The 55087-nt window shown below is 64.3% G+C and carries 63 protein-coding genes (1 of these 63 cut by a window edge); 56 read left to right on the plus strand and 7 right to left on the minus strand.

Features of this window, described 5'->3' with window-relative positions; all coding sequences use genetic code 11:
- Nucleotides 1–138 precede the first annotated feature (138 nt).
- From rpsJ to dsbD, 31 genes are all read left to right on the plus strand, one after another.
- Nucleotides 139–447: a 30S ribosomal protein S10 gene (rpsJ, locus tag AC3G88_RS24735; protein WP_006160488.1), complete on the plus strand. Its 309-nt coding sequence runs from the start codon at nucleotides 139–141 to the stop codon at nucleotides 445–447.
- Between the two features lie 455 nt (nucleotides 448–902).
- Nucleotides 903–1547, plus strand: a complete 645-nt coding sequence (gene rplC, locus AC3G88_RS24740) for a 50S ribosomal protein L3 (RefSeq protein WP_066731279.1) — start codon at nucleotides 903–905, stop codon at nucleotides 1545–1547.
- Between the two features lie 12 nt (nucleotides 1548–1559).
- The gene (rplD, locus tag AC3G88_RS24745) at nucleotides 1560–2180 is read left to right on the plus strand and encodes a 50S ribosomal protein L4 (protein WP_092602204.1); all 621 of its coding nucleotides are present in this window, start codon (nucleotides 1560–1562) and stop codon (nucleotides 2178–2180) included.
- Nucleotides 2177–2491, plus strand: coding sequence for a 50S ribosomal protein L23 (rplW, locus tag AC3G88_RS24750; protein WP_061956557.1), 315 nt, complete (start codon nucleotides 2177–2179; stop codon nucleotides 2489–2491). Before rplD ends, rplW begins: the two co-directional genes overlap by 4 nt.
- 2 nt (nucleotides 2492–2493) lie before the next feature.
- Nucleotides 2494–3324, plus strand: coding sequence for a 50S ribosomal protein L2 (gene rplB / locus AC3G88_RS24755; protein ID WP_092602202.1), 831 nt, complete (start codon nucleotides 2494–2496; stop codon nucleotides 3322–3324).
- A 22-nt stretch (nucleotides 3325–3346) separates the two neighbouring features.
- Entirely contained in the window at nucleotides 3347–3622 is a 276-nt protein-coding gene (gene rpsS, locus AC3G88_RS24760; RefSeq protein WP_092602200.1) for a 30S ribosomal protein S19, read from the plus strand.
- Between the two features lie 9 nt (nucleotides 3623–3631).
- Entirely contained in the window at nucleotides 3632–3961 is a 330-nt protein-coding gene (gene rplV / locus AC3G88_RS24765) for a 50S ribosomal protein L22 (RefSeq protein WP_092602198.1), read from the plus strand.
- A 9-nt stretch (nucleotides 3962–3970) separates the two neighbouring features.
- Entirely contained in the window at nucleotides 3971–4768 is a 798-nt protein-coding gene (rpsC, locus tag AC3G88_RS24770; protein ID WP_092602196.1) for a 30S ribosomal protein S3, read from the plus strand.
- 2 nt (nucleotides 4769–4770) lie between these two features.
- Nucleotides 4771–5187, plus strand: coding sequence for a 50S ribosomal protein L16 (gene rplP, locus AC3G88_RS24775; RefSeq protein ID WP_006576240.1), 417 nt, complete (start codon nucleotides 4771–4773; stop codon nucleotides 5185–5187).
- 10 nt (nucleotides 5188–5197) lie between these two features.
- Nucleotides 5198–5392, plus strand: coding sequence for a 50S ribosomal protein L29 (rpmC, locus tag AC3G88_RS24780; protein WP_039007569.1), 195 nt, complete (start codon nucleotides 5198–5200; stop codon nucleotides 5390–5392).
- Entirely contained in the window at nucleotides 5389–5667 is a 279-nt protein-coding gene (rpsQ, locus tag AC3G88_RS24785; protein ID WP_066731249.1) for a 30S ribosomal protein S17, read from the plus strand. The genes rpmC and rpsQ overlap by 4 nt, the downstream gene beginning before the upstream one ends.
- A 272-nt stretch (nucleotides 5668–5939) precedes the next feature.
- A complete protein-coding gene (gene rplN, locus AC3G88_RS24790) occupies nucleotides 5940–6308 on the plus strand; it encodes a 50S ribosomal protein L14 (RefSeq protein ID WP_006576237.1) in 369 nt (122 codons plus the stop codon).
- Between the two features lie 9 nt (nucleotides 6309–6317).
- Nucleotides 6318–6626 (plus strand): 50S ribosomal protein L24, encoded by a 309-nt coding sequence (gene rplX, locus AC3G88_RS24795; protein ID WP_066731247.1) that lies wholly within the window; start codon nucleotides 6318–6320, stop codon nucleotides 6624–6626.
- Between the two features lie 25 nt (nucleotides 6627–6651).
- Nucleotides 6652–7194, plus strand: coding sequence for a 50S ribosomal protein L5 (gene rplE, locus AC3G88_RS24800; protein WP_008642941.1), 543 nt, complete (start codon nucleotides 6652–6654; stop codon nucleotides 7192–7194).
- Between the two features lie 9 nt (nucleotides 7195–7203).
- Nucleotides 7204–7509, plus strand: coding sequence for a 30S ribosomal protein S14 (gene rpsN, locus AC3G88_RS24805; RefSeq protein WP_008642942.1), 306 nt, complete (start codon nucleotides 7204–7206; stop codon nucleotides 7507–7509).
- Nucleotides 7510–7536: 27 nt separating this feature from the next.
- Nucleotides 7537–7932 carry a 30S ribosomal protein S8 gene (rpsH, locus tag AC3G88_RS24810; protein ID WP_019451029.1) on the plus strand — a complete coding sequence of 132 codons (396 nt, stop codon included), beginning with the start codon at nucleotides 7537–7539 and terminating at the stop codon, nucleotides 7930–7932.
- A gap of 9 nt (nucleotides 7933–7941) precedes the next feature.
- Entirely contained in the window at nucleotides 7942–8475 is a 534-nt protein-coding gene (rplF, locus tag AC3G88_RS24815; RefSeq protein WP_066731245.1) for a 50S ribosomal protein L6, read from the plus strand.
- Between the two features lie 11 nt (nucleotides 8476–8486).
- Nucleotides 8487–8843 carry a 50S ribosomal protein L18 gene (gene rplR / locus AC3G88_RS24820; RefSeq protein ID WP_066731243.1) on the plus strand — a complete coding sequence of 119 codons (357 nt, stop codon included), beginning with the start codon at nucleotides 8487–8489 and terminating at the stop codon, nucleotides 8841–8843.
- Nucleotides 8844–8864: 21 nt separating this feature from the next.
- A complete protein-coding gene (gene rpsE / locus AC3G88_RS24825; RefSeq protein WP_066731242.1) occupies nucleotides 8865–9383 on the plus strand; it encodes a 30S ribosomal protein S5 in 519 nt (172 codons plus the stop codon).
- A 10-nt stretch (nucleotides 9384–9393) separates the two neighbouring features.
- Nucleotides 9394–9576 carry a 50S ribosomal protein L30 gene (rpmD, locus tag AC3G88_RS24830; RefSeq protein ID WP_008642953.1) on the plus strand — a complete coding sequence of 61 codons (183 nt, stop codon included), beginning with the start codon at nucleotides 9394–9396 and terminating at the stop codon, nucleotides 9574–9576.
- A 19-nt stretch (nucleotides 9577–9595) separates the two neighbouring features.
- Complete coding sequence (gene rplO / locus AC3G88_RS24835) at nucleotides 9596–10030, plus strand: 50S ribosomal protein L15 (RefSeq protein ID WP_008642954.1); 435 nt, start codon at nucleotides 9596–9598, stop codon at nucleotides 10028–10030.
- A gap of 49 nt (nucleotides 10031–10079) precedes the next feature.
- Complete coding sequence (secY, locus tag AC3G88_RS24840) at nucleotides 10080–11423, plus strand: preprotein translocase subunit SecY (protein ID WP_092602192.1); 1344 nt, start codon at nucleotides 10080–10082, stop codon at nucleotides 11421–11423.
- A gap of 30 nt (nucleotides 11424–11453) precedes the next feature.
- A complete protein-coding gene (infA, locus tag AC3G88_RS24845; protein WP_019451035.1) occupies nucleotides 11454–11672 on the plus strand; it encodes a translation initiation factor IF-1 in 219 nt (72 codons plus the stop codon).
- Nucleotides 11673–11703: 31 nt separating this feature from the next.
- Nucleotides 11704–11820 carry a 50S ribosomal protein L36 gene (gene rpmJ / locus AC3G88_RS24850; protein ID WP_008642959.1) on the plus strand — a complete coding sequence of 39 codons (117 nt, stop codon included), beginning with the start codon at nucleotides 11704–11706 and terminating at the stop codon, nucleotides 11818–11820.
- A 19-nt stretch (nucleotides 11821–11839) separates the two neighbouring features.
- Nucleotides 11840–12205, plus strand: coding sequence for a 30S ribosomal protein S13 (gene rpsM, locus AC3G88_RS24855; protein ID WP_011299299.1), 366 nt, complete (start codon nucleotides 11840–11842; stop codon nucleotides 12203–12205).
- A 24-nt stretch (nucleotides 12206–12229) separates the two neighbouring features.
- Nucleotides 12230–12631, plus strand: a complete 402-nt coding sequence (gene rpsK / locus AC3G88_RS24860; RefSeq protein ID WP_066731240.1) for a 30S ribosomal protein S11 — start codon at nucleotides 12230–12232, stop codon at nucleotides 12629–12631.
- Between the two features lie 282 nt (nucleotides 12632–12913).
- Nucleotides 12914–13537, plus strand: coding sequence for a 30S ribosomal protein S4 (gene rpsD, locus AC3G88_RS24865; RefSeq protein WP_215528726.1), 624 nt, complete (start codon nucleotides 12914–12916; stop codon nucleotides 13535–13537).
- 175 nt (nucleotides 13538–13712) lie between these two features.
- Entirely contained in the window at nucleotides 13713–14693 is a 981-nt protein-coding gene (locus AC3G88_RS24870) for a DNA-directed RNA polymerase subunit alpha (RefSeq protein WP_066731234.1), read from the plus strand.
- Nucleotides 14694–14850: 157 nt separating this feature from the next.
- The gene (rplQ, locus tag AC3G88_RS24875) at nucleotides 14851–15246 is read left to right on the plus strand and encodes a 50S ribosomal protein L17 (protein WP_008642987.1); all 396 of its coding nucleotides are present in this window, start codon (nucleotides 14851–14853) and stop codon (nucleotides 15244–15246) included.
- Nucleotides 15247–15346: 100 nt separating this feature from the next.
- A complete protein-coding gene (cutA, locus tag AC3G88_RS24880) occupies nucleotides 15347–15727 on the plus strand; it encodes a divalent-cation tolerance protein CutA (protein ID WP_488773993.1) in 381 nt (126 codons plus the stop codon).
- 140 nt (nucleotides 15728–15867) lie between these two features.
- Complete coding sequence (gene dsbD / locus AC3G88_RS24885; protein WP_488773994.1) at nucleotides 15868–17751, plus strand: protein-disulfide reductase DsbD; 1884 nt, start codon at nucleotides 15868–15870, stop codon at nucleotides 17749–17751.
- Between the two features lie 33 nt (nucleotides 17752–17784).
- Here dsbD and AC3G88_RS24890 read toward each other — a convergent pair whose 3' ends face one another.
- From AC3G88_RS24890 to yihA, 3 genes are all read right to left on the minus strand, one after another.
- Nucleotides 17785–19065, minus strand: a complete 1281-nt coding sequence (locus AC3G88_RS24890) for a magnesium transporter CorA family protein (protein ID WP_488894093.1) — start codon at nucleotides 19063–19065, stop codon at nucleotides 17785–17787.
- A 17-nt stretch (nucleotides 19066–19082) separates the two neighbouring features.
- Nucleotides 19083–20081, minus strand: coding sequence for a porphobilinogen synthase (hemB, locus tag AC3G88_RS24895; RefSeq protein ID WP_153949086.1), 999 nt, complete (start codon nucleotides 20079–20081; stop codon nucleotides 19083–19085).
- Nucleotides 20082–20367: 286 nt separating this feature from the next.
- The gene (gene yihA, locus AC3G88_RS24900) at nucleotides 20368–21051 is read right to left on the minus strand and encodes a ribosome biogenesis GTP-binding protein YihA/YsxC (protein WP_400394735.1); all 684 of its coding nucleotides are present in this window, start codon (nucleotides 21049–21051) and stop codon (nucleotides 20368–20370) included.
- Between the two features lie 328 nt (nucleotides 21052–21379).
- Here yihA and AC3G88_RS24905 point away from each other — a divergent pair, with 328 nt between their 5' ends.
- From AC3G88_RS24905 to msrQ, 8 genes are all read left to right on the plus strand, one after another.
- The gene (locus AC3G88_RS24905) at nucleotides 21380–22039 is read left to right on the plus strand and encodes a c-type cytochrome (RefSeq protein ID WP_153949088.1); all 660 of its coding nucleotides are present in this window, start codon (nucleotides 21380–21382) and stop codon (nucleotides 22037–22039) included.
- A gap of 195 nt (nucleotides 22040–22234) precedes the next feature.
- Nucleotides 22235–24487 carry a cytochrome c biogenesis protein ResB gene (locus tag AC3G88_RS24910; RefSeq protein WP_488773996.1) on the plus strand — a complete coding sequence of 751 codons (2253 nt, stop codon included), beginning with the start codon at nucleotides 22235–22237 and terminating at the stop codon, nucleotides 24485–24487.
- Nucleotides 24488–24593: 106 nt separating this feature from the next.
- The gene (gene ccsB / locus AC3G88_RS24915) at nucleotides 24594–25817 is read left to right on the plus strand and encodes a c-type cytochrome biogenesis protein CcsB (protein WP_488894094.1); all 1224 of its coding nucleotides are present in this window, start codon (nucleotides 24594–24596) and stop codon (nucleotides 25815–25817) included.
- 197 nt (nucleotides 25818–26014) lie between these two features.
- Nucleotides 26015–26440, plus strand: coding sequence for a COG4315 family predicted lipoprotein (locus tag AC3G88_RS24920; RefSeq protein ID WP_400396963.1), 426 nt, complete (start codon nucleotides 26015–26017; stop codon nucleotides 26438–26440).
- Nucleotides 26441–26474: 34 nt separating this feature from the next.
- On the plus strand, nucleotides 26475–27008 hold the full coding sequence (locus AC3G88_RS24925; RefSeq protein WP_488773998.1) for an RNA polymerase sigma factor: 534 nt from the start codon (nucleotides 26475–26477) through the stop codon (nucleotides 27006–27008).
- Entirely contained in the window at nucleotides 27008–27838 is an 831-nt protein-coding gene (locus tag AC3G88_RS24930; RefSeq protein WP_488774059.1) for an anti-sigma factor family protein, read from the plus strand. Before AC3G88_RS24925 ends, AC3G88_RS24930 begins: the two co-directional genes overlap by 1 nt.
- 107 nt (nucleotides 27839–27945) lie before the next feature.
- Entirely contained in the window at nucleotides 27946–28956 is a 1011-nt protein-coding gene (gene msrP, locus AC3G88_RS24935) for a protein-methionine-sulfoxide reductase catalytic subunit MsrP (RefSeq protein WP_488773999.1), read from the plus strand.
- Nucleotides 28956–29657, plus strand: coding sequence for a protein-methionine-sulfoxide reductase heme-binding subunit MsrQ (msrQ, locus tag AC3G88_RS24940; protein WP_488774000.1), 702 nt, complete (start codon nucleotides 28956–28958; stop codon nucleotides 29655–29657). The genes msrP and msrQ overlap by 1 nt, the downstream gene beginning before the upstream one ends.
- Nucleotides 29658–29717: 60 nt before the next feature.
- Here msrQ and lysA read toward each other — a convergent pair whose 3' ends face one another.
- Together lysA and lptM are read right to left on the minus strand one after the other, a co-directional pair.
- Entirely contained in the window at nucleotides 29718–30980 is a 1263-nt protein-coding gene (gene lysA, locus AC3G88_RS24945; protein ID WP_153949096.1) for a diaminopimelate decarboxylase, read from the minus strand.
- A gap of 14 nt (nucleotides 30981–30994) precedes the next feature.
- Entirely contained in the window at nucleotides 30995–31246 is a 252-nt protein-coding gene (gene lptM / locus AC3G88_RS24950; RefSeq protein ID WP_254776063.1) for an LPS translocon maturation chaperone LptM, read from the minus strand.
- Nucleotides 31247–31378: 132 nt separating this feature from the next.
- On the opposite strand from lptM, the gene cyaY reads away from it, so the two are divergent.
- Complete coding sequence (cyaY, locus tag AC3G88_RS24955; protein ID WP_488774001.1) at nucleotides 31379–31714, plus strand: iron donor protein CyaY; 336 nt, start codon at nucleotides 31379–31381, stop codon at nucleotides 31712–31714.
- Between the two features lie 78 nt (nucleotides 31715–31792).
- Here the strand turns inward: cyaY and AC3G88_RS24960 are convergent, their stop codons facing one another.
- On the minus strand, nucleotides 31793–34171 hold the full coding sequence (locus tag AC3G88_RS24960; protein ID WP_488774002.1) for a penicillin-binding protein 1A: 2379 nt from the start codon (nucleotides 34169–34171) through the stop codon (nucleotides 31793–31795).
- 464 nt (nucleotides 34172–34635) lie between these two features.
- On the opposite strand from AC3G88_RS24960, the gene pilM reads away from it, so the two are divergent.
- The 11 genes from pilM to AC3G88_RS25015 all read left to right on the plus strand — a co-directional run bounded on the left by pilM (nucleotide 34636) and on the right by AC3G88_RS25015 (nucleotide 50283).
- Nucleotides 34636–35706 carry a type IV pilus assembly protein PilM gene (gene pilM, locus AC3G88_RS24965; protein WP_153949099.1) on the plus strand — a complete coding sequence of 357 codons (1071 nt, stop codon included), beginning with the start codon at nucleotides 34636–34638 and terminating at the stop codon, nucleotides 35704–35706.
- An 18-nt stretch (nucleotides 35707–35724) separates the two neighbouring features.
- Nucleotides 35725–36372 carry a PilN domain-containing protein gene (locus AC3G88_RS24970; protein ID WP_488774003.1) on the plus strand — a complete coding sequence of 216 codons (648 nt, stop codon included), beginning with the start codon at nucleotides 35725–35727 and terminating at the stop codon, nucleotides 36370–36372.
- A gap of 2 nt (nucleotides 36373–36374) precedes the next feature.
- Nucleotides 36375–37049, plus strand: coding sequence for a type IV pilus inner membrane component PilO (locus AC3G88_RS24975; RefSeq protein ID WP_153949101.1), 675 nt, complete (start codon nucleotides 36375–36377; stop codon nucleotides 37047–37049).
- A gap of 26 nt (nucleotides 37050–37075) precedes the next feature.
- Entirely contained in the window at nucleotides 37076–37585 is a 510-nt protein-coding gene (locus tag AC3G88_RS24980) for a pilus assembly protein PilP (protein ID WP_488774060.1), read from the plus strand.
- Nucleotides 37582–39711: a type IV pilus secretin PilQ gene (locus AC3G88_RS24985; RefSeq protein WP_488774004.1), complete on the plus strand. Its 2130-nt coding sequence runs from the start codon at nucleotides 37582–37584 to the stop codon at nucleotides 39709–39711. The genes AC3G88_RS24980 and AC3G88_RS24985 overlap by 4 nt, the downstream gene beginning before the upstream one ends.
- A 214-nt stretch (nucleotides 39712–39925) precedes the next feature.
- Nucleotides 39926–40525, plus strand: coding sequence for a shikimate kinase (locus AC3G88_RS24990; RefSeq protein ID WP_488774005.1), 600 nt, complete (start codon nucleotides 39926–39928; stop codon nucleotides 40523–40525).
- Nucleotides 40522–41628 (plus strand): 3-dehydroquinate synthase, encoded by a 1107-nt coding sequence (aroB, locus tag AC3G88_RS24995; RefSeq protein WP_488774006.1) that lies wholly within the window; start codon nucleotides 40522–40524, stop codon nucleotides 41626–41628. The genes AC3G88_RS24990 and aroB overlap by 4 nt, the downstream gene beginning before the upstream one ends.
- Nucleotides 41629–41683: 55 nt before the next feature.
- Complete coding sequence (locus tag AC3G88_RS25000; RefSeq protein ID WP_092602142.1) at nucleotides 41684–42844, plus strand: deoxyguanosinetriphosphate triphosphohydrolase; 1161 nt, start codon at nucleotides 41684–41686, stop codon at nucleotides 42842–42844.
- Between the two features lie 71 nt (nucleotides 42845–42915).
- On the plus strand, nucleotides 42916–43650 hold the full coding sequence (locus tag AC3G88_RS25005) for a transposase (RefSeq protein WP_488774007.1): 735 nt from the start codon (nucleotides 42916–42918) through the stop codon (nucleotides 43648–43650).
- Nucleotides 43651–44039: 389 nt separating this feature from the next.
- The gene (locus AC3G88_RS25010; RefSeq protein ID WP_488774061.1) at nucleotides 44040–48707 is read left to right on the plus strand and encodes a glutamate synthase-related protein; all 4668 of its coding nucleotides are present in this window, start codon (nucleotides 44040–44042) and stop codon (nucleotides 48705–48707) included.
- A gap of 112 nt (nucleotides 48708–48819) precedes the next feature.
- The gene (locus tag AC3G88_RS25015; protein ID WP_400394569.1) at nucleotides 48820–50283 is read left to right on the plus strand and encodes a glutamate synthase subunit beta; all 1464 of its coding nucleotides are present in this window, start codon (nucleotides 48820–48822) and stop codon (nucleotides 50281–50283) included.
- Between the two features lie 92 nt (nucleotides 50284–50375).
- Here the strand turns inward: AC3G88_RS25015 and AC3G88_RS25020 are convergent, their stop codons facing one another.
- Nucleotides 50376–50909 carry a GNAT family N-acetyltransferase gene (locus AC3G88_RS25020; RefSeq protein WP_488894095.1) on the minus strand — a complete coding sequence of 178 codons (534 nt, stop codon included), beginning with the start codon at nucleotides 50907–50909 and terminating at the stop codon, nucleotides 50376–50378.
- Nucleotides 50910–51082: 173 nt separating this feature from the next.
- On the opposite strand from AC3G88_RS25020, the gene AC3G88_RS25025 reads away from it, so the two are divergent.
- The 5 genes from AC3G88_RS25025 to AC3G88_RS25045 form a co-directional block, all read left to right on the plus strand.
- A complete protein-coding gene (locus AC3G88_RS25025) occupies nucleotides 51083–52171 on the plus strand; it encodes a Bug family tripartite tricarboxylate transporter substrate binding protein (protein WP_488774008.1) in 1089 nt (362 codons plus the stop codon).
- A 147-nt stretch (nucleotides 52172–52318) separates the two neighbouring features.
- The gene (locus tag AC3G88_RS25030) at nucleotides 52319–53170 is read left to right on the plus strand and encodes an ABC transporter ATP-binding protein (protein WP_400391767.1); all 852 of its coding nucleotides are present in this window, start codon (nucleotides 52319–52321) and stop codon (nucleotides 53168–53170) included.
- A complete protein-coding gene (mlaE, locus tag AC3G88_RS25035; RefSeq protein ID WP_101680505.1) occupies nucleotides 53167–53943 on the plus strand; it encodes a lipid asymmetry maintenance ABC transporter permease subunit MlaE in 777 nt (258 codons plus the stop codon). The genes AC3G88_RS25030 and mlaE overlap by 4 nt, the downstream gene beginning before the upstream one ends.
- A 23-nt stretch (nucleotides 53944–53966) precedes the next feature.
- A complete protein-coding gene (gene mlaD / locus AC3G88_RS25040; RefSeq protein ID WP_488774009.1) occupies nucleotides 53967–54539 on the plus strand; it encodes an outer membrane lipid asymmetry maintenance protein MlaD in 573 nt (190 codons plus the stop codon).
- A protein-coding gene (locus AC3G88_RS25045) for an MlaA family lipoprotein (RefSeq protein ID WP_488774010.1) crosses the window boundary here: on the plus strand, nucleotides 54536–55087 show its 5' portion. The gene runs 243 nt beyond the window's last position; only the first 552 of its 795 coding nucleotides appear in the window; it begins with the start codon at nucleotides 54536–54538; its stop codon lies beyond the right edge, outside the window. Before mlaD ends, AC3G88_RS25045 begins: the two co-directional genes overlap by 4 nt.

Raw genomic sequence — 55087 nt, forward strand, 5'->3', positions numbered from 1 at the left:
CAATCCGCGAAGGTGGCCGTACCGTCGGCGCCGGCGTTGTGGCAAAGATCCTCGACTAAGCAACCTTCCTGGGACATGCCTGCGGGCATGTCCCCTATAATCCGGGCTCACTGCCCATCGCTCTTTTAAGGAACAATCATGCAGAACCAGAAGATCCGTATCCGCCTGAAGGCTTTCGACTACCGCCTGATCGACCAGTCGGCCGCCGAAATCGTGGATACCGCCAAGCGTACCGGCGCGATCGTCAAGGGCCCGGTGCCCCTGCCGACCCGCATCCAGCGCTTCGACATCCTGCGTTCGCCGCACGTCAACAAGACCAGCCGCGATCAGTTCGAGATCCGCACTCACCAGCGCCTGATGGACATCGTCGATCCGACGGACAAGACCGTCGACGCGCTGATGAAGCTCGACCTGCCGGCCGGCGTGGACGTCGAGATCAAGGTGTAAGTATGTTTCGGACCGCTCCGGCGGCCTGATGCAGCAAGAAACGGCGAACTTCGGTTCGCCGTTTTTCTTTTTACGGGCGCCAACAATGGGTCAATGCCGATCCGCCCGTGTCCGGCGATTGGTTTTTTGGCCTCCGAAGGCCATCCCCTGGGTCCAATTGCGGCATTTCGTCCGCGTTGCCGCCAAAACTGCCTGCTTCGGCGGACATCGCGCCGCGCCAAGTCGGCTTCGCGCCGCAATTTCGCCAAATTCCGTCGCCAGGCACACGGTCAGGGGCGGAAATCGGCAAATCATCTTGCCCTTTCCAAACCGCTGGGTTATATTGTAAGGCTACCCGTTTCTCCGGGTAGTGGGGACCGTTTTGGTCAGCGCAATCCTTTTCGCGCAACCCGCAAATCGCACAGTTTCGTGTATCAATCAGCCCCGGCCAATCGCAGCTGGGAATGGAGCAAACCATGAGCCTTGGCCTTGTAGGTCGCAAGGTTGGCATGACCCGTATTTTCACGGACGACGGTGATTCGATTCCCGTTACCGTGGTCGAGGTCGGCGACAACCGCGTGACGCAAATCAAGACGGACGAGACCGACGGTTATACCGCGGTTCAAGTCACCTTCGGCAGCCGGCGCGCAAGCCGCGTCACCAAGCCGCTGGCGGGTCATCTCGCCAAAGCCGGCGTGGAAGCTGGCGAAATCATCAAAGAATTCCGCATCGATGCAGCCAAGGCTGCCGAACTGCAAGCTGGCGGTTCGCTGTCGGTCGACCTGTTCCAGGTCGGTCAGAAGATCGACGTGCAGGGCGTGACCATCGGTAAGGGCTACGCCGGTACCATCAAGCGCTACCACTTCGCTTCGGGTCGTGCCACCCACGGTAACTCGCGTTCGCACAACGTGCCGGGTTCCATCGGTATGGCGCAGGATCCGGGTCGCGTGTTCCCGGGCAAGCGCATGACGGGTCACCTCGGTGACGTCACCCGCACGGTGCAAAACCTCGAGATCGCCAAGATCGACGCAGAGCGCAAGCTGCTGCTGGTCAAGGGCGCCATCCCCGGTTCCAAGGGCGGCAAGGTCATCGTGACCCCGGCCGTCAAGGCCAAAGCTTAAGGAGCGCATGTAATGGAACTCAAGCTCCTCCAGGACAACGGTCAAGTCGGCGCAGGCGTTGCAGCCTCGGCCGAAGTGTTCGGCCGTGACTACAACGAAGCTCTGGTTCACCAGATCGTCGTTGCCTATCAGGCCAACGCCCGTAGCGGTAACCGCAAGCAGAAGGACCGCGAAGAGGTCAAGCACACGACCAAGAAGCCGTGGCGCCAGAAGGGTACGGGCCGTGCTCGTGCCGGTATGTCGTCCTCGCCGCTGTGGCGTGGCGGTGGCCGTATCTTCCCGAATTCGCCGGAAGAGAACTTCAGCCAGAAGGTCAACAAGAAGATGTTCCGTGCCGGTATGCGCTCGATTTACTCGCAGCTCGCACGTGAAGGTCGTATCAACGTAGTGGACGGTTTCGCTGTCGACGCACCCAAGACCAAGCTGCTGGCCGACAAGTTCAAGGCCATGGGCCTGGACTCGGTGCTGATCATTACCGACAGCCTCGACGAAAACCTCTACCTGGCTTCGCGCAACCTGCCGAACGTGGCAGTCGTGGAGCCGCGTCACGCTGATCCGCTGTCGCTGGTGCACTACAAGAAGGTGCTCGTGACGAAGGCAGCTGTCGCGCAGATCGAGGAGTTGCTGAAATGACGCAAGTCGCCAAGAACGATCATCGTTTGATGCAGGTGCTGCTCGCGCCGGTGGTTTCCGAAAAGGCAACCCTGGTAGCCGACAAGAACGAACAGGTTGTGTTCGAAGTGGCTCGCGATGCCAACAAGGCAGAAGTGAAGGCCGCCGTCGAACTCCTGTTCAAGGTCGAGGTGCAGTCCGTTCAGATCCTGAACCAGAAGGGCAAGCAAAAGCGCTTTGGCCGCTTCATGGGCCGTCGCAACCACGTCAAGAAGGCATACGTGGCGCTGAAGCCGGGTCAGGAAATCAATTTTGAAGCGGAGGCCAAGTAATCATGGCACTCGTCAAGACCAAGCCGACTTCCCCGGGTCGTCGCTCGATGGTGAAGGTGGTCAACAAGGACCTTCACAAGGGCGCCCCGCACGCTCCGCTGCTGGAAAAGCAATTCCAGAAGTCGGGTCGTAACAACAACGGTCATATCACCACCCGCCACAAGGGCGGTGGTCATAAGCACCACTACCGCGTGGTCGACTTCAAGCGCAGCGACAAGGACGGCATCGCCGCCAAGGTCGAGCGCCTGGAATACGATCCGAACCGCAGCGCGAACATCGCGCTGGTGCTGTTCGCCGACGGCGAGCGCCGCTACATCATCGCCACCAAGGGCATGGTAGCTGGCCAGGCCCTGATGAATGGCTCGGAAGCCCCGATCAAGGCCGGTAACAACCTGCCGATCCGCAACATCCCGGTTGGTACCACGATCAACAACGTGGAAATCCTGCCTGGCAAGGGCGCGCAAGTTGCCCGTGCCGCTGGTGGTTCCGCCGTGCTGCTGGCCCGTGAAGGCCTGTACGCTCAGGTTCGCCTGCGCTCCGGTGAAGTGCGTCGCGTGCATATCGAATGCCGCGCCACCATCGGTGAAGTGGGCAACGAAGAGCACAGCCTGCGTGTGATCGGCAAGGCCGGTGCCACGCGCTGGCGCGGTATTCGCCCGACCGTTCGCGGCGTGGTGATGAACCCGGTGGACCACCCGCATGGTGGTGGTGAAGGCAAGACTGCTGCTGGTCGCGACCCGGTTTCGCCGTGGGGTACCCCGGCCAAGGGTTACCGTACCCGCAGCAACAAGCGCACGGACAGCATGATCGTCCAGCGCCGCCACAAGCGCTAATCGGTAGGTAGGAGCTAAAGATATGACTCGTTCCGCAAAAAAGGGTCCGTTCTGCGACGACCACCTGCTGAAGAAGGTGGAAACGGCCGTAGCCGGCAAGGACAAGAAGCCCATCAAGACATGGTCGCGCCGTTCGACGATCATGCCTGATTTCATCGGCCTGACGATCGCCGTGCATAACGGCCGTCAACACGTGCCGGTGTACGTGACGGAAAACATGGTCGGCCACAAGCTCGGCGAATTTGCGATCACTCGCACGTTCAAGGGCCACGCGGCTGACAAGAAAGCGAAGAGGTAAGGTGCCATCATGGAAGTGAAAGCGATTCATCGCGGTGCCCGTATCTCCGCCCAAAAGACGCGTCTGGTCGCTGACCAGATCCGCGGTCTGCCGATCGAGCGCGCGCTCAACATCCTGACGTTCAGCCCGAAAAAGGCTGCCGGGATCGTGAAGAAGGTGGTCGAATCGGCCATCGCCAACGCCGAGCACAACGAAGGCGCCGACATCGACGAACTGAAGGTCAAATCGATCTTCGTCGACAAGGCAACCTCGCTCAAGCGCTTCACCGCACGGGCGAAGGGCCGCGGCAACCGCATCGAGAAACAAACCTGTCACATCACTGTGACGCTCGGCAACTAAGGAGTCACGATGGGACAGAAGATTCATCCGACTGGCTTCCGTCTGGCCGTCAGCCGTAACTGGGCTTCGCGTTGGTACGCCAACAACACGAAGTTCGCCGGCATGCTGAAAGAAGACATCGAAGTTCGCGACTTCCTGAAGAAGAAGCTCAAGAACGCATCGGTTGGCCGTGTTGTGATCGAGCGTCCGGCCCGTAATGCACGTATCACCATTTACAGCTCGCGTCCGGGCGTGGTGATCGGCAAGAAGGGTGAGGACATCGAACTGCTGAAGGCCGAGCTGCAACGTCGCATGGGCGTGCCCGTGCACGTGAACATCGAGGAAATCCGCAAGCCGGAAACCGATGCGCAGCTGATCGCCGATTCGATCACGCAGCAGCTCGAGCGCCGCATCATGTTCCGTCGCGCCATGAAGCGCGCGATGCAGAACGCGATGCGTCTGGGTGCCCAGGGCATCAAGATCATGAGCTCGGGCCGTCTGAACGGTATTGAAATCGCACGTACCGAGTGGTACCGCGAAGGCCGTGTGCCCCTGCACACCCTGCGCGCCGACATCGACTACGGCTTCTCGGAAGCCGAAACCACCTACGGCATCATCGGTGTCAAGGTGTGGGTCTACAAGGGCGATCACCTGGGCCGCAATGACGCGCCTGTGGTGGAAGAGCCGCAAGAAGACCGTCGTCGTCGTCCGGGTCGCCCGGAAGGCCGCCGCCGTGAAGGCGAAGGCCGTCCGTCGGGCAACCGCCGCGGTGGTGCCGGTGCTGGTCGTCGCGCTGCGCCTGGCGCAGACGCGAAGAGTGGAGAATAAGAATGCTGCAACCGAAGCGTAGGAAGTATCGCAAGGAGCAGAAGGGCCGCAACACGGGTAAGGCTACCCGTGGTAACGCCGTGTCTTTCGGCGAATTCGGCCTGAAGGCAATGGGCCGTGGCCGTCTGACCGCTCGTCAGATCGAGTCGGCACGTCGTGCGATGACCCGTCACATCAAGCGTGGCGGCCGCATCTGGATCCGGATTTTCCCGGACAAGCCGATTTCGAAGAAGCCTGCCGAAGTCCGTATGGGTAACGGTAAGGGCAACCCGGAATACTACGTGGCTGAAATTCAGCCGGGCAAGATGCTGTACGAAATGGATGGCGTGAGCGAAGAGCTGGCACGCGAGGCGTTCCGCCTCGCCGCCGCCAAGCTGCCGATCGCCACGAATTTCGTGGTGCGTCAGGTCGGTACGTAAGGAGATTGGGATGAAAGCATCCGAACTGCGCGGCAAGGACGCCGCAGGCCTGAACCAGGAGCTCTCCGAGCTGCTGAAGGCCCAATTTAGCCTGCGCATGCAAAAGGCCACCCAACAGCTGCAGAACACCAGCCAGCTGAAGAAGGTGCGCAAGGACATCGCGCGCGTGCAAACCGTGCTGAACGAGAAGGCGAACGCGAAATGACCGAAGCTGCGAAGACTGAAGCAAAGCTTCACCGGACCCTCGTGGGCCGTGTCGTGAGCGACAAGATGGACAAGACCGTCACGGTCCTGATCGAAAACCGCGTCAAGCATCCTCTGTACGGCAAGTACGTGCTGCGTTCGAAGAAGTACCACGCACACGACGAAGCCAACCAGTACAAGGAAGGCGACAAGGTCGAAATCCAGGAAACGCGTCCGCTGTCGCGGACCAAGTCCTGGGTGGTTTCCCGGCTGGTAGAAGCTGCGCGCGTCATCTAAGTACAACAGTACTTTGCTGACTTGCAAGTCCAGGATTATGTTGCTATAATCCTGGACTTCCGCTTTATTGCGTTCGCCTTAGCAGTACCACCCGGGCGGGCCTGTTGAGCGAGCAAGGGCTGGCATCCGGTAATTCAGGGTGCGGGCACTACCGACTTCCAAGTTGATCAACCCAAGCGGTGCTGGCGCAATGCCTGGCTCCGACGGGACCAAGACTGACCGACGGGCTTCATATCCGAAGACCTGACGGATTAAGTTGGGAAGATAACACCATGATTCAGACAGAAAGCCGGCTCGAAGTGGCCGATAACACCGGTGCGCGCGAAGTGCTGTGCATCAAGGTACTGGGTGGGTCCAAGCGCCGCTACGCGAGCGTGGGCGACATCATCAAGGTGACCGTGAAGGACGCAGCGCCGCGCGGTCGCGTGAAGAAGGGCGACATCTATAACGCAGTCGTCGTGCGTACCGCCAAAGGCGTGCGCCGCGCTGACGGTTCGCTCGTCAAGTTCGACGGCAATGCCGCCGTACTGCTGAACAACAAGCTCGAGCCGATCGGCACCCGTATCTTCGGGCCGGTGACTCGTGAACTCCGTACCGAGCGATTCATGAAGATCGTGTCGCTCGCTCCGGAAGTGCTGTAAGGAGCCGCCATGAACAAGATTCGCAAAGGCGACGAAGTCATCGTGCTGACCGGCAAGGACAAGGGCAAGCGCGGTGCCGTCCAGGCAGTGCAAGGCGACAAGGTCGTGGTTGAAGGCGTGAACGTTGCCAAGAAGCACGCTCGCCCGAACCCGATGCTGGGTACCACCGGTGGCGTGGTCGACAAGCTGATGCCGCTGCATATTTCCAACGTTGCGCTCGTGGATGCCAATGGCAAGCCGTCGCGTGTCGGTATCAAGGTCGAAGACGGCAAGCGCGTGCGCGTGCTGAAGACGACCGGTGCCGTCCTGGCCGCTTGATTCTGGGCACAGATAGGAGTTGAGCATGACAGCACGTCTGCAAGAGTTTTACAAAGAACAGGTTGTGCCGGCGCTGATGAAGCAGTTCGGCTACAAGTCGGTCATGGAAGTGCCGCGTTTCACCAAGATCACCCTGAACATGGGCCTGGGCGAAGCGATCAATGACAAGAAGGTCATTGAGCTGGCAGTCGGTGACTTGACCAAGATCGCCGGTCAGAAGCCCGTTGTGACGAAGGCCAAGAAGGCCATCGCCGGCTTCAAGATCCGTCAGGGCTACCCCATCGGCGCGATGGTGACCCTGCGCGGTGAGCGTATGTTCGAATTCCTGGACCGTTTCGTGACCGTGGCCCTGCCGCGCGTGCGTGACTTCCGTGGTGTGTCGGGCAAATCGTTCGACGGTCGTGGCAACTACAACATCGGTGTGAAAGAGCAGATCATTTTCCCCGAAATCGAGTACGACAAGATCGACGCACTGCGTGGTCTGAACATCAGCATCACGACGACGGCTAAGAACGACGAGGAAGCCAAGGCTCTCCTGAACGCGTTCAAGTTCCCGTTCCGTAATTAAGGGGTAACCGTGGCTAAACTGGCTCTGATTGAACGTGAGAAGAAGCGCGCAAAGCTCGTGGCGAAGTACGCCGACAAGCGCGCAAACCTCAAGGCCATTATTGACGACCAAGAAAAGTCGGAAGAAGAGCGTTATCTGGCGCGTCTCGAGCTGCAGAAGCTCCCGCGCAACGCTAACCCGACTCGCCAGCGCAACCGCTGCGCGATCACCGGTCGTCCCCGCGGTACCTTCCGCAAGTTTGGCCTGGCGCGTAACAAGATCCGCGAAATCGCCTTCAAGGGCGAAATCCCGGGTCTGACGAAAGCCAGCTGGTAATTACGCACAGGCTACAGGAGAAACAGTATGAGCATGAGCGATCCTATCGCCGATATGCTGACGCGCATTCGCAACGCCCAGGGCGTGCAGAAGGCGTCGGTGGTCATGCCCTCGTCCAAACTGAAGGTTGCGATCGCCAAAGTCCTGAAGGACGAAGGCTACGTCGATGACTACTCGGTTCAGGAAGATGGCGGCAAGGCGCAACTGACCATTGGTCTGAAGTACTACGCCGGCCGTCCGGTAATCGAGCGCATCGAGCGCGTTTCGAAGCCCGGTCTGCGCGTGTACAAGGGCCGCAGCGACATCCCCCAAGTGATGAACGGCCTGGGTGTGGCGATCATCTCGACCCCGCAGGGTCTGATGACCGACCGCAAGGCACGTGCCACTGGCGTGGGCGGCGAAGTTCTCTGCTACGTCGCGTAAGGAGCAAACATGTCCCGTGTAGGTAAGGCTCCCATCGCGCTGCCGAAAGGCGCGGAAGTAAATGTGGCGGCTGGCGTGCTCTCCGTTAAGGGCCCGCTCGGTACGCTGACCCAGCCGATTCACAGCCTGGTGAAGGCCAACGTTGCCGATGGCACGCTGACTTTCGAACCGGCTGACGAATCGCGTGAAGCAAACGCCCTGCAAGGCACCATGCGCGCCCTGGCGGCAAACATGGTCAAGGGCGTGACCACCGGTTTCGAGCGCAAGCTGCAGCTGGTTGGCGTGGGTTACCGCGCTCAACTGCAAGGCGCCGCGCTGAAGCTCCAGCTTGGTTTCTCGCACGATGTGATTCACGAAATGCCGGAAGGCGTGAAGGCCGAAACGCCGACGCAGACCGAAATCGTGATCAAGGGTGCTGACAAGCAGAAAGTCGGTCAGGTTGCCGCGGAAGTCCGCGCGTACCGTCCGCCCGAGCCCTACAAAGGCAAGGGCGTTCGCTACGCTGACGAGCGCGTCATCCTGAAGGAAACCAAGAAGAAGTAAGGGGTCCAGAGATGAACAAGAAAGACGCTCGTTTGCGCCGTGCACGTCAGACCCGCGCGAAAATCGCGGAATTGAAGATCAATCGTCTGACCGTGTTCCGTACGAATACGCATATTTACGCTCAGGTGTACTCGCCGTGCGGCACGCAAGTGCTGGCTTCGGCTTCGACCGCCGAGGCAGAAGTGCGCAAGGAACTGACTGGCAGCGGTGCTACCGTTGCCGCCGCCACCCTGGTGGGCAAGCGCGTTGCCGAGAAGGCAAAGGCAGCTGGCGTGGAAACCGTCGCGTTCGATCGTGGTGGCTTCCGCTTCCACGGCCGCGTGAAGGCCCTGGCTGACGCCGCGCGTGAAGCCGGCCTCAAGTTCTAAGCGCTCAAAGAGAGATACGTCATGGCAAAGATGCAAGCAAAAGTCCAACAGGACGAACGCGACGACGGCCTCCGCGAAAAGATGATCTCGGTCAACCGTGTCACCAAGGTGGTGAAGGGTGGCCGTATCCTCGGTTTCGCTGCGCTGACCGTGGTGGGTGACGGCGATGGCCGCATCGGCATGGGCAAGGGCAAGGCCAAGGAAGTTCCGGTGGCCGTGCAGAAGGCAATGGACGAAGCCCGTCGCAAGATGGTCAAGGTCTCGCTGAAGAACGGCACGCTGCAGCACGAAGTTGTTGGCCGTCACGGCGCCGCCAAGGTGCTGATGATGCCCGCCAAGGAAGGTACCGGCGTGATCGCCGGTGGTCCGATGCGCGCGATCTTCGAAGTGATGGGTGTGACGAACGTTGTGACCAAGTCGCACGGTTCGACGAACCCGTACAACATGGTTCGCGCCACCATCGATGGTCTGACCAAGATGAGCACGCCGGGCGAGATCGCCGCCAAGCGTGGCAAGTCGGTCGAAGACATCCTCGGCTAAGGTGAACGAAATGTCGCAGAAAACCGTAAAAGTGCAACTCGTGCGTAGCCTGATCGGTACGCGCGAGGATCATCGCGCCACCGTACGTGGCCTGGGCCTGCGTCGCCTGAACTCCGTTTCGGAGCTGCAGGACACGCCCGCCGTGCGCGGCATGATCAACAAGGTCTCGTACCTGGTCAAGGTTCTGGCCTGATCGGGACTCGGAGAGCAACATGCAACTGAACAACCTGAAACCGGCCGACGGTTCGAAGCACGCCAAGCGTCGCGTCGGCCGCGGTATCGGCTCCGGCCTGGGCAAGACGGCTGGTCGTGGTCACAAGGGTCAGAAGTCGCGTTCGGGCGGCTTCCACAAGGTTGGCTTCGAAGGCGGTCAAATGCCGCTGTATCGTCGCCTGCCGAAGCGTGGTTTTACCTCGCTGACCAAGGCCTTCACCGCTGAAGTGACCCTGCGCGACATCGAACGCCTGGAAGCTGCCGAAGTGGACCTGCTGGTCCTGAAGCAAGCTGGCCTGGTGGGCGAGCTGGTCAAGAGCGCGAAGGTCATCAAGGCCGGTGAACTGTCCCGCAAGGTGACGATCAAGGGTCTGGGTGCCACCGCTGGCGCCAAGGCTGCGATCGAAGCCGCTGGCGGCCAGATCGAAGCGTAATTACGCAGTAGCATTCGCAGCATAGGCGAAGTCACAGTCGGAGCATCGTTTGGCCACGGCGAAACCCAATGCAAGCGCGCAGGCCAGGAATACGGCGAAGTACGGCGATCTCAAGCGCCGGCTGATGTTCCTGGTGCTGGCCCTGATCGTCTACCGCATCGGTGCACATATTCCGGTGCCGGGAATCGATCCGGATCAGCTTGCGAAGCTTTTCCAGAGTCAGTCGGGTGGCATCCTCGGGATGTTCAACCTGTTCTCGGGCGGTGCGCTGTCGCGCTTTACCGTCTTCGCGCTCGGCATCATGCCGTACATCTCGGCGTCGATCATCATGCAATTGCTGACGATCGTGCTGCCGCAGCTGGAGTCGTTGAAGAAGGAAGGGCAGGCAGGGCAACGTAAGATTACGCAGTACACACGCTACGGCACCGTGGTTCTGGCCACGTTCCAGGCGTTGTCGATTGCGGTGGCGCTGGAGTCGCAGCCAGGGCTGGTTATCGATCCGGGTCTGATGTTCCGGGCCACGGCGGTAATCACGCTGGTGACCGGCACGATGTTCCTGATGTGGCTGGGTGAGCAGATTACCGAGCGCGGTCTGGGCAACGGTATTTCGATCATCATCTTCGGTGGTATCGCGGCGGGCCTGCCCAATGCGATCGGCGGACTGTTCGAACTGGTCCGTACGGGTTCCATGAGCATCATCGCGGCGATCCTGATCGTGGCGATCGTGGCTGGTGTGACCTACGCCGTGGTGTTTATCGAGCGTGGCCAGCGCAAGATCCTGGTGAACTATGCCAAGCGTCAGGTCGGCAACAAGGTGTACGGCGGTCAGTCGTCGCACCTGCCGCTGAAGCTGAACATGGCAGGGGTGATTCCGCCGATCTTTGCATCGTCGATCATCCTGTTCCCGGCGACGATTGCAGGCTGGTTCACGTCTGACTCGACGGGTGCGGTTGGCCGGTTCATCAAGGACCTGGCTGCCACGCTGTCGCCGGGCCAGCCGGTCTACATCCTGCTGTATGCGACTGCGATTGTATTTTTCTGCTTCTTCTATACGGCTCTGGTCTATAACAGCCGGGAAGTGGCAGACAACCTGAAGAAAAGTGGAGCCTTCATTCCGGGCATCCGTCCGGGCGAGCAAACGACGCGCTATATCGACAAGATCCTGGTGCGCCTGACGCTGGCTGGTGCGATTTACATCACACTGGTCTGCCTGTTGCCGGAATTCCTGGTGCTGCGCTGGAACGTTCCGTTCTATTTCGGCGGAACCTCGCTGCTGATCATCGTGGTCGTCACGATGGACTTCATGGCACAGGTACAGTCCTATGTCATGTCGCAGCAGTACGAGTCGCTGCTGAAGAAGGCGAATTTCAAGGGTAACCTGACCTTGCGCTAAGGAAAGCTGGGGTCGGGGCGGGCACCAGGTATGGCAAAAGACGACGTCATCCAGATGCACGGGGAGGTCCTGGAAAATCTCCCCAACGCGACGTTCCGCATCAAACTGGAGAACGGCCACGTAGTACTCGGCCACATCTCCGGCAAGATGCGAATGAACTACATCCGGATTCTTCCGGGTGACAAGGTGACGGTTGAGCTGACTCCATATGATCTGTCTCGCGCACGTATCGTCTTCCGGACGAAGTGAAGCGAACTGGAATTGAAGGAAGAGGAAAATCATGAAAGTGCTGGCTTCTGTTAAGCGCATTTGCCGCAACTGCAAAATCATCAAGCGCAACGGTGTCGTGCGCGTGATCTGCTCGTCGGATCCCCGCCACAAGCAACGCCAAGGCTAATCGGAAAGAGGATTGACGAATGGCACGTATCGCAGGGGTTAACATCCCGAACCACAAGCACACCGAAATCGGCCTGACGGCTATTTATGGTGTCGGCCGCTCGCGCGCCCGCAAGATTTGCGAGGCCACCGGTGTACCGTTTGACAAGAAGGTCAAGGATCTGACCGACGCCGACCTGGAAAAGCTTCGTGACGAAGTGGGCAAGGTCACGGTCGAGGGTGACCTGCGTCGTGAAACCACGATGAACATCAAGCGTCTGATGGACCTTGGTTGCTATCGTGGCATGCGTCACCGCAAAGGTCTGCCGCTCCGCGGCCAGCGTACCCGCACCAACGCCCGTACCCGTAAGGGTCCGCGCAAGGCCGGCGTGGCACTGAAGAAGTAAAGCCGAAGGCAGAGGAATAGACGAATGGCAAAAGGTCCGAATAACGCCGCCCAGCGCGCGCGTAAGAAGGTCAAGAAGAACGTTGCCGACGGCATTGCGCACGTCCACGCTTCGTTCAACAACACCATCATCACGATCACCGACCGTCAGGGCAACGCCCTGTCGTGGGCGACCGCTGGTGGCCAGGGCTTCAAGGGTTCGCGCAAGTCGACCCCGTTCGCAGCCCAGGTTGCCGCCGAAAACGCCGGCCGCGTTGCGCAAGACCAGGGTATCAAGAACCTGGAAGTGCGCATCAAGGGCCCGGGCCCGGGTCGCGAATCGGCTGTCCGTGCGCTGAACGCGCTGGGCATCAAGATTTCGGTGATCGAAGACGTGACGCCGGTGCCGCACAACGGCTGCCGTCCGCCGAAGCGCCGCCGTATCTAAGCGCCAGGCTTGCCGGGGATACGATCAGGGTCTTACCCCGTATCTCCGGAGTGTGGTAGTATCCCGCGTTGGCCTGCTGCAAGTTTTTGCGGCGGGCTTTCGTTTTGCGTCCGCGTCTTGAGGCTTCCGCCTCGGCGAGGACGATATTCATCATGCTTTTGCGTTGCCTCCGCGTGGCCGTGGTCATTGCGGATGAAGAACCATAAGCCCACCGTCCGTCACGACAGGTGACGGACTCGCGGCGCGTCCTGATGGCGCCGTGATCGATCAAAGGAAGATAAAGTGGCACGTTATACCGGCCCGAAGGCCAAACTTTCCCGCCGCGAAGGCACCGATCTGTTCCTGAAGAGCGCCCGTCGCTCGCTGGCCGACAAGTGCAAGCTGGACAGCAAGCCGGGTCAGCACGGCCGCACCTCGGGTGCCCGTACGTCCGACTACGGCAACCAGCTGCGCGAAAAGCAGAAGGTCAAGCGCATCTATGGCGTGCTGGAGCGTCAGTTCCGCCGCTACTTCGCTGAAGCCGACCGCCGCAAGGGCAACACCGGCGAGAAGCTGCTGCAACTGCTGGAATCGCGCCTGGACAACGTCGTGTACCGCATGGGCTTCGGCTCGACCCGCGCCGAAGCGCGCCAGCTGGTTTCGCACAAGGCGATCCTGGTGAACGGTCAGCCGCTGAACGTGCCGTCGGCCCAGGTCAAGGCTGGTGACATCGTGTCGATCCGCGAACAGTCGAAGAAGCAGGTCCGTATCGCCGAGGCCCTGTCGCTGGCCGAACAGTCGGGCTTCCCGACCTGGGTGGCCGTGGATTCGAAGAAGTTCGAAGGCACGTTCAAGCAGGCTCCGGATCGCGCCGATATTTCGGGCGACATCAACGAAAGCCTGATCGTCGAACTGTATTCGCGTTAATCGCGGACCGAGATTCGAACGGTTCATCGCTTGCCTTATCCACAAGGCTTCGCTTTCAGCCCGGCGCGCCACGCGGCGCGCCGGGCTTATTGCCCATCATACGATGGGTTTTTTCAGGTTCCAAACGTCAGCCTTATCGGTGTAACGAGCCGAGGGTATTGAAAAGGACAACCTAATGCAAACAGCACTCCTCAAGCCAAAAATCATCGCCGTCGAACCGCTGGGCGACCACCACGCCAAAGTCGTGATGGAGCCGTTTGAACGCGGTTACGGGCATACGCTTGGTAACGCGCTGCGTCGCGTCCTGCTGTCGTCGATGGTCGGCTATGCGCCGACTGAAGTCACGATCGCTGGGGTCGTCCACGAGTATTCCACCATCGATGGCGTTCAGGAAGACGTCGTCAACCTGCTCCTCAACCTGAAGGGCGTGGTCTTCAAGCTGCACAACCGCGACGAAGTCACGGTGTCGCTGCGCAAGGATGGCGAAGGCGTGGTCACGGCAGCCGATATCGAGCTGCCGCACGATGTCGAGATCATCAACCCGGGTCACGTCATTGCCCACCTGTCCGCAGGCGGCAAGCTGGACATGCAGATCAAGGTCGAGCAAGGCCGTGGTTATGTGCCGGGCAACGTGCGCAAGTTCGGCGACGAATCGGGCAAGGTGATCGGCCGCATCGTGCTGGACGCCTCGTTCTCGCCGGTCCGCCGCGTTTCGTACGCCGTGGAATCGGCGCGTGTGGAACAGCGTACCGATCTGGACAAGCTGGTGATGAACATCGAAACCGACGGCGTGATCTCGCCGGAGGAAGCGATTCGCCAGTCGGCCCGTATCCTGGTAGACCAGCTGTCGGTGTTTGCCGCGCTGGAAGGCACCGAATCGGCCGCCGAGGCAGCTTCGAGCCGCGCTCCGCAGATCGATCCGATCCTGCTGCGCCCGGTGGACGACCTCGAGCTGACGGTGCGTTCGGCCAACTGCCTGAAGGCCGAAAACATCTACTACATCGGCGACCTGATCCAGCGTACCGAGAACGAACTGCTCAAGACCCCGAACCTGGGTCGCAAGTCGCTCAACGAGATCAAGGAAGTCCTGGCTTCGCGTGGCCTGACGCTCGGCATGAAGCTCGAGAACTGGCCGCCCGCAGGTCTGGAGAAGTAATTGGCGGGTGGAGCTGCCGAAAGGCGGCTCCACTGTCAACGCGCCACAGGCAATTCCGCCCGTGGCACCGTAGCACTACCGGCCCGCGCCCGAGCCCGCTTCCAGCGGCCAAGGCGATAGAAGAGCTGGTCAAACACTGTAATCAAAAGGAATCATCATGCGTCACCGTCATGGTCTGCGGAAACTGAACCGCACCTCGTCGCACCGTCTCGCGATGCTGCGCAACATGTCCAACTCGCTGTTCCAGCACGAGCTGATCAAGACCACCCTGCCCAAGGCCAAGGAACTGCGCAAGGTTGTCGAGCCGCTCATCACGCTGGCCAAGAAGGACACCGTTGCCAACCGCCGTCTGGCTTTCGCCCGTCTGCGCGACCGCGACATGGTCACCAAGCTGTTCACCGAACTGGGCCCGCGTTACGCCACCCGTCCGGGCGGCTACACCCGTATCCTGAAGTTCGGCTTCCGTCAGGGCGACAACGCGCCGATGGCGCTGGTCGAGCTGGTGGACCGTCCGGAAATCACCGAAGCCCCGGCTGAAGAAGCTGCGGAATAAGTGATGACCGAACCCGTCCCCGCTGACGGGTTATCGGACACGGCACTACAATCGAGCCAGGCTTTTGCCTGGCTCTTTTGTTTTGTGCCCCGATCCACGCATGACAAGTTCAGACTCCTCCCATAGCGCGACGCGCCCGGACCCGGCAGAATCGGTCTGGATGGCGATGACCAACCTGCCCGACGAGGCGTCCGCGGCGCGGGTGGCGCGGGCCGTCCTGGAAGCCCGGGTTGCGGCCTGCGTGAACCGGCTGGCACCGTGCCAGTCCGAGTACTGGTGGCAAGGCAAGCTCGAGCAGGCGCAGGAATGGCCGCTGCTGATCAAGACCACGCAGCGCCAGTACGCGGCGCTGGAAGCCGTGATCCGAGCCGAGCACCCCTACGACGTGCCGGAACTGATTGCGTGGCCGCTGGTGGCGGGGCTGCCCGCCTATCTGGCCTGGGTCCGGGCGGAAGCCAGCGGTGCCGCAAGCCAGCCTTGAAGCCAGAACAACAAGTATCGGAACAACTCATGGGAACGACGGGGATCAGCGGGAACGGAACGTGGCTTGAGGGTGCCACGCCAGCCATCGGACAACGGCCCGGTGCGGCGCGGGGCGGACGTCCGTCGGTGCGTTCGGGATTGCGACATATCGTCGCAATCGCCCTGATCTTCCTCGTGTGTCTGGTGACCTGGGGCAGCGCCCGCGCGGCGTCGGAAGACGACTTCCTGCCGCCAGAACAGGCGTTCAGGTTTGCCGCCAGGCAGGTCGATCCCCAGACCATTGAAGTCCGGTTCGAGGTGGCCGACGGCTACTACCTGTACCGCGAGCGATTTGCCTTTGCCGCACAGCCGGCCGGCGTGAAGCTTGGTACCCCGGCCATGCCGCAGGGCAAGGTGCATTTCGACGAGACCTTCGGCAAGGACATGGAAACCTACCGCGGCGCCGTCGTCGTCAAGGTGCCTGTCGAACAGGCGCCGGCCGATGGCCGCTGGACGCTGGTGGTGACCTCGCAGGGCTGCGCGGACAAGGGCCTGTGCTACCCGCCGATGGAAAGCGTCTACAAGGTAGGCGGGTCGGCGTTGGGCAATCTTTTTGGCGATCGCGGCGCGCCCGCACGGTCGACGCCCGCCGAGGCCCAGGCGGACAGTCCGGCCAGCGAGCCGCCCAAGACACCCGCCGTTCGTGGTCCGCAAATCGACGAGAACGACCGTATTGCCGGCGCGCTGGCCAGCCGCAATCTGCCGCTGATCGGCGCGCTGTTCTTCGGACTCGGGCTGCTGCTGACCTTCACCCCTTGCGTGTTGCCGATGGTGCCCATCTTGTCGTCCATCGTGGTCGGCGAGCACGTGACCCGGGGCCGCGCTTTCGTCGTGTCGCTGGCCTATGTACTGGGCATGGCCGTGGTCTATACCGCCGTGGGCGTGGCTGCGGGACTGGCCGGCGAAGGCCTGTCCGCCGCGCTGCAGACGCCCTGGGTGCTGGGCCTGTTCGCGTTGCTGATGATCGGGCTGGCGCTGTCGATGTTCGGTCTCTACGAACTGCAGCTGCCGCAGCACTGGCAGACCCGGCTGACCCAGTCTTCCAACCGCAGGCAGGGTGGCCAGGTGGCTGGCGCCGTGGCGATGGGCGCGATTTCGGCGCTGATCGTCGGGCCGTGCGTGACCGCCCCCCTGGCTGGCGCGCTGGCCTATATCGCCCAGACCGGCGATGCCCTGACCGGCGGCGCGGCGCTGCTGGCCATGGCGCTGGGCATGGGCGTGCCGTTGTTGCTGGTGGGCGTCGGCGCAGGCAACCTGCTGCCGCGCGCGGGCAAATGGATGGAGGCAACCAAGCGATTCTTCGGCTTCCTGCTGCTTGGCGTGGCGATCTGGATGGTGACCCCGGTGCTGCCGGCGTGGGTGGTGATGATCGCGTGGGCGGCCCTGCTGATCGTCGCGGCCGTGTATCTTGGCGCGTTCGACTCGCTCGGCCCTGACCCGCGCGGGTTGCTGCGCCTGGGCAAGGGCCTGGGCCTGGTTGCCGCGCTGGCGGGCGCCATCCAGATCGTCGGGGTGGCTTCCGGTGGACGCGATCCGCTCCAGCCGCTGTCCCATCTCGGCAGCTTCCCGGGGCCGTCGGCGACAGGGACCGCCGGCAAGGACGCAGCCGTGCGTTTCGAACGCGTGCGAAGCGTTGCCGAACTGGACGCGCGCGTGGCACAGGCCGCGGCAGTGGGCCGCCCGGTGCTGCTGGATTTCTATGCTGACTGGTGCGTCTCCTGCAAGGAGATGGAAAAGCTGACGTTCCCCGACGCCAAGGTCAGGGCGCGTCTGGCCAACGTGGTGCTGCTGCAGGCCGACGTGACGGCCAATAACGCCGACGACAAGGCGCTGCTCAAGCGCTTCGGCCTGTTTGGCCCGCCGGGCATCATCCTGTTCGGATCGGACGGCCGCGAGCGCCCGGTCCGCGTGATCGGCTATCAGTCGGCGAACCGCTTCCTGGACAGCCTGGAGCGCGCGTTCGGCAAGGCGCCGCAGACCTGAGTCCGCACCCCGGGGCGCCGGATCGGGCGGAGACTATCGGTCCAGCCAGCGTCCCAGCGCCCAGATGCCACCGATGGCGGCCACCACCCCGCCCATCAAGCCGATCGACCACCAGAACCCGTTCGGCTCCTGCAGCCACGGCATGCGGGCGAAGTTCATGCCGAACACGCCCGTAATCAGCGTGAGCGGCATAAACAGGGCCGTGATGATCGTCAGCGCCCGCATGGTGCGGTTGGTGCGGTGCGCCACGGCCGAGAAGTGGATCTGCACGGCCGATTCGATCGAATCCTCCAACCGCCGCGCGTGCGCGAGAACCCGCATGATGTGCTCCATCAGGTCGGTCAGCCGCACGAGCAGCACCTCATCGCGGCTGGCCGCGCCGGGATCGCCGTCGCCAGCGCTGTAGCGGTTGTCCAGCAGGCTGTCGCGGAATTCCTGCAACGCGTCGCGCTGTTCCTCGCTCAGGTTTTCAAGCCGGCGCAGCTGGTTACGTGCGTCGAGCAGCCCTTCCCAGCTCGAGAAGCTCTGCCGGGCGCTCAGCAGGGCGCGCTGCCAGCGGTCCAGCTGACGCGTCAGCGGCGTTCGCAGGTCGAGGTAGCGGTCCACCATGGCGTTCAGTAGCCGCAGCATCAGGTCTTCCGGGCGCGTGGGCGGGCGAACGCCATGCATCAGCGACGCCGCGCCGTTGGCGCGTGCCGGCGCGGATTGCGGCGCGCCGCAGGTATCCAGCAGCCGCTGCCGGACCTGGTCGATGGTGCGAGACGGCGATGGCCGCACCGTGATCAGCACATTGTCGAATACGAAAAAGGCCACCGGCTGCGTGTCGATGCGCGCCAGCGCGGGCAGGAAGCCCGGCGCGTACTTGCGCGAGGCCTTGCGCCGGGCGGGCATCGGTGCCGCTTCCGGGCCGGTCTGCGGCGGCGTGGCGGTGCCGCTAGCCGGGGCCACCGGGGTGGCGGCCATCGTACCCGGCGCGGCCGTGTCGCCGCCGGCCTGCGCGGCATCGGCCTCGGCAAACTGGCGGCTGGTCTCGAAGGTCAGCTTGCGGAAGATCACCATGTCATACGCATTGGTCGTGTCGAAGAACGACGGATGCGCAGGGTTGGTGGCATCGGCCAGATGCAGGTCGAGGATGGGCGCGCCGGTCAGGGCCACCAGGCGGTCGCGCCACGCGCCGGGCGCGGGCGACACCTCCTCGGTGGCAAAGTCGGCCCAGACAAAGCGCGCGGCGGCGTTGCCGGAAAGAAAGTCCCGTGCGGCGTCGAGCGTCGCGAGCGGGTGTACCTGGCTGGCCGAGAAGCCCAGTAGTTGCATGCGGCAGCGTCGGCCGGTCAGCCGGCGGCCTTCAGCAGGCGCGCGGCATCGCGGGCGAAGTACGTGAGGATGCCGTCGGCGCCGGCGCGGCGGAATGCCAGCAGCGATTCCATCATGACCTTGTCGTGGTCCAGCCAGCCGTTCTGGGCGGCGGCCTTCAGCATCGCGTATTCGCCACTGACCTGGTAGACGTAGGTCGGGTAGCGAAACTCGTCCTTCACGCGGCGCACGATGTCCAGGTACGGCATGCCCGGCTTCACCATCACCATGTCGGCGCCTTCCATGATGTCCTGGCCGACTTCGCGCAGCGCCTCGTCGGTGTTGGACGGGTCCATCTGGTAGGTCATCTTGTTGCCCTTGCCCAGATTGGCGGCCGAGCCGACTGCATCGCGGAACGGGCCGTAGAAGGCCGACGCGTACTTGGCCGAGTAGGCCATGATGCGCGTGTGGATGTGGTTGGCCTCTTCCAGCGCGGCGCGCACGGCGCCGATGCGGCCGTCCATCATGTCGGACGGCGCGACGATATCGACGCCTGCTTCGGCCTGCACCAGCGCCTGCCTGACCAGGATGTCGACGGTGATGTCGTTGATCACATAGCCGTTGTCGTCCAGCACGCCGTCCTGGCCGTGGCTGGTGTACGGGTCGAGCGCCACGTCGGTCAGTACCCCGAGTTCGGGGAAGCGGTCCTTCAGCGCGCGCACGGCGCGGGGCACCAGGCCTTCCGCGCGCGTGGCCTCGATGCCATCGGGCGTCTTGAGCGACGGATCGATGACCGGGAACAGGGCGATCACCGGGATGCCCAGCTTCACGCAGTCTTCGGCCACCGGCAGCAGCAGGTCCACCGACACGCGCTCCACACCGGGCATCGACGCCACGGATTCGCGCCTGTTCTGGCCGTCCAGAATGAACACCGGATAAATCAGGTTATCGGGCGACAGGCGGTTCTCGCGCATCATGCGGCGCGAGAAGTCATCGCGACGCATGCGGCGGGGACGGTACTCGGGAAACGTGGACATGGCGGAATCGGGGGAGGAGAAAGTCGTGGACGGATGCGTGGCACACGTCACCGCAGCGGGCTGCGGGCAATGAAGAAACGCTTGCGCCAAAAGAAGAAAGAACTTTTGTGCTTGCCCGCTATCATACTCGCGGACACTCTGTGTTGCTTCGCGCAGCGCGGTGTCCCCCGCTACTCCTCCCTGAGCGGGTACCCGCCCTGAACCGGTGGGAAAGTTCGTCCCCGTTGCTTGCAACGGGGCTTTTTTTTGGCCGGTCCGGATGCGGATGCGTGGAAGTCGGGCGTACCTACGCCTGCGGGGCGCCAGCCGGCGCCTCGGGTGCCTCGGGCGGCTGCGCTTCGGGCAGCGCCAGCCATCCCGCCACCACGCGCTGGGCTTCCTCGATGCCGCGCCGCTTCAGGCTTGAGAACAGCTGCGCGGTCATGGCCGGCGGATTGTCCATCTGGGCCGCATAGTCGGCCAGCATCCGCTTTGTTTCGCGCAATGCCGTGGCATTTTCGCTATTGGTCAACTTGTCGGCCTTGGTCAGCAGCACGTGGATCGGCTTGCCGGTGGGCAGGAACCACTCGACCATCTGGCAATCGAGGTCCGTAAACGGGCGGCGCGCGTCCATCATGAGGATCAGGCCGGCCAGCTGGGTGCGGCTCTGGACGTAGTCCGACAGCAGGCCCTGCCAGTGGTACTTGGCGCTGCCGGAGACCTCGGCGTAGCCATAGCCCGGCAGGTCCACCAGGAATCCGAGCGGGTCCGGCGCCTTGACCGGGGCCACGGTGAAGAAGTTGATATGCTGCGTGCGGCCCGGCGTGCGGGACGAGAATGCCAGCCGTTTCTGGCTGCACAGCGTGTTGATCGCCGTCGACTTGCCGGCGTTGGAACGCCCGGCGAACGCCACCTCGGGCACTGCCGTGGCCGGCAGGTCGCGCAGATGGTTGACGGTATTGAAGAAACGGGCCTGCTGTAGAAGGGACATGCGTGATTACTTGGAGCCGGCGGACAGGGCGCTGGCAAGGGGCCAGTGCAGACGTCGCCACAGACACTGACCTAAGTCAATCCGGAAAGCGATTTATTGTACAATAACCCGGTTTACGGTCTCCTGAGCGGGTGACGTGTGGCATCCTTGCCGGATGTCATCGGCGAACTCTGAAATTGGGTCGGGAATATTGTCCCCGATCAAGAATAGGACGTCGCGCATACGCGTTTCCAGCTCCTGCCCCATGGCGCTTCCTCACCGCCGGCAGGGGACAAAGGCGACCGGCATGCATTACGGTGTTCATAACAAAATCTGACAAGGTGTAAGGATGAACCGCATTGCGAAACTTTTGGGAGTCATGGCGCTGGCAGTTCCGCTGGGCGCAATGACAGGGCTGGTATCTGCCGCAGAGCAGGCCGCCGCCAAGGCGGATCCCGCCAAGGGCGAGACGCTTTACACGCAAGGTGTTCCCGATCGCAATGTCCCGGCATGCTTCTCCTGCCACGGCACCGCCGGCAACAGCACGGCTGCCGTCAATCCCAAGCTGGCTGGCCAGCAGGGCGATTACGTTCACAAGCAGCTCGCCGATTTCAAGGCCAAGTCGCGTGACAACCCCATCATGTCGCTGTACGCCCAGGCGCTGAGCGACCAGGACATGAAGGACATCGGCGCCTACCTGGCCAAGCAGCAGCTCAAGCCTGCCACGGCCAAGAACAAGGCGACGATCGAGGAAGGCCAGAAGATCTACCGCGGGGGGATCGCCGCCAAGGGCGTGCCGGCCTGTGCAGGCTGCCACGGGCCGACCGGCGCCGGCATTCCGGCCCAGTATCCGCGCATTGGAGGCCAGTATTCCGAGTACACCGAAGCGCAACTGGTGGCGTTCCGCCAGGGCACCCGAAAGAACAATTCGGTCATGAGCACGATTACCGCCAGGATGTCGGATGCCGAGATCAAGGCGGTGGCGGATTACGTCGCCGGCGTCCGTTAAGTCGTATCAGGCCTGCATGTCCGGCGCATCCCTCGGGGGATGAACCGGACGCGTGGGCAACAATCGAAGAGGGTGGCCTGCTTGCCAAGCATGTCCACCCTTTTTCATTTTGAGCGGCACCACATCGCGTCACATCGGCGCGCAACCCTGGCGCCAACCCTATTGGCGCCACACGGCTTTCAGGCTTTACCGCACATGTCGACCCCATCCACTTCAGGGCTGCACCTGAAGACCCAACACCGCGTGCTGCGCGATGCCGTCGAGCTGCTGTCCTCGATGCGCTTCGCGATCACGCTGCTGACGGTGATTGCGATCGCCAGCATCATCGGCACCGTGCTCAAGCAGAACGAACCGTACCCGAACTACGTGAACCAGTTCGGGCCGTTCTGGGCGGACCTGTTCCACGCGCTGTCGCTGCAGAAGGTGTACAGCTCGTGGTGGTTCCTGCTGATCCTGGCATTCCTGGTGATCTCCACGTCGTTGTGTATTGCGCGCAACGCCCCGAAGATGATCGTCGACATGCGGTCGTGGAAGGATCATGTGCGCGAGCGCAGCCTGCGGGCGTTCCATCATCGCGGCGAATATGAGGCGCCGCGCGGCCGTGCGGAAGCGGCAGGCCGCCTGGGTGCGCTGCTGCGCAACCGCGGATACCGCGTCAAGCCGGTGGAACATGACGGCGCGACGCTGCTGGCCGCCAAGGCGGGCGCTGCCAACAAGCTGGGCTACATCCTGGCGCACACGGCCATCGTCGTGATCTGCGTGGGTGGCCTGCTGGACGGCGACATGCTGATCCGCGCCCAGATGTGGTTCGGTGGCAAGACGCCGATCGCCGGCAACGCCATCATCAGCGAGATTCCTGCCAGGCACCGGCTGTCGCCCGCCAACCCGGGATTCCGCGGCAATGCGTTCGTGCCGGAGGGAGCCACCGTCTCCACGGCCATCCTGAACATCGCCGATGGCGCGCTGGTGCAGGACCTGCCGTTCACGATCATGCTCAAGAAGTTCACGGTCGACTACTACTCCACCGGCATGCCCAAGCTGTTCGCGTCGGATGTGGTCGTGACCGATCGTGCCACGGGCAAGCGCACCGAGGCGACGATCAAGGTGAACGAACCGCTGATCGTCGATGGCGTGGCCATCTACCAGTCCAGCTTCGAGGACGGCGGCTCGAAACTGAAGTTCGTCGGCTATCCGATGACGGGCACCAGCCATGGCACTTTCCCGATCGCGGGCACGGTGGGTGGCAATGTGGCGCTGACCGGCACCGGCACGGCTGCCGACCAGGACAGCCTGACCGTCGAATTCAGCGATTTCCGGCAAATCAACGTCGAGACCGTGACCGATGCGTCGGGCAAGGCCGATGTGCGCGGGGTGGCGCGCAAGTCGTCGCTGGGTGCGCTGGAGCAGCATCTGGGTGCGGCGGCCAGCCTGGACAAGGACAAGAACCTGCGCAATGTCGGCCCGTCGGTCCAGTACAAGCTGCGCGACCGCACCGGCCAGGCGCGCGAGTTCAACAACTACATGCTGCCGGTGCAACTCGACGGCCAGACCGTGTTCCTGGCCGGCATGCGCGATTCGCCGAGCGAACAGTTCCGCTACCTGCGTATTCCCGCCGACGACCAGCGCAGCGTGGCCGACTGGATGCGCCTGCGCGCCGCGCTGCAAAGCAGTGCCATGCGCGGCGAGGCGGCGCGTCGCTTTGCGGCGGTGTCGATGCCCGGCGACGACAAGGCAACGCTGCGCAAGCAACTGGCCGAAAGCGCCCAGCGGGCCATGGACCTGTTTGCCGGCGCCACGCGCGCGTCGGCCGATGCGCCCCCCGGAGGCTTCACCGCGATCGCGGCCTTCCTCGAAAAGTCGGTGCCGCAGAGCGAGCAGCAGAAGGCGGCCGACGTCCTGCTGAAGATTCTCAATGGATCGATGTGGGAACTGTGGCAACTGGCACGCGAGCAGGACAAGCTGCCCGTGATCCCCAACGACGCCCAGAGCGGCCAGTTCCTGCAGCAGGCCATCAACGCGCTGTCGGACAGTTTCTTCTACGCGGCACCCGTATTTCTGCAGCTCGACGACTTCCAGGAGGTCAAGGCCAGCGTGTTCCAGATGACCCGTGCGCCGGGCAAGAACATCGTGTATCTTGGCTGCCTGCTGCTGGTGCTGGGCGTGTTCGCGATGTTCTATATCCGCGAACGCCGCGTCTGGATCTGGATCAAGGACAAGCCATCTGACGACGCCGGAAACTCCGCTGGCAGCCATGTGCTGATGGCCATGTCGACGCAGCGCCGCACGATGGATTTCGAGAAGGAATTCGTCACATTGCGCGACGATGTCGGCCGTGCCGTGGGCGCGGAAGTGACGCCGGTGCCAGCGGATGGCGCCTCGCCGATGCCGCCGCCGGCACCGCAATCCGATGCATCAGGGCCCGATGATAGGCAGAGGCCGTCGCTATAGTAGAAAGAGGGCTTTCCGGCGGCCGGAAGTAGAAGAATCCCGGCCTGCCGCGCCACGTTGATACCGCAGACATTACAGGTGCATCGCACCGCAGAGCAGGAATGCCATGTCCTCCAATCTCAACCACGCCTCCTCGGGCCTGAGGCCGCGACAAAATGCCGCAGCCGGCAATGTGTCGCACGACCCGGTGCAGCTCGAAGCCGATTTCCTCGAACCGTCCTTTCTGCGCCGCCTGACCTGGGTTGACTGGGCGTTTGCCGTGCTGCTGGTGTTGGGCGCCGGCTTTGCGCTGACGCGCTATGGCCACTGGATGAACGTGTACGACAAGGCCGTGCTGATTGCCGCCGTCCCCACGTTCGCGCTGCTTGGCTGGCACTGGAAGGCAGTGCGGCCGCTGATGGTCGGCATCGCGGTGCTGTCGCTGCTTGCCATCCAGATGTACCAGGGCAACCTGGCGCGCGCCGAGCAGGCGTTCTTCCTCAAGTACTTCCTGTCGAGCCAGTCGGCCATCCTGTGGATGAGCGCCCTGGTCTTCCTGTCGACGATGTTCTACTGGGTCGGCTTTGCCTCGCGGTCGGACACCGGGTCGAGCCTTGGCAGCAAGCTGTGCTGGGCGGCCGTGGTGCTGGGCTTTACGGGCCTGATGGTGCGCTGGTACGAGTCGTACCTGATCGGCGCCGATATTGGCCATATTCCTATCTCGAACCTCTACGAGGTCTTTGTTCTCTTCACGCTGATCACGTCGCTGTTCTACCTGTACTACGAGCGCCGCTACGCCACGCGGGCGTTGGGGCCGTTCGTGATGCTGGTGGTGTCCGCGGCGGTGGGCTTCCTGCTCTGGTACACGGTCACCCGCAACGCGCAGGAGATCCAGCCGCTGGTGCCGGCACTGCAAAGCTGGTGGATGAAGATCCACGTCCCGGCCAACTTCATCGGCTATGGCACGTTCGCGCTGGCGGCGATGGTGTCCGTGGCGTACCTGCTCAAGCAGCGGGGCATCCTGGCGGAGCGGCTGCCGTCGCTGGAGCTGCTCGATGATGTGATGTACAAGGCCATCGCCGTGGGTTTTGCCTTCTTCACGATCGCCACGATCCTTGGCGCGCTGTGGGCGGCCGAGGCATGGGGCGGCTACTGGAGCTGGGACCCGAAGGAAACCTGGGCGCTGATCGTCTGGCTGAACTACGCGGCATGGCTGCACATGCGGCTGATGAAGGGGCTGCGCGGTACGGTGGCAGCCTGGTGGGCGCTGGTCGGCCTCCTGGTCACCACCTTTGCGTTCCTGGGGGTGAACATGTTCCTGTCCGGCCTGCATAGCTACGGCGAACTCTGATTCGCCAGCCGTCTCCGGGATTCCAAAAGCCTGTCCTTGCGACAGGCTTTTTGTTTTTCAATGAGGCTTAAACTGCACGTGAAGCGAGAAGGCGCCACTTTTTTTCGGTCCAAAGGGAATAAGGACGTCACATCCGGTGTTTACTGAAGGGACACGGTGCCGACGGTCGGCACCGCCCCGGAGAAGGAGACCTGAAGATGAATACTCGTCACACTGCTGCATCCGTACTTCGCCCGCTCGTTATCGCCGCTGGCGCCGCAACGGTCCTGCTGGCCGGCTGTTCCAGCATGGGCATGGGTGGGGCCGGCGAAATGCCGCCGACCGTCAAGGTGACCAACGGCGTGTTGACCGATCCGCAGGGCCTGACGCTCTACACGTTCGATCGCGACCCCGCCAACGGCGGCAAGAGCGTCTGCAACGGCATGTGCGCCACCAACTGGCCGCCGCTGCTGGCGGAGCCGGGCAAGACGGCGTCGGGCAGCTACTCGGTCATCACGCGTGACGACGGTACGCGCCAGTACGCCTACAAGGGCATGCCGCTGTACCGCTTTGCCAAAGATGCCAAGCCGGGCGACCGCACTGGCGACAACCTCAACAACGTCTGGCACGTGGCGAAGCCCTGATTTTTCGGGCGCCTGAACGCAAGGCAACCCGGGCATGGATGGATTCGAGCGCCAACTGGTGGCGCTGGCGCCGCGGCTGCGGCGCCACGCGCGCGGCCTGACCGGCGACGCCGTGCTGGCCGACGATCTGGTGCAGGACACGCTGGAGCGGGCCCTGCGCTACCGTTGGCGATTCCGCCTGCGTCCCGGATCGCTCTGGGGCGACGGTGCCGACGGCCTGCTGCCCTGGTTGCTGACGCTGATGCACCGGTTGCGCCTGAACGGGCTGCGCCGCGCGGATCTGGTAAGCGTGACCGACGAACCGCCGGACGTGGCGGCGCCCGGCGACGACCCCGGCCTGCGGCGCGACCTGATCAGGGCGCTGGCCGCCTTGCCGGAGGCCCAGCGGGCCGTATTGCTGCTGGTCAGCCTGGAGCAGTTTTCGTATGCGGAAGCGGCCCAGGTGCTTGAAATCCCGGCCGGCACGGTGATGTCACGCCTGAGCCGTGCCCGTGAACAGATGCGCCGCCTGCTCGACGGCGGCGCGAAGGACGTTGCGGCGCCGAATGTGCTGCAACGGGTGAAATGATGAGCCCCCAGACGCCGGTGAGCGAAGCCGATCTTCACGCCTATGCCGATGGCCAGTTGCACGGTCCGCGCCGCGCCGCGGTCGAGGCCTTCCTGGCGGCCGATGCCGAGGCGGCGAGCAAGGTGGAAGCCTGGCGGCAGCAGGCCGCCGCGCTGCACGCCGGACTGGATGGCGTGCTGAACGAGGCCGTGCCGCTGGCGGCGCTGCCGCGCGAACTGCACGGCCAGGGCGGCCGCGCGACCACGGCGCGCCTGGCGTGGCCGCTGGCGTTGGCTGCCAGCCTGTGTGCGCTGGTGGCGGGTGCCGCCGGCGGCTGGTACGCCCGCGATCATGTCGGGGCCGATGCCGTGGCCGTCGCGCCGATGGAGCGTTTTGCGCGCGAGGCGCTGGCCAGCTATGTGGTCTATGCGCCCGAGGTCAGGCACGTCGTCGAAGTGCCCGCCAGCGACGAGGCCCATCTGGTTGCCTGGCTGTCGAAACGGCTCGGTGCATCGTTGCAGGTGCCCGACCTCCACCCGCAGGGATTCCGGCTGATTGGGGGGCGCCTTGGCGCTTCGGAGGGCGGCCCGATGGCCATCCTGATGTACGAGGACGACGCTGGCACGCGCGTGTCCCTGCAACTGCGCCGCATGGCGCAGGGCACGCCCGACACCGCATTCCGGCTCGAACGGCTGCCGCCGCGCACGCCGGCGCGAAATCCCGCCGGACACCCCACCATGGCGTTCTACTGGGTCGATCGCGATCTCGGCTTCGCCCTGGCGGGTCCGCTGGAGCGCGATCGGCTGCTGGCACTGGCCCAGGTGGTCTACCAGCAATACCAGCGGGGATAGCCCGGGCACATGACCTTCCGTCTGGCCGGTCGATATCCGGGTCGGCTCCGCACCTTCCCGCCGCTTTTGATGTCCAATGCTGCAAGTCCTACCCAACGCTGTGAAACATGCTGATTCCTTCCCCCAAATGGTTGCGCGGTGACGATGTCGCCGCGTCGGAAATCACGCCCGAACCGTTGTATCGGTCGCGCCGGCGCCTGCTGACGATGGGCGGTGCCGCTGCTGCAGCGGGCCTGGCTTCGCCGTGGTTCTCGCGCCAGGCTTTCGCCCAGGAAGCGCCAGGCAAGCTGCCGAAGCTGCCCGCCACGCTCAACAACGCCTATGCCGTGACCGAAAAACGTACGCCGTACACGGACGTCACGACCTACAACAACTTCTACGAGTTCGGCACCGACAAGTCCGACCCGGCCCGCAACGCCGGCACGCTGCGGCCGCGCCCGTGGCAGGTGGCCGTGGAAGGGCTGGTCAAGCATCCCAAGGTGTACGACCTGGACGAACTGCTGAAGATCGCGCCGATGGAAGAACGCGTCTACCGCCTGCGCTGCGTGGAAGGCTGGTCGATGGTGATTCCGTGGATCGGCTATCCGCTGGCCGAGCTGATCAAGCGCGTCGAACCGCAGCCGGGGGCGAAGTTCGTGCAATTCATCACGCTGGCGGACAAGAAGCAGATGCCCGGCCTGAGCAGCGGCGTGCTCGACTGGCCGTATAGCGAGGGCCTGCGCATGGACGAGGCGATGCATCCGCTGGCGCTGCTGACGTTCGGCCTCTATGGCGAGGTGCTGCCGAACCAGAACGGCGCGCCGGTGCGGATGGTTCTGCCGTGGAAATACGGCTTCAAGAGCGCCAAGTCAATCGTGAAGATCCGCTTCGTCGACAAGCAGCCGCCCACCAGCTGGAACCTGGCCGCCGCCAACGAGTACGGCTTCTATTCGAACGTGAACCCCGACGTCGATCACGCGCGCTGGAGCCAGGCCACCGAACGCCGCATCGGCGAAGACAAGGGCGGCGGCGGGTTCTCCGCGCTATTCGCGCCCAAGCGCAAGACGCTGCCGTTCAACGGCTACGGCGCGCAGGTGGCATCGCTCTACCAGGGCATGGATTTGAGGAAGAACTTCTGATGGCCGAGCGCGATCCGCGCGCGGCGGCGCAGGCACGCACGCCCCGGGGCAGCCGGCCCGGGCCCGGCGGTCTTGCCATGCTTGCGCCTGCGCGCGTGAAGACGCTGAAGGGGCTGGTCTGGCTGCTGGCGCTGCTGCCGTTCCTGCGGCTGATGTATCTCGGGGCGACCTCGCAGTTCGGCGCCAATCCACTGGAATTCGTGACCCGGTCCACGGGGACGTGGACGCTCGTCATGCTCTGCGTGACGCTGGCCATCACGCCGCTGCGCCGGCTCACGGGCTGGCACTGGCTGCTGCGCCTGCGCCGGATGCTGGGTCTGTTCACGTTCTTCTACGCGGTGCAGCATTTCCTGCTCTGGCTGGCCGTGGACCGCGGGTTTGACGTGGCTTACATGATCAAGGACATCGGCAAACGGCCATTTATCACGATGGGGTTTGCGGCGTTCATGCTGATGATTCCGCTGGCCGTCACGTCGACCAATGCCATGGTCCGCTGGCTTGGCGGCAAGCGTTGGCAGGCGCTGCATCGGTCGATCTACGCCATCGCCGTGCTGGCCATCCTGCACTACTGGTGGCACAAGGCCGGCAAGCACGATTTTGGAGAAGTTTCGATCTACGCGGCCGCGGTATTCGTGCTGCTGGCCATGCGGATCTGGTGGTGGTTGCGCAAGCCGCGCGCCGCCGCCGTGGCCACGCAATAGAAAAAAGGGCGACACCAACGATGTCGCCCTTTCCTTATTTTTCGGCTTGCGCTGGCGCGGTCAATCCTTCAGCAGGCGCTCGGTGCGGAACAGGTCCGCCGGCAGTTCGCGCTCGCGCACCAGGTGCACCGTGTCGCCATCGACCATCACTTCGGCCGCGCGGCCGCGCGTGTTGTAGTTCGAACTCATCACGAAGCCGTAGGCGCCGGCCGACATCACGGCCAGCAGGTCGCCGGGCTGCACCGCCAGCGCGCGGTCGCGGCCGAGCCAGTCGCCCGATTCGCATACCGGACCCACCACGTCATACGTGACGGCAGTGTCGGCACGCGGCGCCACCGGCTCGATGCGATGGTAGGCCTCGTACATGGCCGGTCGGGCCAGGTCGTTCATTGCCGCATCGACGATGCAGAAGTTCTTGGCCGCGCCGGGCTTCAGGAATTCCACGCGCGTCAGCAGCGCGCCGGCGTTGCCCACCAGCGAACGGCCCGGCTCGAACAGCACTTCGCGATGGCCGTGGCCGCGTGCGGCCACGCGATCGATCAGCGTCGTGGCAAAGCCGGTGATGTCCGGCGGGGTCTCGTCGTCATAGGTGATGCCCAGGCCGCCCCCTACGTCGATATGTTCGAGCTTGATGCCCTCGGCCTCGAGCGATTCCACCACGTCGAGCACCTTGTCCAGCGCCTCCAGGTATGGCGCCACTTCGGTGATCTGCGATCCGATATGGCAATCGATGCCGGTCACTTCAAGGTGCGGCAGCGCGGCGGCGGCGCGGTAGGTGGAAAGCACGTCCTCGAACGCCACGCCGAACTTGTTGCCCTTGAGGCCGGTTGAGATATAGGGGTGGGTCTTCGCGTCGACGTCGGGGTTGATGCGCAGGGACACGCGGGCGCGCTTGCCCAGGCGGCCGGCCACCGCGTTCAGGCGATCCAGTTCCGGAATCGATTCCACGTTGAAGCCGCGCACGTCGTGCTCGAGCGCCAGCGCCATGTCGGCTTCGCTCTTGGCCACGCCCGAAAACACCACCTTGCGCGGGTCGCCGCCGGCGGCAATCACGCGCAGCAGCTCGCCGCCCGACACGATGTCGAAGCCGGCGCCCAGCTTTGCGAACACCTGCAGCACGGCCAGGTTGGAGTTGGCCTTGACCGCGTACTGCACGTGCGCGTTGCGTCCCTTGCAGGCGGCGGCATACGCGTTGTACGCCTTGGTCAGCGCCGCGCGCGAATAGACGTAGGCAGGCGTGCCGAATTCGGCGGCAATGCGCGCCAGCGGTACCTGTTCGACGGTCAGGGTGCCGTCTTCGCGGCGATGGAAAAAATCATTCATGGTCTGGCATGCACTCAGCGTGCGGAGGGGGCGGAACTGCCCTTGGCGGGCTCGGCGACGGCGGGCGTCGATGTGGCGGGCTCGCCCATCGGACGCGCCGCGGGCGGGGTTGCGCCCGGCTGGCCCAGGCCCGGATCGGCCACCGTGGGCGGCGTGGGCTCGGGCGGTACGCGGGGCATATAGAGCGGGCCGCGAATGCCGCACCCGGCAAGGGGCATCGCGAGCAGGGCGGCAAAGGCCGATACAATCGCACCACGACGCAGCATCGGGGAGTCCTTCATTGTCTGGATGGCTTTCGGATGGCTGTGGAAAGCGCACGGCTTTCCCGTTTTCCATCAATCTGATTTGCCGGTCCGAATGCCCGTGGAAACGGGCTGCCGGCGGCCTTGGAGTGTAGCATGCCCCCCCTCAACGAGACCGAGTTCCTGGCACTGGCCGGCGCGGCCCTGGACAAGCTGGAAGCCGATATCGAAGCGGCTGCCGATGCCGCCGACGCCGACGTGGAAATCAACCGTACCGGCAACGTGATGGAACTGGAGTTCGAGGACGGCTCCAAGATCATCGTCAACAGCCAGGCGCCGATGCAGGAACTGTGGGTGGCGGCCAAGGCCGGAGGCTTCCATTTTCGATACGATGGCGCCCGCTGGGTGGACACGCGCAGCGGCGCCGAGCTGTACGCGGCGCTGTCCGGCTACATGAGCCTGCAGGCCGGCACCACGCTGACGCTGAAGTAAGCCCGCGCGGCCCAACGAAAAACCGGCCGCCAGGGCCGGTTTCTTGTTGCTGGGAAAGGTTGGCAGGCCAGCAGGCCGTCAGGCGCCGCCGAACATTTCCAGGATCTTCTTCTTTTCCTGCTCGGTATCCTGCGGCGGACGCGAGCTTTCTTCCGGCTTGCCCGGCCACGGATCGCCCAGGCCCACCGACGCCACGCCGGCGCCGGCCGCGTTCTCTTCCAGCGTCCAGTCGCCGGCCGCCATCACCACGCCCTCCGGCGGCTGGCGGTCCGGGCTCTCGGGCACACCCTTGAGCGCCTTGCCCATGTAGCCGACCCAGATCGGCAGCGCCAGGCCACCGCCCGTTTCGCGTACGCCCAGGCTCTTGGGCTGGTCGTAACCCATCCACGCGATGGCCACCAGCTTGGGCGTGTAGCCTGCAAACCAGGCATCGACGGCGTCGTTGGTGGTACCGGTCTTGCCCGCCAGGTCATTGCGGCCCAGGCGCTGCTTGGCCGGATTGGCCGTGCCGCTGCGCACCACTTCACGCAGCATGCTGTCGGCGATGAACGCGGTGCGGGCGTCCAGCACACGCACGGCGTCTTCGCCGGCCTTCTGCGGATGGGTCTCGGAAATGACCTTGCCGCGCGAGTCTTCCACACGCTGGATCAGGTACGGATTCACGCGATAGCCGCCGTTGGCGAAGACCGAATAGGCGCCCGCCATCTGCAGCGGCGTCACGCTGCCGGCGCCCAGCGCCATCGGCAGATAGGCCGGATGCTTGTCGGCCTCGAAGCCGAAGCGCGTGATGTAGTCCTGGGCGTACTGCGTGCCGATGGCGCGCAGGATGCGCACCGACACCAGGTTCTTCGACTTGGCCAGGGCGCGGCGCATGGTCATCGGGCCTTCGAACTTGCCGTCGTAGTTCTTCGGTTCCCAGACCTGCCCGCCGGTGTCCGGGCCGATCGTCAGCGGTGCATCATTGATCACCGTGGCCGGCGAGAACCCCTTTTCCAGCGCCGCCGTGTAGATGAACGGCTTGAAGCTGGAACCGGGCTGGCGCCAGGCCTGCGTCACGTGGTTGAACTTGTTGCGGTTGTAGTCGAAGCCGCCCACCATCGAACGGATCGAACCGTCCTCGGGGCTCAGCGAGATAAACGCGGCGGCCACTTCGGGCAGTTGCGTCACCGACCACGTGTTGTCCTTCGGGTCCTGCGTCACGCGGATGATCGCACCCGGACGGATCTTGACCTTCGGCTGGGCACTGGCCGACAGCGACGGCGCGATGAAGCGCAGCGCGGTGCCTTCGATGGTGGCCACTTCGCCGGACAGCAGCGTGGCCTTCACCTGCTTGGGCGACACGCTCGTCACCACGGCGGACCGCAGGTCGTCGCTGCCCGGATGCTCCACCAGCGCGTCGTCGATGGCCTGCTCGCGGTCGGCCGGATCGGACGGCAGGTCGATGAAGGCCTCGGGGCCGCGGTAACCGTGCTTGCGCTCGTAGGTCATGATGCCGTTGCGCACGGACTCGTAGGCGGCGTCCTGGTCGGCCTTGTTCAGCGTGGTGTAGACGGTCAGGCCGCGCGTGTAGGTCTCTTCGCGGTACTGCGCGTACATCAGCTGGCGCACGATTTCGGCCACGTACTCGGCGTGCGTGGAGAATTCGTTGCCCTCGCTGCGCACCTTCAGTTCCTCGCGCACGGCCTGGTCATACTGCTCGGGCGTGATGTAGCGCAGGTCGCGCATGCGCTGCAGGATGTACTCCTGGCGTACCTTGGCGCGGCGCGGATTCACCACCGGGTTGTAGGCCGACGGGGCCTTCGGCAGCCCGGCCAGCATCGCCGCCTCTGCCGGGGTGACGTCCTTGATCGACTTGCCGAAGTACACGCGCGCGGCGCTGGCGAAGCCGTAGGCGCGCTGGCCCAGGTAGATCTGGTTCATGTACAGCTCGAGGATCTGGTCCTTGGTCAGGTTCGCCTCGATCTTGTACGCCAGCAGCATCTCGTAGATCTTGCGCGTGTAGGTCTTCTCGCTCGACAGGAAGAAGTTGCGCGCCACCTGCATCGTGATGGTCGATGCACCCTGCGACAGGCCGCCACGCAGGTTGGCCAGCCCGGCACGCATCACGCCGACGAAGTCCACGCCGCCGTGCTCGTAGAAGCGGTCGTCCTCGATGGCCAGCACGGCCTTCTTCATGACGTCGGGGATCTCGGTGATCGGCACGAAGTTGCGGCGCTCTTCGCCAAACTCGCCAATCAGCACGTTGTCGGCCGTATAGATGCGCAGCGGAATCTTCGGCCGGTAGTCGGTGATGGTGTCCAGCGACGGCAGGTTGGGGGCGGCCACGACCAGCGCATAGCCAACCAGCAGCGCCACGGCGACGACGCCGGCAGCAAGCAGCCCGAATACCCAGAACGCGATGCGCGCCCACAACGGACGGCGGACGGGAAGGGACGGCTTCTGTTGTGCTGTGGCCATAAGGGTTTACCTAACAAGAGTGCCCGGATTATATCGTCGGTACCAGGCCGCTCCCGCGGGCCAGTGGCGCGAAAGTCGCTACCGTGCTGTTACAAGATGTAATGCCGTTGAGATCAGTCTGTCACGGGCTGCAGGACGCAGGCGTGGCGCGGGCTGGCGGGCGATGCCTCAGGGAGGGGTGCGCGTGGCGGGTGCGAGGGCAAGCTGGCGTGCCCGGATCATGTCAGGCCGATGCCACCCGACGGCGGGGTTGCAGACCGTCGGATTTTGGCAACGGATTTCCGGGGACCTTCCGAAAAAGAAAGCGTGGTCAAACCGGCACATTGCCAGCGCCTCCGGATTTTGTAAGAATCGACGAACATAAAAGAGCAAACGTTTCATCCAAGAAACTGGCTCGCACCATTAGAGCGGACATGCCGTGGGCGAGTTCAAATGTCAGGGGGTCAACCTTGCGACGGGGCATCTTGTCGGGTCTTCTGCGCCAGACTACGGTCGGCGTGGATATTGGTTCGTCCAGCGTCAAGGTCGTTGAGCTGTCCGTTGGGATGGGCAAAAACGACTATCGGCTGGAAAAATGCGCCAGCGAACTGCTGGACCGCAACGCCGTTGCCGATGGCAACGTGGTCAACATCGAAGCCGTCGGGATTGCGCTCAAGCGCGCGCTCGGCAAGGCCGGCATCCGCACCCGGGACGTGGTCCTGGGCGTGCCGTCCATGCTGACGGAATCCCAGACGGTCAGTCTGCCGGACAACCTGTCCGAAGACGAACTCTATTCGCAGGTCGAATCCGAGGCGCACCGCCTCTATCCGCCGTCGCAGGCGGTGAACTTCGACTTCGCGGTGATTGGTCCCAGCGAAACCGAAGGCGGCATTGGCGTACGCGTCACGGCTGCCAACAGTGATCGTGTCCAGGAGCGCGTGACGGCTGCCGAACTGGCAGGCCTGAAGCCGCAGGTGATGGACGTGGAAGAGTACGCCGTGCAGCGATCGGTCGTGCAGATGCTCGGCGTCCCCGCCGGCCTGAACGAAACCGATGCCAAGGACCTGCCCGTGGTGGCCGTGGTCCATCTGGGCGGCAGCCGTTCCAAGGCCATCTTCTACCAGGGCTGGAAGGAACTCTACGAGCAGCCGCTGAACAGCTATGGCGATCAGCTGACGCAAAGCGCCGCACGCATGTTCACGCTCGATGCGCTCAAGGCCGAAATCAAGAAGCGCAAGAACACGCTGCCCGAAGCGTGGCGAGGGCAACTGCTCAAGCCGTCGCTGGAGGCGCTGGCCATGGAGGTGCAGGGCGCCATCGGCAACTTCATTGCCAGCTCCAGCCTCGGCCGCGTCGACGAGATCCTGCTCTCCGGCGGGCACGCCTCGCTGCTGGGTGTCCAGGCGGCGATCCAGCAACAGACACAGATCACGACCACGCTGGCCAATCCCTTCGCAAACATGACGACCGCCGGCAAGGTCAACGAGCGCTATCTCCAGCGCGACCTGCCTGCCTACATCGTCAGTGCGGGACTGGCGCTGCGCGGCCTCCAATAAGTCACCGGGGGGACCCGCATGTCCACGACGACGAATACCGTTCCGTCGGTCAACCTGCTGCCGTATCACGAGGCGCGCAAGGCAGCCCGGCGCAAGAAGGTCTATAGCATGCTGGGCGGTGCGGCGGGCGCGGGAGCGCTCGTGGTGCTGATCGGCGGCTTCTACATCGATTCCAAGGTCGATGAGATGACCCATCTCAATCAGACGCTGACGGCCGAGAACGCCCGCATGGACGGGCAGATCAGGGAGGTCACGACGCTCAAGAAGGATATCGAGGCGCTGCTGGATCGCCAGCGCGCCATCGAAAGCCTGCAGGCCGAGCGCAACATGCCCGTGCAGTTGCTTGAGGAACTGGTGCGCCAGGTGCCCGAGGGCGTGTACCTGACCACGCTCAAGCAGTCGGGGGACACGTTCGTCATCACCGGTGTGGCGCAGTCCAACGAACGCGTGTCGGAACTGCTGCGCAACTTCAGCCAGGTGCAATGGCTGGACCACGCCGAGCTGGTGGAGTCGAAGGCCATCATGATGACCAACAACCTGCGCGAACAGCGCCGGCTGTTCGATTTCTCGATGCGTTTCGCCTATCGCGCGCCGGAGCAACCGGCTGACAAGAAGCGGGCAGGCGCATCGGCTGCCGCGGCCAAGCCGGCGGGAGGCAAGGTCTGATCATGGCGCTGAATTCCAATATCTCCCTGCAGGACCTGACCACGCAGTTCCGTGGCCTGAACCTGAACGAGCCCGAAACCTGGCCCGCCGCCCCCCGCGTGCTGTTCTCGATCCTGGCGGCCGTGATCGTGCTGGTGCTGGGCTGGCAGTTCTACTGGAGCGACAAGAGCGACGAACTCGACCGCAAGCACGCCGAACACGAACAGCTGAAGCAGCAGTTCAAGTCGAAGGTGGCGCAGGTGGCCAATCTGGACGCACTGCGCACGCAGAAGGCCGAAGTCGAAAAACGCGTGGCGCTGGCCGAGCGGCAATTGCCGAACAGCACGGAAATGGACGCGCTGCTGGCCGACGTCAACCACGCCGGTGTGGCGCGGGGTCTCCAGTTCGAACTGTTCAAGCCGCAGCCGGCGGCCATCAAGCCGTACTTTGCCGAAATTCCGGTCAACCTGAAGGTCACCGGCCGCTACCACGACGTCGCGCTGTTCAACGCCGACGTGGCGGCGCTGTCGCGGATCGTCTCCATGCGTAACCTGAACATGTCGGTCGGCAAGGACGGCACGCTGTCGATGGAAGGGGTGGCGATGGCCTATCGCGCGCTGGACCCGGACGAGCAGGCCGCGCAGCGCAAGGCTGCCGCCGATGCCGCCGCGAAGAACAAGAAGGGAGGCGCCAAGTGAGCCGCCTGACCCGACCCCAGCCTGCCATGCTGCAGGCGCTGGCCGCCGCCGCGCTGGCCGTGGTGGCCTTGGCCGGCTGCGGCCAGAGCGACGACGATGGCCTGCACCAATGGATGGCGCAGACACGCGCCGCCAAGGCTCCGCCGCCGGAACCATTGCCCGAGGTCAAGTCGTACACGCCACGCGAGTACGGCGGGCGCGCATCGCCGGAACCGTTTGCGCAGACGAAGATCGGCGAACTGAACAAGACGATGTCTGAGTCGCCGGAGGCCGGACGGCGACACGAGCCGCTTGAAGACTATCCGCTGGAGAACTTCAAGATGCTCGGCATGCTGAAAAAAAACGGCGAGACCTACGGTGTCGTACGCGTAGATAACAAGATCCATCACGTCAAGGTGGGTCAGTATCTCGGCCAGAGCTATGGCCGGGTGGTCCGCATCAGCGATCAAGAGATCGTGTTGCGCGAATTGGTTCGGGAAGGGGTCTCAGATTGGAAAGAGAAAATGACCAGCCTGAAGCTGGAGGCATCCGCATGATCACGGCACGTTGGGTCCGGGCGCTTGCGGGCGCTTCAGCGATGGCGTTGGTGCTGGCCTCTCCGGCCGCACTGGCACAAAACAACCAGCTCAGGCAGGTGGAAGCCAACGTGGTTGGCGAGCAGACCGTTTTCACGGTCGACCTGCAAGGTCCGCTTGCGCAAAAGCCGGTGGACTTCTCCACGCAGAATCCTGCAAAGATCGCGATCGATTTCTTCGATACGGGATTCGCGCAGGGCCGGGCGCAGTATGAATACGCCGGCAAGCTGCTCAAGAGCGCCAACGTGATGCAGATCGGGGACCGCACCCGCGTGGTGCTGAACCTGGCCCGCAATGCCACGTATCGCACCGAAATGCGCGGCAAGCAGTTCGTGGTGCTGATGGACAACGTGACGCAGTCTGCGGCCGCGGCGGCGCCGACGTTCGCGCCGGCGGCGCCCGCGATGCAGCCCGTGGCGGCCAACCGCACGCTGATCCGCAATATCGACTTCCGGCGTGGCAGCGACGGTTCGGGCCGCGTGGTGGTGGACCTGTCGTCGCGCGATTCGGGCGTCAATATCCAGCAGCAGGGCCAGAACCTGGTGGTCGACTTCATTGGCACCGGGCTGCCGAACGACCTGCGCCGCCGCTTCGACGTGACCGACTTCGGCACGCCGGTGCAGGCCATGCGCGCCAGCGACGCCAACGGCGCCGCACGGCTGACGATCGAGCCGCGCGGCAACTGGGAATACAGCTCGTACCAGACGGACAACCAGTTCGTGGTCGAGGTGCGCCAGGTCAAGGAAGACCCGAACAAGCTGATTTCCGGCCAGGGCTACCGGGGCGAGCGCCTGTCGCTGAACTTCCAGAACATCGACATCCGTTCGCTGCTGCAGGTCTTTGCCGACTTCACGAACCTGAACATCATCACCAGCGACACCGTGCAGGGCAACCTGACGCTGCGCCTGAAGGATGTGCCGTGGGATCAGGCGCTGCAGATCGTGCTCGATTCCAAGGGCCTGGCTTCTCGCCGCAACGGCAACGTGCTGTGGGTGGCGCCCAAGGCCGAACTGGCCACGAAGGAAAAGCTCGAGCTCGAAGCGCAGCAGCAAATCAACGAGCTTGAACCGATCCGCAGCCAGGTGTTCCAGCTGAACTACCAGCGTGCCGACGACGTTCGCCGCATGCTTCTGGGGTTGGCGGTCACCGGTGGTGCCGGTGGCGGATCGGCGGTCCCGGCGGCTGGCGGCGGTGCGGGTGCTGCGGGCGTCACGCGGATGCTGTCCAAGCGCGGCTCGCTGACGGCGGACCCACGTACCAACCAGCTGTTCGTGTCCGACATCGGTTCGAAGCTCGAGGAAGTGCAGGGATTCCTGCAGAAGATCGATATTCCGGTGCGCCAGGTGATCATCGAGGCACGTATCGTCGAGGCGAGCGACACCTTCAGCCGCAACCTCGGTGTGAAGCTGGGCTTTGCGTTGCCGAAGGCGGGCAGTTCGCTGAGCACCAACTACGGCAATTCGCTGCCCGGTGCCACGAACGACTTCTCGCCGGCCCTGAGCCTACCGGCAGCGGCCATCAACGGCACGAATCCGGCCACCGCGGCATTCAGCATCTTCAATGCCGCAGCAGGCCGGTTCCTGGATGTGGAGCTGTCCGCGCTGGAAGCCGACGGCAAGGGCAAGATCATCTCCAGCCCGCGAGTCGTGACCGCCAACAACATCAAGGCGCTGATCGAGCAGGGTACCGAACTGCCGTACCAGTCCGCCACGTCGAGCGGCGCCACGTCGGTCCAGTTCCGCAAGGCAAACCTGAAGCTGGAGGTCACGCCGCAGATCACGCCGGAAGGCAACGTGCTGCTGGACGTCGACGTCAACAAGGACAGCGTGGGTATCCAGACCGTCAGCGGCTTCGCCATCGACACCAAGCACGTGCAGACGCAGGTGCTGGTGGAGAACGGCGGCACCGTGGTGATCGGGGGCATCTACAGCCAGGACGAGTCGAATACCGTCAACAAGGTGCCCTGGCTGGGCGATATCCCGGTGCTGGGCAACCTGTTCAAGAACAACGCCAAGGTCAACAACCGGACCGAACTGCTGGTGTTCCTGACGCCCCGTATCCTGAACGACAGCGTATCGTTGAAATAACACCGTTCGGGTGCAGCAGGGCGCCCGGATGCAGTAGACTGGCAGGCCGCGTCGGTATGCGACGCGGCCTTTTTCCTTTTCGCGGCATCGTTGGCGGAACCGACGGCCAGCCGGAACCGGACCGCAATGATGCACAATGGCGTATGAATCACGCCAGCGAGGTGGGCCGGGCGGCGTGCCAGATGCCCCGAGCCTTTTCGCGCAAGACAGTCCAGTGACAGCCAATCGCCCGAATCTTTTCTTTGTTGGCCTGATGGGCGCCGGCAAGACCACCGTCGGCCGCTCGGTGGCCCGACGCCTCGACTACCCGTTCTTCGACTCCGACCACGAGCTCGAAGCGCGTTGCGGCGTGAAGATCCCGGTGATTTTCGAGCACGAGGGCGAGACCGGGTTTCGGGACCGCGAAGCGCAGATGATTGCCGAGCTGACCGGCCGCACCGGCATCGTGCTGGCCACGGGCGGCGGCGCCGTGCTGCGCGAAGCCAACCGGGCGGCCCTGAAAGCCAACGGCACCGTGGTCTACCTGCGCGCGAGTCCGCATGACCTGTGGCTGCGTACGCGCCATGACCGCAACCGTCCGCTGCTCCAGACCGAAGACCCCAAAGGCCGGCTGGAGGCGCTCTACGCCCAGCGCGACCCGCTCTACCGCGAAGTGGCGGATTTCATTATCGAAACCGGCAAGCCGACCGTGGCGCAGCTTGCTAATATGGTTCTCATGCAACTCGAAATGGCCGGCTTCACGTTTCCGTCCGTGGAAGCGGTGCCCGACACCGATCCGGTGGCCGGGCAGCCGGCGCAGGACACCCATTCATGATCACGCTGGAAGTCGATCTCGGGGCGCGTAGCTACCCCATCCATATCGGCGGCGGCCTGCTGGACCGCGCCGACCTGCTGCAGCCGTACGTGCGCGGCCAGCATGCCGTCATCGTTACCAACGAGACCGTCGGCCCGCTGTATGCGTCCCGCGTCGAAGCGGTGCTGGCCGGCCTGGGCAAGACCGTCCGGACGGTAGTGCTGCCGGACGGCGAACGCTTCAAGCAGTGGGAGACGCTGAACCTGATTTTCGATGCACTGCTGCAGGCGGGCGCCGACCGCAAGACCACGCTGATCGCGCTGGGCGGCGGCGTGGTGGGCGACATGACCGGCTTTGCCGCCGCCTGCTACATGCGCGGCGTGCCGTTCGTCCAGATGCCGACCACGCTGCTGTCACAGGTGGATTCGTCGGTCGGGGGCAAGACCGGCATCAACCACCCGCTCGGCAAGAACATGATCGGGGCGTTCCACCAGCCCAACGCGGTGATTGCCGATATCGACACGCTGAAGACGCTGCCGCCGCGCGAGCTGGCCGCCGGCCTGGCCGAGGTGATCAAGCACGGCGCGATTGTCGATGCGGATTACTTTGCCTGGATCGAGGACAACATCGCCGCGCTCAATGCCTGCGACACTGGCATGATGGCCGAGGCGGTGCGGCGCTCGTGCGAGATCAAGGCCGGCGTGGTGGCCCAGGACGAGCGCGAAGGCGGCCTGCGGGCGATTCTGAATTTCGGACACACGTTCGGCCATGCCATCGAAGCCGGCATGGGCTATGGCGAGTGGCTCCACGGCGAGGCGGTGGGCTGCGGCATGGTGATGGCGGCCGATCTGTCGCATCGCCTGGGATTCATCGACGTCGAGACCCGGGCGCGCATCCGTACGCTGACGCAGGCAGCGATGCTGCCCGTGGTGGCGCCGGACCTGGGCATCGACCGCTATATCGAACTGATGAAGGTGGACAAGAAGGCCGAGGCCGGCAGCATCAAGTTCATTCTGCTGCGCAAGCTTGGCGAGGCATTCATTACCACCGTACCGGACCCGGATCTGCGTGACACGCTGCGCCACGCCGTCCTGAAACCTCCCGCAGAGGCACCGGTCGCGTAAGCGCCAGGTTATGCCTTGCAACCCTGAACCAGCAACGGATTAACGGATTGCCCGCATGACCACCGCTCCAGCGACTGACCTCGAAGCCCATCTCGCCCCTTATGCCGCGCGCTCTGCCAAGACGCGCGGCCGGGTGCATGCCGAACCGGCCTCGTCCTCGCGCAGTGAATTCCAGCGCGACCGCGACCGCGTGATCCATAGCACGGCCTTCCGCCGGCTCGAATACAAGACGCAGGTCTTCGTCAACCACGAGGGCGACCTGTTCCGCACGCGGCTGACGCACAGCCTGGAGGTGGCACAGATTGCTCGGTCCATCGCGCGCAACCTGCGGCTCAACGAGGATCTGGTCGAGGCGATCTCGCTGGCCCACGACCTGGGCCACACGCCGTTTGGCCACGCCGGACAGGACGCGCTGAACGGCTGCATGAAGAACCACGGCGGATTCGAGCACAACCTGCAGAGCCTGCTGGTGGTGGACGAGCTGGAGGAACGGTACGGCGGCTTCAACGGGCTGAACCTGACGTTCGAGACGCGCGAAGGCATTCTCAAGCATTGCTCGCGCGTCAATGCGGCGGCGCTGGGCGAGCTGGGGCGGCGTTTCCTGGAGGGCGCGCAGCCGTCGCTCGAGGCTCAGCTGGCCAATCTGGCCGACGAGATCGCCTACAACAACCACGATATCGACGACGGCCTGCGCTCTGGCCTGCTGACGCTGGAGCAGCTGGACGAAGTGCCGATGTGGGGCCGCCATCGCGCAGAGGTGGCAGCGGCGTTTCCGGGCATCAACGGGCGCCGGGCGATCAACGAGACGGTCCGGCGCATGATCAATACGCTGATCGTCGATCTGATCGAGACCACCGGCCGCAATATCGCCGCCGCCAATCCGAAGTCGATTGCCGACGTGCGCGCTGCCGGGCCGCTGGTCTCGTTCAGCCCGAAGATCCATGAGGAAGCCGCGGCGCTGAAGCGTTTCCTGTTCCGCCACCTTTACCGGCATTACCTGGTCATGCGCATGTCGGCCAAGGCGCAGCGCATCATCACCGACCTGTTCGGCGCCTTCATGCAGGATTCGCGTCTGCTGCCGCCCCAGTACCAGGCTGGCCACGGCGCCGACCAGCCGCGCCTGATCGCTCACTACATCGCCGGCATGACGGATCGCTATGCCATCCGCGAGCACCGGCGCATCTTCGCGGTCAGCGAGAGCAACTCGATCGGTTGAGCTGAAGGAGTCCGTCAAAAAACGGGGACAGATCAGGTTATCATGCGGGCATCTTGTATCCGGGATGCCCGATGGCCCGCCTTCCCCGTTTCTCTCCCGCCGGGTTGCCGGCCATGGTGTTGCAGCGCGGCAACAACCGCCAGTCCGTCTTTCTGGGTACGGACGACTACCTGCACTACCTCGATTGCCTGCGCATGGCGGCTCGCGAGCATGAGCTGGCCATCCACGCCTATGCACTGCGGCCCAACCATATCCATCTGGTGGCGACCCCGAAGGGCCCCTATTCGCTGAGCCTGACCATGCAGGCGGTAGGGCGCCGCTACGCCCGCCATTTCAACCGCGTGGCCGATCGCACGGGCACCCTCTGGGAAGGCCGCTTCCGCTCCGCGGTCATCGAGCCCGAGACCTGGCTGCTGCCGGCCATGCTCTATACGGAAGGCAATGCCGTGCGCGCCGGCGACGTGACGACGCCCGAGGCGGATCGCTGGAGCAGCTATCGGCACCACGCTGGCTTCGAATCCCAATCGATTGTGAGTGATCACTCCATTTACTGGGACCTGGGCAATACGCCGTTCGAGCGGCAGTCCAATTACCGCGCATTGACGGCCGAGGGTTTGTCCGGCCGCACGCTCGCCACGCTGCAGAAGCATGCCCATAGCGGCTGGCCGCTGGGCAGCGATGCCTTCCTGATGCAACTTGAGCGTCACGCGACGCGACGCGTCCAGCCGCTGCCTAAAGGCCGACCAAGAAAGTCGGTAATTCCGGATGCCGAGGGCGGAGAGGCCGACTCCACGCTGGAGAGCTGATGGAGCGCACCATATCAGTGCGAAAATGCCGAGGAATTAATGTGTCCCCATTTAAAATGGCGACCGCGATGGTGCAATATTTAATGTGTTCTGACCCCATTTAATAATTTTGCGAGGCTCGGACGATTCTCTTATAGTTGCTCCACCCACAGTCATTGTGCGGCGCGTCACGCTCGTGTACGCCGCTGCGGTCCCAGCTGTCTGCCACGCCCGATCAAGAGGCCCCCCGCGACAGCCCATCCCGTTCGGTCTATGCCCTTGCTGGCTGCGCAGCCTTCACCGGAATTCAGCCCGTGGACCACTCGCAACAATCTTCCGATCTCGCCGCACGCCCCCAGGCCCAGGGCCTGTACGACCCCACCAACGAGCATGACGCCTGCGGCGTCGGCATGGTGGCGCATATCAAGGGCAAGAAATCCCACGAGATCATTTCGCAGGGTCTGAAGATCCTTGAGAACCTGGACCACCGGGGCGCAGTTGGCGCAGATGCGCTGATGGGCGACGGCGCCGGTATCCTGATCCAGATCCCGGACCAGTTCTACCGCGAAGAAATGGCCAAGCAGGGCGTGACGCTGCCGCCCAACGGCGAATACGGCGTCGGCATGATCTTCCTGCCGAAGGAACACGCCTCGCGCCTGGCCTGCGAGCAGGAGCTCGAGCGCACCGTGCGCCTGGAAGGCCAGGTCGTACTGGGCTGGCGCGACGTGCCGGTGGACTGCAACATGCCGATGTCCCCGACCGTGCGCACCACCGAGCCGGTGATCCGCCAGATCTTCATCGGTCGTGGCCGCGACATCATGACCACGGACGCGCTGGAACGTAAGCTCTACGTGATCCGCAAGACGGCCAGCCACGCCATCCAGGCGCTCAAGCTCAAGCACGGCAAGGAATACTTCGTGCCGTCGATGTCGGCCCGTACCGTCGTGTACAAGGGCCTGCTGCTGGCCAACCAGGTGGGCGAGTACTACCTGGACCTGCAGGATTCGCGCGCCGTCTCGGCCCTGGCCCTGGTGCACCAGCGTTTCTCGACCAACACGTTCCCGGCCTGGGAACTGGCCCACCCGTACCGCATGGTCGCCCACAACGGCGAAATCAACACGGTCAAGGGCAACGTGAACTGGGTCAACGCACGGACCGGCGCAATCTCGTCGCCGGTGCTGGGCGACGACCTGCCCAAGCTGTGGCCGCTGATCTATCCGGGCCAGTCGGACACGGCATCGTTCGACAACTGCCTCGAACTGCTGACGATGGCGGGCTACCCGCTCGTCCACGCAATGATGATGATGATCCCGGAAGCCTGGGAACAGCACACGCTGATGGACGACAACCGTCGTGCCTTCTACGAGTACCACGCCGCGATGATGGAGCCGTGGGACGGCCCCGCCGCCATCTGCTTCACCGACGGCCGCCAGATCGGTGCCACGCTGGACCGTAACGGCCTGCGTCCGGCCCGCTTCTACGTGACCGACGACGACTTCGTCGTGCTGGCGTCGGAAGCCGGCGTGCTGCCGTTCCCCGAGTCGCGCATCGTCAACAAGTGGCGCCTGCAGCCGGGCAAGATGTTCCTGATCGACATGGAGCAGGGCCGCATCATCGACGACAAGGAACTCAAGGACAACCTGGCCAACGCCAAGCCGTACAAGAGCTGGATCGACGCCGTGCGCATCAAGCTCGACGAGCTGGAAGCCAAGCCGGAAGACGTGGCCGCCGAGAAGAAGCCGGTGTCGCCGCTGCTGGACCGCCAGCAGGCGTTCGGCTACACGCAGGAAGACGTCAAGTTCCTGATGGCGCCGATGGCGCTGGCCGGCGAGGAAGCCACGGGCTCGATGGGCAACGACTCGCCCCTGGCCGTGCTGTCGTCGAAGAACAAGACGCTGTACCACTACTTCCGCCAGCTGTTCGCGCAGGTGACCAACCCGCCGATCGACCCGATCCGCGAGAACATGGTCATGTCGCTGGTGTCGTTCATCGGTCCGAAGCCGAACCTGCTGGAACTGAACAACATCAACCCGCCGATGCGCCTTGAAGTGTCCCAGCCCGTGCTGGACTTCAAGGACATCGCCAAGATCCGCAACATCGAGCACTACACCGGCGGCAAGTTCCGTTCGTACGAACTGAACATCTGCTACCCGGTGGCGTGGGGCAAGGAAGGCATCGAGGCCCGCCTGGCATCGCTGTGCGCCGAAGCCGTGGACGCCGTGCGTTCGGGCTACAACATCCTGATCGTGTCGGATCGCCGCGTCGACGACACCCAGGTGGCCATTCCGGCGCTGCTGGCCACGTCGGCCATCCACCACCACCTGGTGGAAAAGGGCCTGCGCACGTCGGCCGGCCTGGTCGTCGAAACCGGCTCGGCCCGTGAAGTGCATCACTTCGCGCTGCTGGCCGGCTACGGCGCCGAAGCCGTGCACCCGTACCTGGCCATGGAAACGCTGGCCGACATGGCCTCGGGCCTGTCGGGCGACCTGTCGCCGGAAAAGGCGGTCAAGAACTTCGTCAAGGCGATCGGCAAGGGCCTGTTCAAGGTGATGTCGAAGATGGGCATCTCCACGTACATGTCGTACACGGGCGCCCAGATCTTCGAGGCCATCGGCCTGTCGCGCGAACTGGTGCAGAAGTACTTCCACGGCACGCCGTCGAACGTCGAGGGCATCGGCATCTTCGAGGTGGCCGAAGAAGCGCTGCGCCTGCATACCGACGCATTCGGCAGCAACCCGGTGCTGAGCAACATGCTCGACGCCGGCGGCGAGTACGCGTTCCGTGTGCGCGGTGAAGACCACATGTGGACGCCGGACTCCATCGCCAAGCTGCAGCACTCGGTGCGTGCCGACGATGGCCGCGGCCAGTACCAGACGTACAAGGAATACGCCAACATCATCAACGACCAGAGCCGTCGTCACATGACGCTGCGCGGACTGTTCGAGTTCAAGGTCGACCCGGCCCGCGCGATTCCGCTGGAAGAAGTGGAACCGGCCAAGGAAATCGTCAAGCGTTTTGCCACGGGCGCCATGTCGCTCGGCTCGATCTCGACCGAAGCCCACGCCACGCTGGCCGTGGCGATGAACCGCATCGGCGGCAAGTCGAACACCGGCGAAGGCGGCGAGGACGAGAAGCGTTATCGCAACGAACTGCGCGGCATCCCCATCAAGCAGGGCGACTCGCTCAAGAGCATCCTGGGCGACCACGTGATCGAGAAAGACCTGGAACTCCAGGCCGGCGATTCGCTGCGCTCGAAGATCAAGCAGGTGGCGTCGGGCCGTTTCGGCGTGACCGCCGAATACCTGGCATCGGCCGACCAGATCCAGATCAAGATGGCGCAGGGCGCCAAGCCGGGCGAAGGCGGCCAGCTGCCGGGCCACAAGGTGTCCGACTACATCGGCAAGCTGCGTTACTCGGTGCCGGGCGTGGGCCTGATCTCGCCGCCTCCGCACCACGACATCTACTCGATCGAGGATCTGGCACAGCTGATCCACGACCTGAAGAACGTGAATCCGGCGTCGGACATCTCGGTCAAGCTGGTGTCCGAAGTGGGCGTGGGTACCGTGGCCGCCGGCGTGGCCAAGGCCAAGGCCGATCACGTGGTGATCGCCGGCCATGACGGCGGCACCGGCGCATCGCCGTGGTCGTCGATCAAGTACGCCGGTTCGCCGTGGGAACTGGGCCTGGCCGAAACGCAGCAGACGCTGATGCTGAATGGCCTGCGCAACCGCATCCGCGTGCAGGCCGACGGCCAGATGAAGACCGGCCGCGACGTGGTGATCGGCGCGCTGCTGGGTGCGGACGAGTTCGGCTTCGCCACCGCGCCGCTGGTGGCCGAGGGCTGCATCATGATGCGCAAGTGCCACCTGAACACCTGCCCGGTGGGCGTGGCCACGCAGGATCCGGCGCTGCGCAAGAAGTTCCAGGGCAAGCCCGAGCACGTGGTGAACTTCTTCTTCTTCGTTGCGGAAGAAGCGCGTGAAATCATGGCCCAGCTGGGCATCCGCACGTTCGACGAACTGATCGGCCGCGCCGACCTGCTCGACATCCGTCACGGCATCGAGCACTGGAAGGCACGCGGCCTGGACTTCAGCCGCATCTTCTTCCAGGCACCGATCCCGGCCGACGTGCCGCGCTACCACACCGACGTGCAGGATCACGGCCTGTCGGTGGAAGCCGGCAAGGCGCTGGACCACACGCTGATCGCCAAGGCGCGCCCGGCCATCGACAAGGGTGAGCGCGTGTCGTTCATCCAGCCGGTCAAGAACGTGAACCGCACGGTGGGCGCGATGCTGTCCGGCGTGGTGGCCAAGCAGTACGGCCACGAGGGCCTGCCCGACGACACGATCCACATCCAGTTCCAGGGCACGGCGGGCCAGTCGTTTGCCGCGTTCCTGGCGCACGGCATCACGATGGACCTGGTGGGCGACGCCAACGACTACGTGGGCAAGGGCCTGTCGGGCGGCCGCGTGATCGTGCGCGCACCGCACGAATTCCGTGGCGACCCGACCCGCAACATCATCGTGGGCAACACCGTGCTGTACGGCGCGCTGGCTGGCGAGGCGTTCTTCAACGGCGTGGGCGGCGAGCGTTTCGCGGTGCGTAACTCGGGTGCCACCGCCGTGGTGGAAGGCACCGGCGACCATGGCTGCGAATACATGACCGGCGGTACCGTGGTCGTGCTGGGCGGCACGGGCCGCAACTTCGCGGCCGGCATGTCGGGCGGCGTGGCCTACGTCTATGACGAGGACGGCCTGTTCGACAAGCGTTGCAACACGTCGATGGTGGCGCTGGAGGCGGTGCTCGCGTCGGCCGACCAGCAGAAGGGCCAGCCGGAATCGCAATGGCACAAGTTCAACGGCACGCGCCAGCTGGACGAAGTGATCCTGCGCAACCTGATCGAGCAGCATTTCCGCTACACCGGTTCGGAGCGCGCCAAGGCGCTGCTGGCCGACTGGACCACGGCTCGCCGCAAGTTCGTCAAGGTCTTCCCGACCGAGTACAAGCGCGCCCTGGGCGAGATGTTCGAAAAGGAACAGGCAGCCCGCGACAGCGACCGCGAGGCGGTAGCCGCCTGACCGGCAGCCACACCACGAGAGGCGCCGCGGCAACGGCTGCGGCGCCAACAAGATACTGACCCCACGCGAGGCCGGCCCGGCCGCCTCGCGCCAGCAAGACCAAGGATGCAACATGGGTAAGGCGACAGGCTTTCTCGAATTTCCGCGCCAGAACGAAGGCTACGAACCGGTAGTCAAGCGCGTGAAGCACTACAAGGAATTCGTGTTCGCGCTCTCCGACAGCGAAGCGAAGGTCCAGGGTGCCCGCTGCATGGACTGCGGTATCCCGTTCTGCAACAACGGCTGCCCGGTCAACAACATCATTCCGGACTTCAACGACCTGGTGTACCGCCAGGACTGGAAGTCGGCGATCGAAGTCCTGCACCAGACCAACAACTTCCCCGAGTTCACGGGCCGTATCTGCCCGGCGCCGTGCGAGGCTGCCTGCACGCTGGGCATCAACGAGCTGCCGGTGGGCATCAAGTCGATCGAGCACGCGATCATCGACAAGGCCTGGGAAGAAGGCTGGGTGGCGCCCCAGGTGCCGAAGCACAAGACCGGCAAGACCGTGGCCGTGGTCGGCTCGGGCCCCGCTGGCATGGCAGCCGCGCAGCAACTGGCGCGCGCCGGCCACGACGTGACCGTGTTCGAGAAGAACGACCGTATCGGCGGCCTGCTGCGCTACGGCATCCCCGACTTCAAGATGGAGAAGGACCTGATCGACCGCCGCATCGAGCAGATGCAGGCCGAAGGCGTGACCTTCCGTGCGGGCGTGATGGTGACCGACGGCGCGCTGCCGGCCGGCATCAAGAACTACGCGCGTGAAACCATCTCGGCGCAGGCGCTGATGGACCAGTTCGACGCCGTGGTGCTGGCGGGCGGCTCGGAAGTGCCGCGCGACCTGCCGGTGCCGGGCCGCGAACTGGCCGGCGTCCACTACGCGCTGGAATTCCTGATTCCGCAGAACAAGGAAGTGGCCGGCGACGGCGTCAACGAGATCCGCGCCGAAGGCAAGCACGTGATCGTGATCGGCGGCGGCGATACGGGTTCGGACTGCGTCGGCACGTCGAACCGCCATGGCGCCGAATCGGTCACGCAGTTCGAACTGCTGCCGCAGCCGCCGGAAGAAGAGAACAAGCCGCTGGTGTGGCCGTACTGGCCGATCAAGCTGCGCACGTCGTCGTCGCATGACGAAGGCTGCTCGCGCGACTGGTCGGTGGCCACCAAGGAACTGATCGGCGAGAACGGCAAGGTCACGGCGCTGAAGGCCTGCCGCGTGGAGTGGAAGGACGGCAAGATGCAGGAAGTGCCGGGCAGCGAATTCGTGCTGAAGGCCGACCTGGTGCTGCTGGCCATGGGCTTCACGAACCCCGTGGGCTCCATGCTGGAAGCCTTCGGCGTGGACACCGACGCGCGCAAGAACGCCAAGGCATCGACCGAAGGCGACCGCGCCTACCAGACGAACGTGCCGAAGGTCTTCGCCGCAGGCGACGTGCGCCGCGGCCAGTCGCTGGTGGTCTGGGCCATCCGCGAAGGCCGCCAGGCCGCCCGCTCGGTGGACGCCTTCCTGATGGGCCACAGCGAACTGCCGCGTTAAGCCGAGGTTCCTACGCTGGCGCGAAAACACCCCCGCATGCCGGAAGGCTGCGGGGGTTTTTGTTCTGGCCTATGGGTTCGGCAAGCTTGGACCTACAGCACACACCCCATCAACACCGCCCCCTCTCCATACGCTGCCAGCTTGTCTGCATGCCTGTCGGCGGCCAGCGGTGCGTACCCGAGCCTGCGCCAGTACGCATCGGCTGACTGGACGGCGATAAGGCGCGACGCCCGCAGGCCGTCGTGCATCGCCACGTTGCGTGCCGCGTGGTGGAGGCGGGTAGCGAGGCCCGCGCCGCGGCCGATCGGCGCCACGGCCATGTCGTGAATGAACCATGTCAGCGGCTCGGTATCGGGCCAGTCGCGGGCAAGCCGGCCGTTCCAGGGCGGCAGCGATGCCTCTGGCCATGCATGGGTAAACAGGTAGGCGGCCAGGGCAGGGCTGGATTGGCCGTTTTGCGATGGCGTGGACAGGGCTGCGACCCAGCAGGTGGGGGGCGATAGCGTGAGCCGGCTTTCCAGGGCATCGGCGGACTCCACCAGCGCATCGCCATAGCACTGCGCCTGGATGGCAAGCACGGCGGGCAGGTCGGCGGCGCGCATGGGCCGAAGGGTGAATTCAGGCATCGGCTGATTATACGGGCGCTCACATTGGGGTCCGCCCGGAGAGCGTTTACGCGGTCTGTGCGCTGCCAGGCAATGTCCTTACAATTTCCTCAAAATAGATAAGAAGAGACTGCCTCGAAATCCCTTTCAGCCGATTTGGTGCCGTAGCGGTGGGTACGGCCCGGAGGAAATTGATGCCCGAAGTACGCAATTGCATGCGGCTTTGGCGAGGTATAGCGAAGTTGCCAATACTCGCTGCCAGATGGACGGGGTGCGCGGTTGCCGTTGCGCTATGCGCGGCGACGGCCCTCGCTCAGCCTCCCGCGGTCGCCCAGCTTGCCAGCATTCCGCCTGCCGCGCGCACGGAATCGCCGGCCCGTCAGGTCTCGTTCCCCGCGCGGCCGCTGCGCATGATCGTGCCGTTCCCGGCCGGCGGTGTTGCCGATGCCGTGGCGCGACTGGTGGCCGAACGGCTATCCCAGCGGCTTGGCGTGCCTGTCGACGTGGACAATCGTCCCGGCGCGGCGGGCACCATGGCTGGCGACCTCGTGGCCAAGGCCAGTTCCGACGGCCACACGCTGCTGTTCCATCAGGCCAACATGCTGATCCAGCCCGGACTCGAACCGGTGCCCTATGACGTGACGCGTGATTTCACCCCCGTCGCGCGGGTGGCCGCCATGCCGTTGTTCCTGGTGATCGATGGTCATTTGCCGATGACGACACCCCAGCAGTGGGTCACGGCCGTGCGGTCGAGCCCGGCATCTTACAGCTATGGCTATGGCCAGCCGGGCAGCCCGCAGCATCTGTACGCCGAATACGCGGTGCGGGGCATGCCGACCAGCGTGCCGCTGGTGATGGCCAAGGGCGAGAGCGCGGTGGTGCAGGAAATGCTCGCCGGCCGGATCAGCGCCTGTTTCTGTTCGTGGGCCGCGGTGCAGACCCATGTGCGCTCGGGTGCGCTGCGCATCCTGGGCGTGACCGGGCCGGTGCGCTCGCCGCTGTCGCCGCAGGTGCCGACGCTGCAGGAAACGGGCATGGAGGGCTACGGGGCGCTCGCCTGGTATGGCGTGATGGCTCCGGCCAAGACGCCCCGGGCCATCGTGGCGCGACTGGCTACCGAACTGGACAGTGTGACCAGCGAGCGCGGCGTGCAGGCCCAGTTGATGGCTGCCGGCCTTACGCCAGTTCGCGACTCGCCCGACGCCTTTGCCACTGCCATCCGCTCGGAATCGGTGCAATGGCAGGTGATTCTGCGCCAGGCGGGTCCGCGCAGCGAGCCCTGAAGTGAGCAATCGGGCAAGTTTGTCCGGCCGGCATCACACGAATGCCTCGGATTGTTGTCGGCCATGCAATGGTGAGATCACCACACGGGACGGCGACCGATAGGTAGTAGCCCTTATAATGGCGGCCTGTCCAAATCCGGTGACATTGTGACCGCTACCGTGCCGAACCCGTCTGGCCAGGCTTTTACAGGCCCCAACGTCGTCGAACTCGCGGATGTCGATTTTGCATACGCGGCTGGCGACAAGCCCATCCTATCCGGCCTTTCCATGCGCTTTCCGCGCGGGAAAGTGGTGGCCGTCATGGGCGGATCGGGCTGTGGCAAGACCACGGTGATGCGGCTGGTGGGCGGCATGGTGCGCCCGCAGCGCGGCCGTGTGACGTTCAATGGCGCCGACATCGACGTCATGGACCAGACCGCGCTGTACGCGGTGCGCCGCCAGATGGGCATGCTGTTCCAGTTTGGCGCGCTGTTCACTGACTTGTCGGTATTCGACAACGTCGCATTTCCGCTACGCGAGCACACCGACCTGCCCGAATCGATGATCCGGGATCTGGTGCTGATGAAGCTCAACGCGGTGGGGCTGCGCGGGGCGCGCGACCTGATGCCGGCGCAGATCTCGGGCGGCATGGCGCGGCGCGTGGCGCTGGCGCGGGCTATTGCGCTGGACCCGGCCCTGCTGATGTACGACGAACCGTTCGCCGGCCTGGACCCGATCTCGCTCGGCCTGACGGCGAACCTGATCCGAGACCTCAACGACGCGCTGGGCGCCAGCACCATCATCGTCTCGCACGACGTGCAGGAAACCTTCCAGATCGCCGATTACGTGTATTTCATTGCGAACGGCAGGATTGCTGCCGAAGGTGCGCCCGACGACCTGCGGGCGTCCAGCGACCCGTTCGTGCGCCAGTTCGTGCACGCCGAGGCCGACGGCCCGGTACCTTTCCATTACGCCGGCCCCACGCTGGCCGAAGATTTCCTGGCCGGAGGCGCGCGTTGACCGGCTTCTTCACTACCATCGGCGCCGCGGTGCGCCAGTTCGTGGGCGGCCTGGGCCGTGCCACGCGCATGTTCCTGGCCGTGCTGGCGCTGTCGCCGGCACTGCTGCGCCGATTCCGGCTGATTTCCGACCAGGTGTTCTTCGTCGGCAACCTGTCGCTGGTGATCATCGCCGTGTCGGGCCTGTTCGTCGGCTTCGTGCTGGGCCTGCAGGGGTACTACACGCTGAACCGCTATGGGTCCGAGCAGGCGCTGGGCCTGCTGGTGGCGCTGTCGCTGGTGCGCGAACTGGGGCCGGTGGTGTCGGCGCTGCTGTTCGCGGGCCGCGCCGGCACGTCGCTGACCGCTGAAATCGGCCTGATGAAGGCTGGCGAGCAGCTGACCGCGATGGAAATGATGGCCGTCAACCCGTTGCAGCGCGTGATCGCGCCGCGTTTCTGGGCCGGTGTCATCGCCATGCCGATCCTGGCCGCGATCTTCAGCGCGGTGGGCATCCTGGGCGGCTACCTGGTTGGCGTGCAGCTGATCGGCGTGGATGCCGGCGCGTTCTGGTCGCAGATGCAGGGCGGCGTGGATGTGCGTGCCGACGTGCTGAACGGCGTGATCAAGAGCTTTATTTTTGGCATTGCGGTGACGTTCATCGCGCTGTACCAGGGGTTCGAGGCGAACCCGACGCCCGAAGGCGTTTCACGCGCCACCACGCGGACCGTGGTGATGGCGTCGCTGGCCGTGCTCGGCCTGGATTTCCTGCTGACCGCGCTGATGTTCAGCTGACAAGCATTCGACAAGAGACTCGCATGAAGAAAAATTCGCTCGACTACTGGGTGGGGTTGTTCGTGGTGGTGGGCTTCGCCGCCCTGCTGTTCCTGGCGCTGAAGGCCGGCAACATGAGCAGCCTGTCGTTTCAGGACACCTACGCGGTGACCGCGCAGTTCGACAATATCGGCGGGCTGAAGCCGCGTGCGCCGGTAAAGAGTGCCGGCGTGGTGGTGGGCCGCGTGGCGTCGATCAACTTCGACGACAAGCAATACCAGGCCACGGTGACGATGAATCTGGATAAACGCTACGCGTTCCCGCGCGACACGTCGGCCAAGATCCTGACGTCGGGGCTGCTTGGCGAGCAGTACATCGGGCTGGAAGCCGGCGGCGACGACAAGATGCTGGCCCAGGGCAGCAAGATCACGATGACGCAGTCGGCCGTGGTGCTGGAAAACCTGATCGGCCAGTTCCTGTACAACAAGGCGGCCGATGCCGGCGCCGGCGGCAACGGCAACGCGTCGGCCCCGGCCCCGTCTCCTTCTTCGGCGAATGCGTCCGGCGCGGGTGCGGCGGCCTTGCCGGCCGCGCCGGGAATGGGCGGCAGCAAATGAGCGCTTTTCATCGCCTGAGCGCGGCTTCGCTGGTCGCGCTGGCCCTGGCCGGCTGCGCCACCGGACCCAACGCCAACCCGGCAGACCCGCTGGAGCCGTTCAACCGTGGCGTTTCCACGTTCAACGACAATCTGGACAAATACGCGCTGAAGCCGGTGGCCGAGGGCTACCAGGACTACATCCCGTCGCCGGTGCGCACGGCGGTGGGCAACTTCTTCTCAAATGTCAGCGATGTCTACTCGGCGGCCAACAACCTGCTGCAAGGCAAGCCGTCGCGGGCAGCGGAAGACACGATGCGCGTGGCCATCAACAGCGTGCTCGGCCTGGGCGGCCTGATCGATATCGCCACGCCGGCCGGCCTGCCGAAGTACAAGGAAGACTTCGGCCAGACCATGGGCGTGTGGGGCGTGCCGCCGGGCCCGTACCTGGTGCTGCCGCTGTTCGGACCGAGCAGCGTGCGCGACGGCACCGGCATGGTGGTGGATCGCTTCATGGACCCGACCACTTATATTTCACCGTGGTACGCGAGCCTGTCGGTGTCCACCGTG

Source organism: Cupriavidus sp. 86D6 (assembly GCF_057815095.1).

Excerpts from the sequence above, each read along its gene's own strand:
- aroB (WP_488774006.1), top strand. The coding sequence starts at position 40,522 with ATGATCACGCTGGAAGTCGATCTCGGGGCGCGTAGCTACCCCATCCAT.
- rplQ (WP_008642987.1), top strand. The coding sequence starts at position 14,851 with ATGCGTCACCGTCATGGTCTGCGGAAACTGAACCGCACCTCGTCGCAC.
- rplB (WP_092602202.1), top strand. The coding sequence starts at position 2,494 with ATGGCACTCGTCAAGACCAAGCCGACTTCCCCGGGTCGTCGCTCGATG.
- rpsQ (WP_066731249.1), top strand. The coding sequence starts at position 5,389 with ATGACCGAAGCTGCGAAGACTGAAGCAAAGCTTCACCGGACCCTCGTG.
- rplD (WP_092602204.1), top strand. The coding sequence starts at position 1,560 with ATGGAACTCAAGCTCCTCCAGGACAACGGTCAAGTCGGCGCAGGCGTT.
- AC3G88_RS25000 (WP_092602142.1), top strand. The coding sequence starts at position 41,684 with ATGACCACCGCTCCAGCGACTGACCTCGAAGCCCATCTCGCCCCTTAT.
- AC3G88_RS24970 (WP_488774003.1), top strand. The coding sequence starts at position 35,725 with ATGTCCACGACGACGAATACCGTTCCGTCGGTCAACCTGCTGCCGTAT.
- rplW (WP_061956557.1), top strand. The coding sequence starts at position 2,177 with ATGACGCAAGTCGCCAAGAACGATCATCGTTTGATGCAGGTGCTGCTC.
- rpmJ (WP_008642959.1), top strand. The coding sequence starts at position 11,704 with ATGAAAGTGCTGGCTTCTGTTAAGCGCATTTGCCGCAACTGCAAAATC.
- rplR (WP_066731243.1), top strand. The coding sequence starts at position 8,487 with ATGAACAAGAAAGACGCTCGTTTGCGCCGTGCACGTCAGACCCGCGCG.
- AC3G88_RS24985 (WP_488774004.1), top strand. The coding sequence starts at position 37,582 with ATGATCACGGCACGTTGGGTCCGGGCGCTTGCGGGCGCTTCAGCGATG.
- AC3G88_RS24905 (WP_153949088.1), top strand. The coding sequence starts at position 21,380 with ATGAACCGCATTGCGAAACTTTTGGGAGTCATGGCGCTGGCAGTTCCG.
- rpsE (WP_066731242.1), top strand. The coding sequence starts at position 8,865 with ATGGCAAAGATGCAAGCAAAAGTCCAACAGGACGAACGCGACGACGGC.
- rpsM (WP_011299299.1), top strand. The coding sequence starts at position 11,840 with ATGGCACGTATCGCAGGGGTTAACATCCCGAACCACAAGCACACCGAA.
- rplE (WP_008642941.1), top strand. The coding sequence starts at position 6,652 with ATGACAGCACGTCTGCAAGAGTTTTACAAAGAACAGGTTGTGCCGGCG.
- rpsS (WP_092602200.1), top strand. The coding sequence starts at position 3,347 with ATGACTCGTTCCGCAAAAAAGGGTCCGTTCTGCGACGACCACCTGCTG.
- msrP (WP_488773999.1), top strand. The coding sequence starts at position 27,946 with ATGCTGATTCCTTCCCCCAAATGGTTGCGCGGTGACGATGTCGCCGCG.
- cutA (WP_488773993.1), top strand. The coding sequence starts at position 15,347 with ATGACAAGTTCAGACTCCTCCCATAGCGCGACGCGCCCGGACCCGGCA.
- infA (WP_019451035.1), top strand. The coding sequence starts at position 11,454 with ATGGCAAAAGACGACGTCATCCAGATGCACGGGGAGGTCCTGGAAAAT.
- rpsK (WP_066731240.1), top strand. The coding sequence starts at position 12,230 with ATGGCAAAAGGTCCGAATAACGCCGCCCAGCGCGCGCGTAAGAAGGTC.
- AC3G88_RS25005 (WP_488774007.1), top strand. The coding sequence starts at position 42,916 with ATGGCCCGCCTTCCCCGTTTCTCTCCCGCCGGGTTGCCGGCCATGGTG.
- AC3G88_RS24980 (WP_488774060.1), top strand. The coding sequence starts at position 37,076 with ATGCTGCAGGCGCTGGCCGCCGCCGCGCTGGCCGTGGTGGCCTTGGCC.
- rpmC (WP_039007569.1), top strand. The coding sequence starts at position 5,198 with ATGAAAGCATCCGAACTGCGCGGCAAGGACGCCGCAGGCCTGAACCAG.
- AC3G88_RS24960 (WP_488774002.1), bottom strand. The coding sequence starts at position 34,171 with ATGGCCACAGCACAACAGAAGCCGTCCCTTCCCGTCCGCCGTCCGTTG.
- hemB (WP_153949086.1), bottom strand. The coding sequence starts at position 20,081 with ATGTCCACGTTTCCCGAGTACCGTCCCCGCCGCATGCGTCGCGATGAC.
- AC3G88_RS24910 (WP_488773996.1), top strand. The coding sequence starts at position 22,235 with ATGTCGACCCCATCCACTTCAGGGCTGCACCTGAAGACCCAACACCGC.
- AC3G88_RS24920 (WP_400396963.1), top strand. The coding sequence starts at position 26,015 with ATGAATACTCGTCACACTGCTGCATCCGTACTTCGCCCGCTCGTTATC.
- AC3G88_RS25020 (WP_488894095.1), bottom strand. The coding sequence starts at position 50,909 with ATGCCTGAATTCACCCTTCGGCCCATGCGCGCCGCCGACCTGCCCGCC.
- AC3G88_RS24925 (WP_488773998.1), top strand. The coding sequence starts at position 26,475 with ATGGATGGATTCGAGCGCCAACTGGTGGCGCTGGCGCCGCGGCTGCGG.
- rplF (WP_066731245.1), top strand. The coding sequence starts at position 7,942 with ATGTCCCGTGTAGGTAAGGCTCCCATCGCGCTGCCGAAAGGCGCGGAA.
- rpmD (WP_008642953.1), top strand. The coding sequence starts at position 9,394 with ATGTCGCAGAAAACCGTAAAAGTGCAACTCGTGCGTAGCCTGATCGGT.
- AC3G88_RS24930 (WP_488774059.1), top strand. The coding sequence starts at position 27,008 with ATGAGCCCCCAGACGCCGGTGAGCGAAGCCGATCTTCACGCCTATGCC.
- lptM (WP_254776063.1), bottom strand. The coding sequence starts at position 31,246 with ATGCTGCGTCGTGGTGCGATTGTATCGGCCTTTGCCGCCCTGCTCGCG.
- AC3G88_RS24975 (WP_153949101.1), top strand. The coding sequence starts at position 36,375 with ATGGCGCTGAATTCCAATATCTCCCTGCAGGACCTGACCACGCAGTTC.
- rplO (WP_008642954.1), top strand. The coding sequence starts at position 9,596 with ATGCAACTGAACAACCTGAAACCGGCCGACGGTTCGAAGCACGCCAAG.
- rpsC (WP_092602196.1), top strand. The coding sequence starts at position 3,971 with ATGGGACAGAAGATTCATCCGACTGGCTTCCGTCTGGCCGTCAGCCGT.
- ccsB (WP_488894094.1), top strand. The coding sequence starts at position 24,594 with ATGTCCTCCAATCTCAACCACGCCTCCTCGGGCCTGAGGCCGCGACAA.
- AC3G88_RS24870 (WP_066731234.1), top strand. The coding sequence starts at position 13,713 with ATGCAAACAGCACTCCTCAAGCCAAAAATCATCGCCGTCGAACCGCTG.
- AC3G88_RS25015 (WP_400394569.1), top strand. The coding sequence starts at position 48,820 with ATGGGTAAGGCGACAGGCTTTCTCGAATTTCCGCGCCAGAACGAAGGC.
- cyaY (WP_488774001.1), top strand. The coding sequence starts at position 31,379 with ATGCCCCCCCTCAACGAGACCGAGTTCCTGGCACTGGCCGGCGCGGCC.
- msrQ (WP_488774000.1), top strand. The coding sequence starts at position 28,956 with ATGGCCGAGCGCGATCCGCGCGCGGCGGCGCAGGCACGCACGCCCCGG.
- rpsJ (WP_006160488.1), top strand. The coding sequence starts at position 139 with ATGCAGAACCAGAAGATCCGTATCCGCCTGAAGGCTTTCGACTACCGC.
- rpsH (WP_019451029.1), top strand. The coding sequence starts at position 7,537 with ATGAGCATGAGCGATCCTATCGCCGATATGCTGACGCGCATTCGCAAC.
- rplX (WP_066731247.1), top strand. The coding sequence starts at position 6,318 with ATGAACAAGATTCGCAAAGGCGACGAAGTCATCGTGCTGACCGGCAAG.
- AC3G88_RS25025 (WP_488774008.1), top strand. The coding sequence starts at position 51,083 with ATGCCCGAAGTACGCAATTGCATGCGGCTTTGGCGAGGTATAGCGAAG.
- mlaD (WP_488774009.1), top strand. The coding sequence starts at position 53,967 with ATGAAGAAAAATTCGCTCGACTACTGGGTGGGGTTGTTCGTGGTGGTG.
- AC3G88_RS24890 (WP_488894093.1), bottom strand. The coding sequence starts at position 19,065 with ATGCAACTACTGGGCTTCTCGGCCAGCCAGGTACACCCGCTCGCGACG.
- rplV (WP_092602198.1), top strand. The coding sequence starts at position 3,632 with ATGGAAGTGAAAGCGATTCATCGCGGTGCCCGTATCTCCGCCCAAAAG.
- yihA (WP_400394735.1), bottom strand. The coding sequence starts at position 21,051 with ATGTCCCTTCTACAGCAGGCCCGTTTCTTCAATACCGTCAACCATCTG.
- rplP (WP_006576240.1), top strand. The coding sequence starts at position 4,771 with ATGCTGCAACCGAAGCGTAGGAAGTATCGCAAGGAGCAGAAGGGCCGC.
- rplC (WP_066731279.1), top strand. The coding sequence starts at position 903 with ATGAGCCTTGGCCTTGTAGGTCGCAAGGTTGGCATGACCCGTATTTTC.
- rplN (WP_006576237.1), top strand. The coding sequence starts at position 5,940 with ATGATTCAGACAGAAAGCCGGCTCGAAGTGGCCGATAACACCGGTGCG.
- lysA (WP_153949096.1), bottom strand. The coding sequence starts at position 30,980 with ATGAATGATTTTTTCCATCGCCGCGAAGACGGCACCCTGACCGTCGAA.
- AC3G88_RS25010 (WP_488774061.1), top strand. The coding sequence starts at position 44,040 with ATGGTGGCGCATATCAAGGGCAAGAAATCCCACGAGATCATTTCGCAG.